This is a genomic window from Pseudobutyrivibrio sp. JW11 (genome assembly GCF_900115355.1).
GTDB lineage: Bacteria > Bacillota > Clostridia > Lachnospirales > Lachnospiraceae > Pseudobutyrivibrio > Pseudobutyrivibrio ruminis.
Genome location: NZ_FOWB01000007.1, coordinates 1 through 57671, shown reverse-complemented (window position 1 = coordinate 57671; position 57671 = coordinate 1). Strand labels below are relative to the sequence as shown.

The 57671-nt window shown below is 34.3% G+C and carries 53 protein-coding genes and 1 pseudogene (1 of these 54 running past the window's edge); 53 read left to right on the top strand and 1 reads right to left on the bottom strand.

The window, feature by feature from the left end; genetic code table 11:
- The 50 genes from BM102_RS08165 to BM102_RS07920 form a co-directional block, all read left to right on the top strand.
- Window positions 1-1160, top strand: partial view of a hypothetical protein gene (locus BM102_RS08165; RefSeq protein WP_090480819.1) — the 3' portion only. Its footprint begins 319 nt before the window's first position; only the last 1160 of its 1479 coding nucleotides appear in the window; the start codon falls outside the window, past its left edge; it ends in the stop codon at window positions 1158-1160.
- Between the two features lie 12 nt (window positions 1161-1172).
- Window positions 1173-2102: a glycosyltransferase family 2 protein gene (locus tag BM102_RS08160; RefSeq protein WP_090480816.1), complete on the top strand. Its 930-nt coding sequence runs from the start codon at window positions 1173-1175 to the stop codon at window positions 2100-2102.
- A 1-nt stretch (window position 2103) separates the two neighbouring features.
- Complete coding sequence (locus tag BM102_RS08155) at window positions 2104-3771, top strand: hypothetical protein (RefSeq protein WP_090480813.1); 1668 nt, start codon at window positions 2104-2106, stop codon at window positions 3769-3771.
- Between the two features lie 12 nt (window positions 3772-3783).
- A complete protein-coding gene (gene rffA / locus BM102_RS08150; protein WP_090480810.1) occupies window positions 3784-4911 on the top strand; it encodes a dTDP-4-amino-4,6-dideoxygalactose transaminase in 1128 nt (375 codons plus the stop codon).
- A gap of 22 nt (window positions 4912-4933) precedes the next feature.
- Window positions 4934-5671: a GNAT family N-acetyltransferase gene (locus BM102_RS08145; RefSeq protein ID WP_090480807.1), complete on the top strand. Its 738-nt coding sequence runs from the start codon at window positions 4934-4936 to the stop codon at window positions 5669-5671.
- 18 nt (window positions 5672-5689) lie between these two features.
- Complete coding sequence (locus BM102_RS08140; protein WP_090480804.1) at window positions 5690-6628, top strand: glycosyltransferase family 2 protein; 939 nt, start codon at window positions 5690-5692, stop codon at window positions 6626-6628.
- Window positions 6629-6813: 185 nt separating this feature from the next.
- A complete protein-coding gene (locus BM102_RS08135; RefSeq protein WP_143085474.1) occupies window positions 6814-8106 on the top strand; it encodes a hypothetical protein in 1293 nt (430 codons plus the stop codon).
- 16 nt (window positions 8107-8122) lie between these two features.
- Window positions 8123-9691 (top strand): hypothetical protein, encoded by a 1569-nt coding sequence (locus tag BM102_RS08130; RefSeq protein WP_090480796.1) that lies wholly within the window; start codon window positions 8123-8125, stop codon window positions 9689-9691.
- 15 nt (window positions 9692-9706) lie between these two features.
- A complete protein-coding gene (locus BM102_RS08125; protein WP_090480793.1) occupies window positions 9707-11119 on the top strand; it encodes a hypothetical protein in 1413 nt (470 codons plus the stop codon).
- A gap of 11 nt (window positions 11120-11130) precedes the next feature.
- The gene (locus BM102_RS08120) at window positions 11131-12579 is read left to right on the top strand and encodes a hypothetical protein (RefSeq protein WP_090480791.1); all 1449 of its coding nucleotides are present in this window, start codon (window positions 11131-11133) and stop codon (window positions 12577-12579) included.
- A gap of 204 nt (window positions 12580-12783) precedes the next feature.
- The gene (locus tag BM102_RS08115) at window positions 12784-14091 is read left to right on the top strand and encodes an MBOAT family O-acyltransferase (RefSeq protein WP_242942918.1); all 1308 of its coding nucleotides are present in this window, start codon (window positions 12784-12786) and stop codon (window positions 14089-14091) included.
- A 21-nt stretch (window positions 14092-14112) separates the two neighbouring features.
- Entirely contained in the window at window positions 14113-16080 is a 1968-nt protein-coding gene (locus BM102_RS08110) for a sortase family protein (protein ID WP_090480785.1), read from the top strand.
- An 8-nt stretch (window positions 16081-16088) separates the two neighbouring features.
- Window positions 16089-17300, top strand: coding sequence for a glycosyltransferase 87 family protein (locus BM102_RS08105; RefSeq protein WP_090480784.1), 1212 nt, complete (start codon window positions 16089-16091; stop codon window positions 17298-17300).
- Between the two features lie 44 nt (window positions 17301-17344).
- The gene (locus BM102_RS08100) at window positions 17345-18550 is read left to right on the top strand and encodes a hypothetical protein (RefSeq protein WP_090480781.1); all 1206 of its coding nucleotides are present in this window, start codon (window positions 17345-17347) and stop codon (window positions 18548-18550) included.
- Complete coding sequence (locus tag BM102_RS08095; protein ID WP_090480779.1) at window positions 18540-19289, top strand: glycosyltransferase family 32 protein; 750 nt, start codon at window positions 18540-18542, stop codon at window positions 19287-19289. The genes BM102_RS08100 and BM102_RS08095 overlap by 11 nt, the downstream gene beginning before the upstream one ends.
- Before the next feature lie 14 nt (window positions 19290-19303).
- Window positions 19304-20203 (top strand): glycosyltransferase family A protein, encoded by a 900-nt coding sequence (locus BM102_RS08090; RefSeq protein WP_090480777.1) that lies wholly within the window; start codon window positions 19304-19306, stop codon window positions 20201-20203.
- Window positions 20203-21099 carry a WaaS/CpsH family glycosyltransferase gene (locus BM102_RS08085; protein WP_090480774.1) on the top strand — a complete coding sequence of 299 codons (897 nt, stop codon included), beginning with the start codon at window positions 20203-20205 and terminating at the stop codon, window positions 21097-21099. Before BM102_RS08090 ends, BM102_RS08085 begins: the two co-directional genes overlap by 1 nt.
- 16 nt (window positions 21100-21115) lie before the next feature.
- Window positions 21116-22021: a glycosyltransferase family protein gene (locus tag BM102_RS08080; RefSeq protein ID WP_090480771.1), complete on the top strand. Its 906-nt coding sequence runs from the start codon at window positions 21116-21118 to the stop codon at window positions 22019-22021.
- 21 nt (window positions 22022-22042) lie between these two features.
- The gene (locus BM102_RS08075) at window positions 22043-23503 is read left to right on the top strand and encodes a flippase (RefSeq protein ID WP_090480769.1); all 1461 of its coding nucleotides are present in this window, start codon (window positions 22043-22045) and stop codon (window positions 23501-23503) included.
- A 33-nt stretch (window positions 23504-23536) separates the two neighbouring features.
- Window positions 23537-24280: a hypothetical protein gene (locus BM102_RS08070; protein ID WP_090480766.1), complete on the top strand. Its 744-nt coding sequence runs from the start codon at window positions 23537-23539 to the stop codon at window positions 24278-24280.
- Entirely contained in the window at window positions 24270-26279 is a 2010-nt protein-coding gene (locus tag BM102_RS08065) for a DUF2142 domain-containing protein (RefSeq protein ID WP_090480763.1), read from the top strand. Before BM102_RS08070 ends, BM102_RS08065 begins: the two co-directional genes overlap by 11 nt.
- A gap of 68 nt (window positions 26280-26347) precedes the next feature.
- Window positions 26348-27064 (top strand): glycosyltransferase family 2 protein, encoded by a 717-nt coding sequence (locus tag BM102_RS08060; protein WP_090480761.1) that lies wholly within the window; start codon window positions 26348-26350, stop codon window positions 27062-27064.
- Entirely contained in the window at window positions 27046-27402 is a 357-nt protein-coding gene (locus BM102_RS08055) for a DUF2304 domain-containing protein (RefSeq protein WP_090480757.1), read from the top strand. Before BM102_RS08060 ends, BM102_RS08055 begins: the two co-directional genes overlap by 19 nt.
- A gap of 45 nt (window positions 27403-27447) precedes the next feature.
- Window positions 27448-28254, top strand: a complete 807-nt coding sequence (locus BM102_RS08050; protein ID WP_090480754.1) for a glycosyltransferase — start codon at window positions 27448-27450, stop codon at window positions 28252-28254.
- A gap of 50 nt (window positions 28255-28304) precedes the next feature.
- Window positions 28305-29282 (top strand): glycosyltransferase, encoded by a 978-nt coding sequence (locus BM102_RS08045; protein WP_090480751.1) that lies wholly within the window; start codon window positions 28305-28307, stop codon window positions 29280-29282.
- 48 nt (window positions 29283-29330) lie between these two features.
- Window positions 29331-30233 carry a glycosyltransferase gene (locus BM102_RS08040; RefSeq protein ID WP_090480748.1) on the top strand — a complete coding sequence of 301 codons (903 nt, stop codon included), beginning with the start codon at window positions 29331-29333 and terminating at the stop codon, window positions 30231-30233.
- Between the two features lie 94 nt (window positions 30234-30327).
- A complete protein-coding gene (locus BM102_RS08035) occupies window positions 30328-30738 on the top strand; it encodes a sugar 3,4-ketoisomerase (RefSeq protein ID WP_090480746.1) in 411 nt (136 codons plus the stop codon).
- Between the two features lie 3 nt (window positions 30739-30741).
- A complete protein-coding gene (locus BM102_RS08030) occupies window positions 30742-31839 on the top strand; it encodes a DegT/DnrJ/EryC1/StrS family aminotransferase (RefSeq protein ID WP_090480743.1) in 1098 nt (365 codons plus the stop codon).
- The gene (locus tag BM102_RS08025; RefSeq protein ID WP_143085473.1) at window positions 31832-33097 is read left to right on the top strand and encodes a glycosyltransferase family 61 protein; all 1266 of its coding nucleotides are present in this window, start codon (window positions 31832-31834) and stop codon (window positions 33095-33097) included. Before BM102_RS08030 ends, BM102_RS08025 begins: the two co-directional genes overlap by 8 nt.
- Window positions 33094-33633, top strand: a complete 540-nt coding sequence (locus BM102_RS08020) for a GNAT family N-acetyltransferase (RefSeq protein ID WP_090480738.1) — start codon at window positions 33094-33096, stop codon at window positions 33631-33633. Before BM102_RS08025 ends, BM102_RS08020 begins: the two co-directional genes overlap by 4 nt.
- A gap of 13 nt (window positions 33634-33646) precedes the next feature.
- Entirely contained in the window at window positions 33647-34426 is a 780-nt protein-coding gene (locus BM102_RS08015; protein WP_090480734.1) for an ABC transporter permease, read from the top strand.
- A gap of 2 nt (window positions 34427-34428) precedes the next feature.
- Window positions 34429-35154: an ABC transporter ATP-binding protein gene (locus tag BM102_RS08010; RefSeq protein ID WP_090480731.1), complete on the top strand. Its 726-nt coding sequence runs from the start codon at window positions 34429-34431 to the stop codon at window positions 35152-35154.
- A gap of 2 nt (window positions 35155-35156) precedes the next feature.
- Entirely contained in the window at window positions 35157-36536 is a 1380-nt protein-coding gene (locus BM102_RS08005; RefSeq protein ID WP_090480727.1) for a glycosyltransferase family 61 protein, read from the top strand.
- A 124-nt stretch (window positions 36537-36660) separates the two neighbouring features.
- Entirely contained in the window at window positions 36661-38274 is a 1614-nt protein-coding gene (locus tag BM102_RS08000) for a glucosyltransferase domain-containing protein (protein WP_090480725.1), read from the top strand.
- Between the two features lie 14 nt (window positions 38275-38288).
- Entirely contained in the window at window positions 38289-38558 is a 270-nt protein-coding gene (locus tag BM102_RS07995) for a hypothetical protein (protein ID WP_090480722.1), read from the top strand.
- Window positions 38559-38955: 397 nt separating this feature from the next.
- Window positions 38956-40152, top strand: coding sequence for a hypothetical protein (locus tag BM102_RS07990; protein WP_143085472.1), 1197 nt, complete (start codon window positions 38956-38958; stop codon window positions 40150-40152).
- 25 nt (window positions 40153-40177) lie between these two features.
- Complete coding sequence (rfbF, locus tag BM102_RS07985; RefSeq protein ID WP_090480716.1) at window positions 40178-40960, top strand: glucose-1-phosphate cytidylyltransferase; 783 nt, start codon at window positions 40178-40180, stop codon at window positions 40958-40960.
- 31 nt (window positions 40961-40991) lie between these two features.
- Window positions 40992-42350, top strand: a complete 1359-nt coding sequence (gene rfbH / locus BM102_RS07980; RefSeq protein WP_090480713.1) for a lipopolysaccharide biosynthesis protein RfbH — start codon at window positions 40992-40994, stop codon at window positions 42348-42350.
- Between the two features lie 11 nt (window positions 42351-42361).
- A complete protein-coding gene (locus BM102_RS07975; protein ID WP_090480711.1) occupies window positions 42362-43246 on the top strand; it encodes an acetaldehyde dehydrogenase (acetylating) in 885 nt (294 codons plus the stop codon).
- Window positions 43239-44279: a 4-hydroxy-2-oxovalerate aldolase gene (gene dmpG / locus BM102_RS07970; protein WP_090480708.1), complete on the top strand. Its 1041-nt coding sequence runs from the start codon at window positions 43239-43241 to the stop codon at window positions 44277-44279. The genes BM102_RS07975 and dmpG overlap by 8 nt, the downstream gene beginning before the upstream one ends.
- A 14-nt stretch (window positions 44280-44293) precedes the next feature.
- Complete coding sequence (locus BM102_RS07965; RefSeq protein WP_090480705.1) at window positions 44294-46084, top strand: thiamine pyrophosphate-binding protein; 1791 nt, start codon at window positions 44294-44296, stop codon at window positions 46082-46084.
- A gap of 2 nt (window positions 46085-46086) precedes the next feature.
- Complete coding sequence (locus BM102_RS07960) at window positions 46087-46974, top strand: NAD-dependent epimerase/dehydratase family protein (protein WP_090480702.1); 888 nt, start codon at window positions 46087-46089, stop codon at window positions 46972-46974.
- A gap of 13 nt (window positions 46975-46987) precedes the next feature.
- Window positions 46988-47917 (top strand): glycosyltransferase family 2 protein, encoded by a 930-nt coding sequence (locus BM102_RS07955; protein ID WP_090480699.1) that lies wholly within the window; start codon window positions 46988-46990, stop codon window positions 47915-47917.
- 116 nt (window positions 47918-48033) lie between these two features.
- Window positions 48034-48879 (top strand): type II toxin-antitoxin system PemK/MazF family toxin, encoded by an 846-nt coding sequence (locus BM102_RS07950; RefSeq protein WP_177194934.1) that lies wholly within the window; start codon window positions 48034-48036, stop codon window positions 48877-48879.
- Window positions 48880-49107: 228 nt separating this feature from the next.
- Window positions 49108-50205, top strand: a complete 1098-nt coding sequence (gene rfbG / locus BM102_RS07945; RefSeq protein WP_242942917.1) for a CDP-glucose 4,6-dehydratase — start codon at window positions 49108-49110, stop codon at window positions 50203-50205.
- Between the two features lie 25 nt (window positions 50206-50230).
- Window positions 50231-50734 (top strand): GtrA family protein, encoded by a 504-nt coding sequence (locus tag BM102_RS07940; RefSeq protein WP_090480688.1) that lies wholly within the window; start codon window positions 50231-50233, stop codon window positions 50732-50734.
- A gap of 144 nt (window positions 50735-50878) precedes the next feature.
- Window positions 50879-51118 (top strand): nucleotidyltransferase family protein, encoded by a 240-nt coding sequence (locus BM102_RS07935; protein WP_090480685.1) that lies wholly within the window; start codon window positions 50879-50881, stop codon window positions 51116-51118.
- Window positions 51119-51358: 240 nt separating this feature from the next.
- A complete protein-coding gene (locus tag BM102_RS07930; RefSeq protein ID WP_090480682.1) occupies window positions 51359-51997 on the top strand; it encodes an NTP transferase domain-containing protein in 639 nt (212 codons plus the stop codon).
- 30 nt (window positions 51998-52027) lie between these two features.
- On the top strand, window positions 52028-52813 hold the full coding sequence (locus BM102_RS07925; RefSeq protein WP_090480679.1) for a class I SAM-dependent methyltransferase: 786 nt from the start codon (window positions 52028-52030) through the stop codon (window positions 52811-52813).
- A complete protein-coding gene (locus tag BM102_RS07920; RefSeq protein WP_090480676.1) occupies window positions 52810-54066 on the top strand; it encodes a hypothetical protein in 1257 nt (418 codons plus the stop codon). The genes BM102_RS07925 and BM102_RS07920 overlap by 4 nt, the downstream gene beginning before the upstream one ends.
- Before the next feature lie 384 nt (window positions 54067-54450).
- On the opposite strand, the pseudogene BM102_RS07915 reads toward BM102_RS07920, so the two are convergent.
- A pseudogene (locus BM102_RS07915) lies at window positions 54451-54744 on the bottom strand (IS3 family transposase); the annotation flags it as partial.
- Between the two features lie 260 nt (window positions 54745-55004).
- On the opposite strand from BM102_RS07915, the gene BM102_RS07910 reads away from it, so the two are divergent.
- From BM102_RS07910 to tnpC, 3 genes are all read left to right on the top strand, one after another.
- A complete protein-coding gene (locus tag BM102_RS07910) occupies window positions 55005-55385 on the top strand; it encodes a hypothetical protein (protein ID WP_090478519.1) in 381 nt (126 codons plus the stop codon).
- Window positions 55375-55737, top strand: a complete 363-nt coding sequence (tnpB, locus tag BM102_RS07905) for an IS66 family insertion sequence element accessory protein TnpB (protein ID WP_072919712.1) — start codon at window positions 55375-55377, stop codon at window positions 55735-55737. Before BM102_RS07910 ends, tnpB begins: the two co-directional genes overlap by 11 nt.
- A gap of 269 nt (window positions 55738-56006) precedes the next feature.
- Window positions 56007-57611, top strand: coding sequence for an IS66 family transposase (tnpC, locus tag BM102_RS07900; protein WP_090478522.1), 1605 nt, complete (start codon window positions 56007-56009; stop codon window positions 57609-57611).
- Window positions 57612-57671 lie beyond the last annotated feature (60 nt).

Here is a 57671-nt window from a genome sequence, read left to right as displayed (position 1 = left end):
ACATGGGGTTAAAAAAGCTTGTCTTTTATGTACTTAAGGATGCTGACAATGCTCCTTTTGCTTCAGAAATAATTACATTCTTAGTTATTTTCATGTTAATAGAGAATTACTATTATGTAGAAACATATAACTGGTATGTTGGTATGATTTCCTATGCTGGTGTAATGGCTTTATTGTTTTTGAATATATTTCTTACATTACGATTCGCAGAAACAGGTAAAAAGAGTGCCTATGTTTGGATGATAGTTACTGGTGTAATTGTAGCGAATACATCTGCATTCGATATTCCTCTTGGAGCATTCTTTGTGTATATTGTTTTATTCAACAAGGAATTTGATAAGTTTGTAAGTTCAATATTCAAAAAGGTATTACCTCTTTTACTTTATATTGCAATGGGACTTATCACTATCATGGCTCCTGGCAATTATGCTAGACAGAGTCAGTATACTGAGGGAGTTTCTGTAGGAACAGCATTAAGACAGACAGTCGCAGATGTTCAGTTCTTTGGAATGGCCATCATAAAAGAAAGACCTGTAACTCTAATTATTGCAGTAATGCTTGTTCTTCTTGGTTTTGCTGTTAATAACAAACAAAGAAAACGCCCAGGAAACATTATCTTATACGGAATTGTTGCAGTATGTGTTTGGATTGGTTGCATTCTTCCTTATGTCTACGGACGAGGAATGACTCGAACATATCTTGATGTACGTATGCAGTACGTTTTAGATTATTTCATTGAAATTGGAATATGTATTGGCTGTGTGATGTTGGGGCAGTGGATAGCATATATTATTAAGGTTGATTTATCTAAGGCTGCATATATAGCCACATGCGCGGTAGCTGTTCTTGGTGTAGCAGCTCTAGTTGCAACAGGCAGATATGCTACAACAGTTACATATGAAGTTTATGCTAAGCATGCAGATATAGCAGCTAGCTATGATTTGTGGAATGGAATTTTGCTAGAAATAGAGAATAGTTCAGATTCTGATGTGACAGTAGATAGAGATTATAATGTTTCATGGAACAAATATTTCTTATATTCTGGCATGGAACCTGGAGAAGTATATGCGGTTGAATTGGACTCATTATACGATTCACAGCAGATATTACCAAATGTATATTACAAGAAGAATTCAATCACAGTAAATTATCCAAGATAAGAGGAAAAAGCATTGAAAAAACTACTTTCAATTGTGGTTCCTTGTTATAACGAAGAGGAATCAGCACCTATTTTTTACAAAACAATTCATGAAATGGAAAATCAAATTGAATCTGTAGATTTAGAATTTGTATTTGTAGATGATGGCTCAAAAGATAATACTTTAGAAATTATAAAAAGTCTCCGCAAGGCTGATGAACGAGTACATTATGTTTCTTTTTCACGTAATTTTGGAAAGGAAGCGGGTATATATGCAGGCTTAGAAAAGGCAAAAGGCGATTACGTCGTTATCATGGATGCGGACCTTCAAGATCCACCAGCAATGCTTCCACAGATGCTTTCATATATAGAAAGTGGTGAGTATGAATGTGTTGGGACTCGACGTGTTGATAGAAAAGGCGAGCCACCTATTCGTTCATGGTTTGCAAGAAAATTCTACAAGATTATGAATAAAATAAGCAGCGCTGATATTGTGGATGGTGCCAGAGATTATCAAATGATGACAAGACGCGTTGTGAATGCGATTCTTTCTATGGGCGAGTATAACCGTTTTAGTAAAGGCATTTTTGGCTGGGTAGGCTTTAAACGTAAATGGCTTGAATTTGAAAATGTAGAGCGAGTTGCAGGAGAAACAAAATGGTCCTTCTGGAAGTTGTTTGTATATGCAATCGATGGAATAGTTGCCTTTAGTACAGCACCACTGACAATGGCTTCTATTTTTGGAACTATTATGTGCCTTACAGCCTTTCTATTTATTTTAGTTATTATAGTGCGTACTCTAATATTCGGAGATCCAACAAGTGGATGGCCATCAATGGTTTGTATTATTTTACTTGTGTCTGGAATCCAGCTACTATGCCTTGGAGTACAAGGACAATATTTAGCAAAGACATATTTAGAAACTAAGAAGCGACCTATATATTTAGTTCAGGAAGAGGAATAAAATGGAAAAGAAAAAGTTTTGGATTCCTTCACTATTAATTACAGTTATTTGTCTAGCTGTGTTGTGGATTGTTTGTCCTGTTTGTTTTCAAAATAATGATGATAAGACATTAATGTATTTGGTCGCTGGATACTTCACTGGAGAGCCAGAAGCGGGAACCATTTTCGGAAGTTTCTATTATTATGGAATTATAGCGCTTCTTTACAAGATTTATTCAGGAGTTGCTTGGTATACTATTGTTCAGCTTGTGATGATAGCGATTAGCTTATGGATAGTTTGCAATTCCTTAATAAATGTAACTGCTACAAAAAGTAAGGTGATTGGTGTAGTTGCATTTATACTTATGTTTTTATTTGTATTTTTGCACTTTTCCACAGCTCTTCAATACACGGCAACCGCAGGATTGGTTGCAGGTGCGGCAGCTTGTAGCTTTATCGCAAGTTTAGAATATGATGAGATCAAAGAAGTACACTTTATCGTGTCGGTTATCATGTTGCTTGTTGCATATGGTATACGTAAACAGTTTGGAATAGTAGGATTAGGCGCGATACTATGTATCATGTTTTTCGAACTCTTTTCAAACCGTAGAAGCGTAGTTATCAAAAAAGCATTAATTGTATTGGCTGCATTTATTCTTGCTTTTGTATCTAATGCAATTTATGAAAAGGTTACCGGCATAGCAGAGTTTAATGAGTATTATGCTCAAGCAGGTACATGGATAGATTATCCGCATTTAGCCTATGAAGATGATGTAGATGGAGTATATGAATCAGTAGGCTGGGATGAACCATTATATAATGCAGTAAGTAATTGGTTCTTTATGGATGAAAGACTTACCACTGAAAACTTTGAAGTTTTGGTAAGTGCATATGATGGTAATGATTTATCTTTGAGAGGTTATTACGATAGAGCACACAATCTTATGTTATCTAGTATGGTTGTAAATATTCAGATAGCAATATGGGTAATAGTTCTTCTTATAGTTAATGGTTCAGTTTTAATTAAAAGGCTTGAAAAGAGACTGTTACTTACGATAGATGGCTTGTTTGCTATGTTTGCAGTAGTGTCTGTATATTTCTTAATAGAAGGTAGATTTCCTATGCGAGCATATCAAGCCTTGGTGTTTATTTTTATGGTGCCATCAGTGGTTATGTCACTTAGGGTGCTATCTACACATGATTCAAAGAAACTATTGCTATCAGTAGTTGCTTGTATGGCTATAGTTCCAATGATAGGAGCGGTAATAAAGCCAGACACTAACATTATCAAGTATACGTATACAGTAGCACATGATATTTATCGTACAGCCGATATTGAAAAAAGTGATGTATTGGAACAGTATGCAATAGCACATCCAGACGAGATGTTTATATACGACTTGGATTTAGCGCTTCCTGCTGGTCCATTTACAGTATACAAAGATAGTGTCCCTAAAAACCTAGTATTTTGGGGTGGATGGGTGTACAATACACCAATGTATTGGAAACAGATTAAAGCTAGTGGGTTTGAAAAACTTTATGCTCAGGAATTTGTATCGGGAGATGTATATTTCTGCGGTAGTAATGTATCAGAGGTATTAGTTCAATATATGCAGTCTCAGTATCCAAATGTAGAGTGCAATGTTGTAGATCAAATTGGGGATATAACTATTTATCAGTTTACCAATTAGGAGGACTAGAAAATGATTCCATTCAATGTACCACCATGTGTGGGAACAGAGGAAAAATATATAAAGGATGCCATTGCAAAGCACAAGATTTGTGGTGATGGCGAATACACTAAGAAGTGCAATGCTTGGTTTGAAGAAAAGACAGGAGCTGCAAAGGTTCTTCTTACAACTTCTTGCACACATGCTACAGAAATGGCAGCACTTTTGTGTGATATCAAGCCAGGTGATGAGGTTATCATGCCTTCATTCACATTCGTTTCTACAGCAGATGCTTTCGTACTTCGTGGGGCAACAGTTGTATTTGTTGATATTCGCCCAGATACAATGAATATCGACGAGGCAAAGATTGAGGCTGCCATCACAGACAAGACAGTTGCAATCGTTCCAGTTCATTACGCAGGTGTAGCTTGCGAGATGGACGTGATTATGGACATTGCAAAGCGTCACAACCTCAAGGTTGTTGAGGATGCAGCTCAGGGCGTTATGAGTACATATCATGGCAAGGCTCTTGGTACAATTGGTGACTTTGGTGCATACTCATTCCACGAGACAAAGAATTATTCAATGGGAGAGGGCGGAGCCCTTCTTATAAATGATGATGCAAATGTAGAAATGGCTGAAATCATCCGCGAAAAGGGTACAAACCGTGCTAAATTCTTCCGTGGACAGATTGATAAATACACATGGGTAGAGGCTGGCTCTTCATACCTTCCATCAGAGCTTAACGCTGCATACCTTTACGGACAGCTTGAAAAAGCTCAGGAAATCTTCGACGACAGAATGAATTCTTGGAACAAGTACTATGCTGCTTTCAAGGAGCTTGCAGATGCAGGCAAGGTAGAGCTTCCTACAGTTCCAGAAGGATGCGAGCACAATGCCCACATGTTCTACATTAAGTGTAGGGATTTGGAGGAGCGTACAGCTCTTATTAGCTATGCCAAGGAGAATGATATCCTCATGGTATTCCATTACATTCCACTTCACTCGGCACCAGCCGGAAAGAAGTACGGTCGTTTTGCAGGTGAGGATGTTTACACTACAAAGGAGAGCGAGCGCTTGGTTCGTCTTCCTCTCTACTATGGTCTTACAGACGAGGATCAAGCAAAAGTAATTAAGACGGTTATTGATTTTTATAAATAGAGAATAGATAGGGGTATAAGTAATGCAAATAATAGATATGCCATGGGAAATTAAAAACTTAGGCAAGCGTAGCGTATCTATGGTAATAGATTCAAGTGATGATTTGAATCTTATAAAGGAAAACATAGAAGCTATTTCTGATTATGAATATCAGGTAATTAAAGCTCCAATAGAAAGAATGGATGTGTCATACATACTTCAGGAAAATGGGTTTGTATTTGCAGAAACTGCATTTGATCTTAGCCTAAAGCTAAAGAATCTCAAGTGCCCAGATACTTATACCAGATATATTGACTATACTTCATATTCCGAAGCTTCCTCAGAGGCGGTTCAGCTTGTTGATTCTGAAATACGAAAGGGGATTTTTAATACTGATAAAGTGGCGCTCGATCCTCTCATGTCAACAGAACTTTCAGGACAGAGATTTGCAAATTGGTTTACCACAGAAGTAGAGAGTGGTAAATCAAAGTGCTATTTGGTAAATCTCGAAGATAAGCCAATTGGATTTTTTGGAGTAAAGGATGTAAACGAGAAGAAAGCTGACTCATTTCTGGCTGGTCTATTTGACAACGATGATGGTAGAGGATTTGGTATTTCTACAATCTACTATCCTTTATTGGTGGCAAAAGAATCAGGAAAGAAGACTATGACAGCCAGAGTTTCTTCAAACAATCCTAATTCTTTGAAGGTACATCTGGAATTAGGATATAAAATTGATAAAATGCATTATGTTTATGTAAAGCATAATGATAATAAATAGAAAAGGACTGATAGGGTTATGAAGGTTTCTTTTGTAATACCATGTTACAATTCTGCAAAGACAATCGAGAAAGTGGTAGCAGAAGTACAATCAAAAATGGACACGCTTTCTAAATACACTTATGAGATAGTTTTAGTGAACGATTGTAGTCCAGACAATACGTTTGATGTGATTAGAGATTTGTGTGCTAAAAATCAAAATATTATTGGCATCAATCATTCGAAGAATTTTGGACAACATGCAGCATTGATGGCAGGATTTCATTTTATTTCAGGAGATATTGTTGTTTGCCTTGATGATGATGGACAGACACCAGCTGATGAAGTTGACAAGCTATTAGAAAAAATAGATGAAGGTTACGATGTTGTATATGCTCAGTACGAACATAAGCAACACTCTGGTTTTAGAAACTGGGGCAGTCATCTTAACAAAAAGATGACCGAGATAATGCTTAATAAACCTAAAGAGCTATACATATCGAGCTATTTTGCAGCTAAAAGATATGTAGTGAATGAGATGCTAAATTATAAGGGGGCATATCCTTATCTTATAGGCTTAGTTTTAAGATGCACTAGAAATATATGCAATGTAAAGGTTAATCATCGTGAAAGAAAAGAAGGCCATTCAGGATATACATTTAAAAAGCTTCTAGGCTTGTGGATGAATGGATTTACTTCGTTTTCTATTTTGCCACTTCGATTAGCAACATATGGTGGCTCAATTATAGCTATCTTAGGTTTTATATATGCTATATATGCAATTATTAGTAAGTTTATGAATCCGGATAGAATGTTAGGTTGGAGTTCACTTATATCAGTTAATTTAATACTAGGTGGACTTATCCTGATAACACTTGGTTTGATTGGAGAATATGTTGGACGTATATTTATCAGCATAAACAATTCGCCACAGTACGTTATAAAGAATGTGATTAATTACAATGAGGATAAAGCCTAGTGAATGCATTAATTAAAAAATATTGGTATCGTATACCTCTAACCGTAGGCTATATACTTATTTTTGCAAGTTTCATATATTCTATTTTTTATTCTATGCCTGCAAATGATGATTTTGCATGGGCGGTAGAATGGTGGTCAAGCAATAGAGTGGTTGAAATGTTTCACCGTATCGGGTGGAATTATATGAATTCCTTCGGAAACTCAGGGATATTTGCCATAGCAATACAGGTTTTATTTAATCCACTGTACTTGTTTGATAATGTGGGACATAGCTTCGGCATTTGTATGATTATCGTAAATACAATAATCATGACTGGAATACTATGGGCTGTTAGAACATTGTTTAAGTATATATTTCAGATAAATAGCCAAGTTGCGTTAGATATCATTACATTTTTGGTTGCGCTATTAGTCACTACTAGCTATTACTACAGTGATGTATATAACTGGTGGTCAGGTACACCTGGTTATTCTGGAATGATGATGATGTGCCTAGTTAGCTGTGCGGCAATGCTTCGATACAATGCTGATAAAACAAAGAAGCGCTATATAGCTATGATAGTTCTTGGAATGATAGCGTGTACCAGTATGATGTATTGCGTGGCGGTAGGTGCTTTCTATGTGGTGTATACATTCATAGTATATTTGCACAACGGCGATAGAATCGGCAAAAAGCTTTTACCACTAGGTATGTATATTCTTTCCGGTGTGCTTATGGTTATTGCACCTGGTAATTACACCAGAATGAGCAATGAGGAAAGTACAGATGCTAGCTTGTTCAATGCAGTTATAGTTACAGGCTATCGCATTATCACAAGACTTACAACTACAATACAAACAAAGCCCTGGGTAGTGGCTATCATGCTATTGATTCTGCTGCTTGGAATATTTGTTGGCAGCAACAGAAAGCACAACTTACTTGTGATTATATTTGGTGCAGTATGCACCATAGTCGCTGCTTTTAGTGGTCTTTTACTATATGTCTATGGTTCAAACAAAACCATAGATGCTGAATTTACACCTAGAGTATATTATGTAGAAGATTATATGGTATTCATAGGGATGGCAATTGCTATTTACGCCTTTGGTTCTTGGATAAAGCAAATCATTGGCGTTCAAATAAATACTATGGTAGCTGCTGGAGTATCAGTTATTGTAGTATTGTTATTCGCCGCCTACATCATGACAGGCGGTAGATACGCAGGAGTTATTCAGGTAGATATATTGGCTCATGCAGACCTTATAAAGGAAAGCTGGGTATTTTGGGATGAGATTTTACAGGAGGTGGAGAGCGCCGAAGACGGTGCTGAAATAGTAATTAATAAGGAGAATGTAGACTGGTGTCAGTATTCATACTACGTCAGCTTGGATGAGATACCTAGAGAAACACTTACAGAGGATGCTAAATATGGCAACTGTAATCAGTGCGCGTCTAAGTATTATGGGGTCGATTCAATAATAGTAAATCTTTATTGATGAAGGAGTTATAAAAATGAATAAAGGAAGTATTTTAAAGAAATATTTACCTTGGGTGTGGCTTGTCGCAGGTTACATACATGATGTAGTTTTCATTCTTACTAGCGGAAGATATATGCTAGATTCCGATATGGCATCGGAAATGATTTTATCTGACCTATTGAATAAAGAACATTCAATTATTACCCATAGTTGGATTTATTCTACAGAAATACGTGTTGCTGAGACACAATGGTTTTTCAGAATAGGATTGTTACTTTCACCTGACAACTGGATTGTAGCTAGAGCAATTGGCACAGCAATAATGCTAGCCTTATATATAGCAGTGTGGTTGCTATTGTGCAAAGTTTTAGGCTGGGAAAAGATTGGCGTTTGGATTTGCGCCATGCTTCTCTGGCCATTTGGTTTTTGGTACTTTATGGATATAACATGGGGCGCATATTACGTACCTCATTCTATTTTCATGATAGTTTCTTTGGTAATACTTATAGTATTGGCTAAGAAAAGTGCTGATGGTAATAGTATTTATAATATTAAAAATGCGCTATTGTGTATGCTGCTATTGGCTATCGCTTTTATTTCAGGCTTGAATGGCATCAGAAATACATTAATTTTTTATGCGCCATTAACAGTATATGCCATTGTTGTATTATATTTCTATCTTCGAGAGAACGGCTTAAAGAACGCGCTAATTGATAAAACGGTTAAATTGGTTTTTGCTAGAGGCTCAATTATAGCCACTGCATTTAACTTTGCAGGGTATGTTGGTAACCATGTGTTCTTCGAAAACAAATATCAATACAGCAGTTATAATTCTATGACTTGGGGCAGTGGTACTAATTCTGTTACAAAAACATTCAAATGGTTTATCGATAGTTTTGGATATACAGACAATGCCACAAAAGAGCTATTTTCTGTAAATGGAATTTGTACAGGTGTAGGCCTTCTTATATGCTTTGTTCTTGTAATAAGTGTTATACGTCTTGCTATGAATTTTAAAAATATGTCAGAGATGGATCAGCTCTATGCGGGAATTTTCTTTGCGATGCTTGTGACAATTGGGCTGGTATTCACTTATATATATGGAGAAGAACAGTACTGGCTTACAACAGTCCAGTTTGGTGTAGCGGCAATATTCCTGGAAATCAAAACTGATGATAAATTAAAGGATTTTGAGCGTAAAGCTGCTCCAACGGTACTATTAATCATGGCAGTGCTTTCTTCTGTAGGTATTGTAAAAGCGAACATAGAAACACCTATGAGAGCTAATCCTGGAATTGAAGAGGTAATTAGCTTCTTGGAAGAAGAAGGCTATACACAGGGGTGCGCTACATTTTGGCATGGTCCAATAATCACCGAGCTTACAAATGGAGACATTGAAATGTGGACTGTGACAGATGAGCATGATGGTATGGCAAGATGGTTACAGAAGTCGTCGCATAATACTGTACCTACAGGAAGATACTTTGTTTTGTATGTAGATGATGAAGTATCATATTTAGATGAATTTGAAGAGTATAGTGGCGACAAAGGCGAATTGGTATATGATGATGGTACATACACTATCTTTGAGTATAACAATTAGTATGGGAGATATTGATTGAAAAGTTATATTAAACTCTTAGTTAAAAGCATATGCGTTACTGCGCCATTATGGGGTGCTGCATTTTATTGCAGCACCCATTTGTTGCATATAGCAGGTAGTGATTACGTAGGAGCAATTTGGAATAAAGATGTAACTAATACTACTCAAGATAAGTACTATGATGTGCTAATTCTGGGGGATTCTACCGCCAATGCTGCTTATATTCCAGAGGTTCTGTCAGAAAGTACTTTGAATCTTGCTCTAGCGGGCTCAGGGACAATAGATGGTTACTACACCTTAAAAGATTATTTGGAACATAATGATGCCCCCACAGATGTTTTTATCAGTTATATGGATTATCATCTTGCAGAGGATTATTTTACCTGGGATGTTAGTAACTATGTTCATAAGTACACTCTTGGTGAGAACCTTGAGATATATAGAATGATAGAATATGTAGCAGAGTACGATATATCTGAAATTGCATCAGCCAATTACTGGATAGATGTACTAAACTATACATTTTGGTCGCCTACTATTTATAGTTATTCAATGCTGCATGCCATAGATGGCGATAGACGCGAAGCTAATTTATCGGCTTATGAGGATGTAGATGCTAGGTATGGCAGATATTGCATGATAACAAATGAAGAATATCATCCTGATGGAATAATGGGTTATTCAACTTTTTATGTTAGTCCATTGCAAGAGCAGTATTACAAGATGATTGTGGATCTATGTGATAAAAATGATATAAAAGTGCATATGGTAAAGCTCCCACTTTCAACAGATGCTGGATTTGTAGATGATTACGAGCAAGAACTTTATGGATACTATGATACATTGCTGTCAGATTATGACAATGCTGATTTCTATTGGTTTCACACCACATATGAGAATGAATTTTTTAAGGATGAATATCATATGAATAACCATGGTGCGTTCAGATTCAGCCGTGAATTAAAAGAATTATATCCAGACCTGTTTCGGGAGAATGGTAGCCCTTCTTCAGATAGGATGCTTGCACTTGATAGGGATGTTTCAGGAGAGAATTATTTGGCGGAACTATCCAAGTGGATCAATAACAAGTCTTATACAATCGTATATTTAGATACAACAGAAAATCTTGGTGAGTATTACTACTTGTATGCAGGTTATGATAATAAAGATGTGAAATACAATAATGTGGGAGATACTAAATATGCAGTGTATACATTATCAGCCGACAACAACGATTACTTAAATGAAATCTCGATACTGCCTAATCCTGACGGAGGACTACAAATCACAGTAGGAGAGGAAATGACAGTGGTTTATCCTCTAGAGGAAAAGGGAATATCATTTGTGGTTATAGACAATGAGAATAATAAAATAGTATGTGAAAGACAAAGCCTTTTCACAGAAAACGGATTTAGCAAGATTTTATAAGAGGCATAAAAGTGAAAAACAAGGTATTAGAATTAATAATAAAATGCGGGCTTGTGTCTGCACCAATATGGGGATTGTCATTATTTTTGTGTTATGGAAAGATGTATTATTCCAATGAGGATTTTGCATACACATTCTGGAATAAGCAGTTTACTGAAACAAAGCAGGATAAATATTATAAAGTTGTGGTTATAGGTGATAGTTCATGCAACAGCGCTTACATGCCAGAGGTAATATCAGATTCTATGATAAATCTTTCTGTGGGAGGATCTTCCACAGTAGAGGGCTATTATGTGTTGAAAGACTATTTGGCTCATAATGATGCTCCTACAGATGTTTTTCTCAGCTATCATGATTCTCATTTCAGATACACAGAAGCCTATTGGGATAAAATAGTTCCGGCTCATAGATTTAGTTTTATGGATAATATGGAACTGTTAACAAATGCTATAAATGATGAGACTGGGATGTTTTATCACAATGGAGCTTATGCGGATTTAATAGCTACTGAAGTATATTTTCCTAGCAAGTACATAGTTAGCCTTAATAATTTTTTAACTCAAGATAAAGAGAGCGATGATATACAAAATGTTAGAGGCTATGAAACAAATGTCGCGGCGATGGATAAAGTAGAGCTTCATAGAGGTAGATATACAACATTAGGAAATGAAGTGTTTGTAACATCACAGTATAGACCATATACGGAATTTCCGATGCATCCGTTATATGAATCGTATTTCGATAAAACCATAGCGCTCTGCCAGAAAAATGGAATAGCTGTGCATATTGTAAAGCCACCACTACCAGATAACTCACAAATGTCAGATGAATACATTGAAGCAGTAAAGGTCTTTTATAACAGATACGTTGAAAAATACGATAATGTCACATTTGACTGGGGACAGCATATATTTACTGCTGAAGATTTTGCAGACGAAATACACTTAAACAATGACGGTGCGTTAAAGTTTAGTGAATATATAAAAACAAACTACCATGATGTATTCGAAGATGCAGAAACCTATACACCACGCCAGATGCTTGCTATTGATGATAGTATTCAGATGGAAAATATGACTGCAGATATCTTTAAGTTTGTGGGCGATAGAGATTATACAGTCCTTTTATATGATAATATGGACTGCATTAGTGAATTCGAAAAATCATTTATTGATGGTACACCGTTTAAAATAACTCAAGCCAATGATTTAGGACTTACCGATAATGCAGGAAAAGTATACTACTGTAATACAGCTGGAACAGAGGTTGATGAAATAGAAATTAAAGACGATGATGAGCGTCTTTTAGTATCAATGCCAGGACAAAGCGATTCTAGCTGGAGTGTGGCTCCAGAATATGGAATCAGTATTATGGTAATTGATAATACTAATCAAAAAGTGGTATGTATAAAAAACGTTACATACGATGAGACAGTAGGTTTTTCTGAGTATGTATATTAATAAAAGGGGATTATAATGCTTTTTAATTCAACACAATTTATATTGTTTTTTCCTATAGCAGTACTATTATATTTTCTTTTTCCTAAAAAGGTTAGGAATTATTGGCTGCTGATTTGTAGCTATTTTTATTACATGTGCTGGAATCCAAAGTATATATTGCTTCTTATGGCTTCTACTATGGTTACTTACCTTAGTGGTATCCTTATGGAACGTGTAAAAAATTCTGGAAAGTCAGATGCAGTAATCCTACGCCAGAAAAACTGGATAGTGGCAGCTAGTTTTATATTGAACATAGGAATGCTTTTCTATTTTAAGTATATAAACTTTGCCATTGATACATGGGAAAGAATCTTTGAAAAGCTTGGTATTACAATGAACGTACCCGCCGTGGATGTAGTTCTTCCTGTTGGTATATCATTCTATATTTTCCAGGCTCTTAGCTATACCATGGATGTGTATAGAGATGAGATATATGCAGAAAAGAATCCATTCAGATATGCATTGTTCGTTTCTTTCTTCCCACAGCTTGTGGCAGGCCCAATTGAGCGTTCAAAGAATCTGCTAAAACAGCTTGCTACACCAGGCGAGTTCAACTATGACAATGTACGAAGCGGCCTTCTTACTATGCTTTGGGGCTACTTCTTAAAGCTTGTAATTGCTGACAGATGTGCAATTCTAGTAGATACAGTGTATAATAATGTATCTGGCTATTTTGGTTATCAGCTTGTATTAGCTAGCGTTTTATTCGCTTTGCAGATATATTGTGATTTCATGAGCTATTCTACAATCGCAATTGGAGCGGCACGTGTGCTTGGATATGATTTGATGGAAAACTTCCATTTGCCATATTTTGCTACATCTATCAAGGATTTCTGGCGTAGATGGCATATATCACTCAGCACATGGCTTAGGGATTACCTTTATATTCCTCTTGGTGGAAATAGAAAAGGTCAGCTCAGAAAATATTTCAATATCATGGTTACTTTCTTTGTAAGTGGATTGTGGCATGGAGCTGCATTTACATACATTTTCTGGGGAGTGCTTCATGGTATTTATCAGATTATCGAGGATTTGTTAAAGCCACATACAGACAAGCTTCTTGAAACGCTGAGCATTAATCCTAAAAACAAAATTCTCTATGTTTGCAAGATTATAGTGACATTTATATTTGTAGATATAGCATGGGTATTCTTTAGAGCTAATAGCATAAGCGATGCATTCTTAGTACTAAAGAATTCGTTCTATTTTGCAAACCTTTCAACTATAAAAGTTGATTTATGGGCTCTTGGGCTAGATATGAGAAATATGACAATGCTTGTGCTTGGTACATTAGTTTTATTTATATCTAGCGTGATGCGAGCAATAGGAGACCAGAAAAACAAGACTCTGTTAGTAGAGTGGATTTCAACTAAGAATTTTATTATCAGATATGCTCTTTATTGGAGCTGTATGATAATGATTATATTTTCAATGGATATTACTGGACAGGAATTTATTTACTTCCAGTTCTAACAGCAAATAGGATATAAAAGGATGACATTAGAAAAGATTAGAGATAACAGCAAGATATGGTTTGGAGCATATGTAGTAATGCATATGCTTTTTCTGCTGTGGATGTATTCCATGAATCTCTTTCAATATGAGACTATAGATGATTTTTATCAGCTCACATATTTTAGCGGTGTATTTGGAGAGTATAGTCCCTTTGTAATGTTTAGCAATGTTATATATGGGGCAATCATGTGTTTACTCTTCAAATTCCTGCCTATATGTAATTGGATGGTAGTAGCTTATATTCTAACATCATTTATTTCATTGGCATCAATAGCAAAAATTACTATTTATAAAATATCGAACAAGTCCTTTGCCTTCTTACTTAATACTATTTTTCTCTTATGTATATACTCGTATCTATATGAACAGATTAATTTTTCAAAGATTGCAATGATAGCACTTGCAGCAGGTGTTATTACATTTATAGATGCAATTCATGATTTGGATAATCCTAACAAAGCAGAACTAATTATAGCTACTATCCTTATTACATGGGGCGGCCTATTACGCTTCAAAGTGGCCGCAATGGTATTGGCTTTTGTAGTTGTGATTTTTGTAGAGGATATACTTAATAGAAAAATAGTAATAAAGAAGATTAAATATCTTTTGATAATAGCCTTAGCAGTCATGATACCTTGGGGTGTCAATCAAGTAGCTTATAGTTCGGAAGGATGGAGTGAAGCAAACTATCGATTCAAATTATTAAATGGAGCGGTTGACTATGGCACACTGCCAAAAGAGATATGGGATTCAGTTGATTGGGATGACATAGGATTTGATTCTGATGATATGGTATTTGCTTTAGGATGGCATTTTTCGGATAAGAACGTGTTTAGTGTGGATGCACTAGAGCGAATGACAAAATACGAACAAAAACCTGAAGTATCATTACACAATCTAAAAGAAGCTACAAAAAATTCAGTCAAATATTGCATGACCCATGTTTTGTTTTGGATTGCTGTATTAGTATTGTTACTGGCGTTTGTTATAAACATCAGAAAAAGATGGGAAATAGCGTTCACTACATTACTAATGCTAATGGAAACATATTATTTGGTATTTAATAATAGATATCCAGATAGAGTGGGAATAATACCATGGGTAGTAGCATTATCGATAGGACTATACTATTTTGCATGTGGTTTTAACGATAACCCATATAAAAGAAAAAAGGCCATGACAATTGGTTTTATAGCTGGTGCATTTGTATTGTCATTATCAGATAGGCATTTACTATCATCAGAAAAGATTGATGTGGAGCTTAGTGATTCTATTGCATTTACGACCTTTTTGGACACTATCGATCCTAGCGATAATGCAGACCTTTTTCTTATAAATTATACAACGCCTATACTTGACGCCTACAGCATTTTCCAGTGCCCAGAGTTTGGCGTTCTTGACAATTGTGTCTTGGATACAGGATGTATGTCCTTGTTCCCTGATGTTTATGAAAAGTCGGCTGAATTTGGAAGCGATAAGAGTCCATATGAGGCATTGGTTAAAAATGACCATGTCTATTTGATTGACGAGCGCTATCTATTTGAAAAAAGAAATTTCATTAGAAAGCACTATGATGAAGATATAGACATTTCATGGGTTTATTCTGATGGAAATAGTGATGCATATTCGATGACAACTAATCCGGATAACTGGGAAGAAAAAGATATAGCTGATTGGGAAATTGGGGATGTTGTAATAACTGAAAATAGTCTTTCATACTATATGGTTTCTGGAAAGATAGATTTATTAACACCGGGGGATATGTGTTTTCTACAGTTAACTGATGGAACGAAAACATATACATATGAAGTAAGAGCACAGGATAATCAGTTTGTTGTAGGAATCCCTGTTGACACATGGGTTAATAGTACAGAAATCGAAGTCTCATTATTTGTAAAGGCAGAGGATAACTATTTGAAAGATAATGAAATAAATAGTATTAATTAGGAGGATGCATGACGAACATCGAAAAGAAACTGGTTGATGTTATTCAATCAAAGATAGATTACATATTTGTGGCTATTATAGCAGTAGTAGGATTTGTGATCCGTTACAATCTTTTGGATGCTACAAATGGAGATATAGGTGGACATCTTTTACCATGGTACGAACAGATAAAAGCTAACGGTGGTATCTTTGGTGGATTAAGTCAACCAATATATAGTATTGGCGGTCTGGAATGTAATTATTCCTTTGCGTATCAGTTTTGTATAGCTATTATGACAGAATTGCCACTTGATCCAGTTCATGCATACAAAATTTTAAGTTGTATATTTGACTATCTAAATGCAGTTGCTGCTGCTTATATAGTTAGTCTTATTATTAAGGATAATAAAAAATGGTATAGATTAATATGCTTTTCAATTGTTTTAATCCATCCGGTTGTTTTTATAAATAGTGCATTTTGGGGACAATGCGATGGAATATATACATTCTTTTTATTATTAACATTCGTTGGAATTATAAAAGAGAATAATATATTAACATTTGTAGGATATGGTTTTGCGATAGCATTTAAGTTACAGGCAGTATTCTTTTTGCCATTTTTATTATTTTATTGGTTTTATAGTAAACGATACTCATTATTGCATTTCATAATTTCTTTTGTGACCATGCTTGCATGTAATATTCCAGCATTTTTGCAAGGACGTACTTTGAAAGAAGCAATAACTATTTATGCAGGAAATAGTAGTTTGTATGAAAGTATATCATCAAATTATCCAAGCTTTTGGTTGATAATGTTTTCGAATGAAATGGATGCTGAACAATATGCTTGGCTAAAGCCTAGTTTGATATTAGTTGCTATTAGTGCAATAGCGGTACATATGATTATATGGATTAAAAAGAATGTCGTACTGAAAAATGAATTTATTTTGTATATGGCATTTTTATCAATCTATACAGCTGTTATGTTTATGCCAGAAATGCATGATAGATATGGTTATGTATACGAAATGCTTGCTTTAATCATAGTCTTTGTTAACATTAAAACAGCTATCCCTTATATATTAATGATGATTACTACAATGCAAATATATGGTCCATATTTATTTAGAACAGAGATTAATCTGTTTATGCTAGCGATTATAAACGTGGTGGCTTATGTAGCGTATTGTGCATTGATTTATAAAAGATTTAGCGTGGCAACTACAGAACAATGTAGCTAGATTATAAGTTAGATAATAAAAGTAAATTGGAGATAAAAGAGAGCATGAATGCTATAAATCTTAAGAGAGACTGGATGTTTATAATTAGTGCGATATTGCTGTTTGTATACGCATTTTCATATCCGGTGTTGAAGTTGTGGATGTTTTGCCTGTTTGGCGGAGTATTTGTCATTTTCAATATAATTAAACAAAAAAGAGTCGTAATTGATAATCAGGTCATGTTATTAGTTATGGCAATGATTCTTATAGCAGCACATGATGCACAGTATCAGCTAGAAGGTGAAGTATACAAATTCTTGGCACCAATAGTAGCATATATGTTAGGCTCATTTTGGTTAGGGAAAGATGATTTAGCAGATAAAAAAATAGTCACTGGAGTGATGATGTTAAGTTGTGGCATGTATTTACAGGCTGCAATAGATATGTTGTTTGCATATCGAGAGCTTGCTAACGGTGAATTGGCTTCTGGTTGGACAGGTATCTTTAATATCTTCATGGCAAGAACAGCATATATGTCCAATTATCTTATGTTTTTGGGAGTATGCTTTTATTTTCTAATAAAAAATAGGGAGCAAAAGGATGAGTATAATTTGCGTAAGCTCATTATTGTATCCGTCATGGTAGCTCTTTCAATAATAAATTCTTTATTAGTTAGAGGAAGGATGGTTATTCTAGACTTTATCCTTACATTTATACTGCTGACTATAATTTATATTGTTGAGAATAGAAACGATTATATAAAAGCTATTACAAAAAAACGAATATTAATAGGAGCAGGAGTTGTATGTGTAGCAGTTTTATTGCTTATCATATGCAAAATAATACTCTCTTCTAATGAAGATTTATTTTTTAATAGAGATGGTGGAATTCTTCACAACATTCGATTCCAGGTTGCATTACAAGGCTTGCAATTACTAATTGCTAATCCAAATGGTGGGTTTATAACTACTATAGATCCAGATATAACAACAACACATAATATGTGGCTTGAATACGGTAGAGAGTTTGGATTAGGAGTATTTATTATATTAGTATTCCATAATCTACTTATTCTTAAAGACATTGTAATATGCTGTAGTAAGAAAATAGGAAGTGTGAAATATTTAATTATTGGTGCATTTATTTCTTTGAATGTGTTCTTTTGGTTAGAGCCAATTCAAAGTATAAGTGATAGTTCACAGATATGGATTTTTTCATTATTTCTTGCAGGAATGTTACACCAGAAAGTAAAGAAAGATTATGATTCCTAAAATAATACATTATTGTTGGTTTGGTAGAAATGAAAAAAGCGGATTAGTAAAGTCATGTATTGAAAGTTGGAAGAAATACCTGCCTGACTATGAAATAATTGAGTGGAACGAAGATAATTTCGACGTAAATATATGCCAGTACACAAAGGAGGCATATGAAGCCGGAAAGTGGGCCTTCGTTTCTGATTATGCAAGGCTTTATGCCTTGCAGCAGATGGGCGGCGTTTATTTCGATACAGATATTGAAGCTTTAAAACCCATCGATGAATTTCTTGATAACAAAGCCTTTACAGGATTTGAAGTAAAAGATTGCATTGTTACAGCAGTGCTTGGCTTTGAAAAGAATCATCCACTACTAGGCGAACTGATTGATACATACAACCATATGTCATTCATAAATGAAGATGGTAGCCTAAATATGACCACAAATGTTACTCTCATTTCTAATAAGTTAAAAGAAATGGGGATGATTTCAAATGGTAAGGAACAGTTGGTAGGGGATTTAAAGATATATCCTCAAATATATTTTTGCCCTAACAATTTTTCAAGACTATGGAATAAGCCATCGAAAAAGAGTTATGTGATTCATCACTTTGATTGCAGCTGGAGAGCTAGTTCAACTAATAATAGCTCTTTAAAAGGCAGAATCCGTAGATACATAGTTGGTTCTATGAGAAACACATTTGGCTCAGAAAACTTTGCATCATTCAGAGATTTAATAAAAGGAAAAGATAAATAGTACAGGAAAACAAAATGCCTTTATTAACAGTTTATACACCTACATACAACAGAGAAAAGTTATTGCCAAGAGTATATGAGTCTTTATTAAAACAGACTACCCACGACTTTGTTTGGCAGGTAATAGATGATGGTTCCACTGATGGCACTAAAGAGTTAGTGCAGGGATGGATGAACCAATCACCATTTGAGGTAAGATATTGTTACAAGAATAATGGTGGCATTCATACTGCCAGGGATACTGCATATCGCATATGCGATACTGAGCTTATTTTTGGTGTGGATTCAGATGATTGGCTAGTAGATGATGCAGTTGAAAAGATATTACACTGCTGGGGAGAATATGGAAACGACGATTGTGTGGGTATTTTTGCAAAAAGTATGTATGAAGATGGTACTTTAATTTCATCGGAATTTCCTGCTGACATTCATACAGCTACATACCAAGAGTTTAAATACAAATATAAAATTGGTGGAGACCTTGTCAATGTATTTAATAATAAATACATGAAAGCGACGGAAGATGCACCAGTATACCTGGGGGAAAAGCTTGTTGGAGAGGATTACAAGACTATACAGTTGCCAGACAAACCGCTAATAATGTTAGCTGAGCCTTTGATGATAAAGGAATACCAGACAGACGGATACACAGCTGATGTGTACAACTGTATGTTTAATAACCCAAGAGGGTTCAGAGAAGATTACAGACAGCACATAATTCACGGCAGGTTTTTACAGCCACTAATAAGAGGTTATGTGGGATACATTTCTTGCTGTATATTAATAAAAGATGGAACAATGTTCAAAAATGTTCCAAGCAGATTAATGATGATTCTGATGGCGCCTGTTGGTGTAGCAGGATATATAGCATTACAGCAAAGAAGAAAAAAGGCAAATAAATCAAGGATAAGCTAATGAAAGATAAACTAATAGATAAAAATAAAATATTAGTGCTTACAGAGACAGTAAAAGAAGCAGATCCAATGTTTAATGCATGGATTGATTCTGGTTTACATGCAGATATTTTATTTGCTCCAATTAAAAGCAAACTTGGCAGAGCTGGCAGAAGGCTTTGGCTTAATGGCATTTTGTCAGGGGCTAGCATGTGGTATGGTGATTGGAAAAAAACTGTGGCAAATTATGATACAGTGATTGTCCATGCCAGTGAGCTAACCAGAACAATTCCGAAATGGATACGTGCACAAAAGCCGGATATAAGGATTATTTATTGGTATTGGAATCCTGTTAATGAGAAAAGCTTGCCAAGCTTAATTGGAGATGAACAAACAGAAATATGGTCCTTTGATTCGGATGATTGTAAGAAATATGGGATGAAACAAAACATCCAGTATTACTATGATTCAAAAGAAGCACAAGAATCAGATATAGAATACGACGTATATTTTGTAGGTCATGACAAGGGGCGTAAAGATAAGCTAGATAAGCTGGCAAATATATTTAAAGAGAAAAATATCACCTACAGGTTTGATATCATTGGTGAAAACGAACCAAACATTCCATATGGTGAAATTAGAAATAGAATTAGTAAGAGCAAGGCAATCTTAGAGATAAATCAAAGTGGTCAAATTGGGTGTACCTTAAGAGCTCTTGAAGCTTTGTTTTTTCAGAAAAAGCTGCTTACAACAAATAGCGCAGTGAAAAATGAAGAATTCTATAATAAGAATAATGTTTATATATTTGATAACAACGTGGAAGATATAGATGGATTTATGAATCTTCCATTTACAGATACAACAGATTTAAAGAAGAAGCATGATATAGATGCTTGGATAGCTAACTTCATGAATTAATTGATAGAGGTTTAGGATGGGATTTTCAGTATTATTAGTAGATTACAAATCCATACAGATGACACTGGATTATATTGGACTTTGCGATAAATATTTAAAGAGCAAGGACCAGATACAATATATCATAGTGGATAATACAGAAGATGCATCGGACCTGAAATTAGTAAAAGAAAATCATGAACTAAATGAAGTTACAAAGGTAGAAAACAAATCGGTTTATCAATTCACTCATGATGGCATAGATGTACATATCATAGCAGCTATGAATAATGGCGGTTATGCAAAGGGAAACAACTTAGCAGCAAAGGTATCGGCAGTATTGTTCCCTGATAATAACTATATAGTTAGTAACAATGATATCCTTTTTGATGAAACATATGATTTGGATGTCATAGAAGATGAAATAAAGAGAAATGATGTCGCTGTTATTGGCCCAAATGTTGTAAATCCAGAGGGGACAAGTGCAAATCCATTCAACAGACCAGATGAAAACTTTATCATGTTCACATTATTCTTGAATACATTATTGCCAAGAAAAATAAAACAAAGGCCAAATGATGAGCTTTACACTTTTTCGGGGTGCTTTTGGATTTTTAGTAAGAAGTATTTTGATTTGGCAGAAGGCTTTGATGAAAGAACATTCCTGTATTTTGAAGAACAAATAATGTCTGAACGAATCCGAAAAGTCGGTGGCAAGTTCAAATATCAGGATGATTTCAAGGTTATACATAATCATGTGAATCATAAAAAGAGCCCAATAAAAGAGTCTAAGATGTTAAGATACTTTTACGACTCCATGAGGGTTTACACTGATAGTTATCTAAACGTAAATCCAGTTAAAAAAATCTTATCACGAATTACATACGAGATTTTGAATGTGTTCTACATAATTGAAAGAGCAATTATATACATAGCAAGATAGGCAGTAAATCAGGAATTATAAATGAAAAGTTTAAAAAGAAATTATATTTATAATTTAATATATCAAATAGTGTTGGTTATAGCGCCTCTTGTAACAACACCATATGTTTCCAGAGTTTTAGGAGCATCTAATATAGGAATATATAGTTATGCAGAATCAATACTGACATATTATAAAATGTTTGCAGCTTTAGGAATAGGTTTATATGGTCAGCGGGAATTATCTTACGTTAGAGATGAAAAAACTAAAAGGACACATGTCTTTTGGGAGGCAAAAACTCTAGAGTTTATTACATCGATTATAGCGTTGCTTGTGTACCTATGTTTTTCTGCTACACAAAAAGAATATTCTCTTTATTTAGTGCTTGTTTTTGGATTATTGGCTGGCATGTTTGATATTGCGTGGTTTTTTTATGGAATGGAAGAAGTCGGCAAAATAGTAGGGAGAAATTTAGTTTTCAAAGTTATTGGAATACTCTACATATTTATATTTGTGAAAACAAAAAATGATTTACTAATTTATGCATTTGGAAATATGTTTTTCATGTTTATAAGCAACCTATCATTGTGGATATTTTTGCCTAAATATATTTCGTTTCCTGTATGGAAAGAAATAAAGCCACTACGTAATTTGAAAGTTTCAATTGCACTATTATTACCAACGGCGACTACACAATTGTTTGCTGCAATTGATAAAACTATGATAGGACGATTTGCTAAAGATTCTTATGAAAATGGATATTATGAACAAGCAATAAAAGTTGAAAGATTAGCGTTAATGGTTGTTACATCGGTTGCAGTAGTTTTGATTCCAAGAATAGGCTATTACTTTAGCAACAAGAATAAAGAAATGTTAGAAAAGTATATGTATAAGGGATATAGATTTGTTTGGATGATATCTATCCCGCTATGCTTGGGACTAATAGGAATTACAAAAAATATGGTTCCATGGTTCTTTGGAGATGGCTATGAACCAGTTGGCCCGTTGCTTTACGTTCTTAGTTTCTTAATAATTTTCATGGGAATTAATTGCATAAGTGGTTCGCAGTATTTGATTCCTACAAAGCGAGAAAACAAATGCACAGTCATTGTTTGGTCTGGATCGATAATCAATTTAAGCCTAAATATATTACTTATACCAAGACTATATGCAATGGGAGCTTCATTAGCATCGTTATTAGCTGAAATAATAACAATGTTTATATATTTTTATGTCATTAAGGACGAGCTATCTATATCAAAGATATTATTATCCAGCGTGAAATATTGGTTTGCAGGAGTTGTGATGTTGGGAGCAGTACTTGTAGCTTCTACGAAACTTGTTGCTTCAGCTTTAAATACTCTTATCTTAATAATATTAGGTATGCTGGTATATGGCATTATTCTTCTATTATTTAGGGATGAAATGGTCATAGAGTCGATTGATTTAGTGCTAAATAGATTCAAAATAAAATATAAAAACCGTAAAAAAGATAAAGGATAAAAATGAATTCTTTATAATAAACAGAGGTGATAAATGATAAATTTATTCATATGGAACATTATTGTTCTTGCTATAGTAGTAGGACTTTCGTGTTTCCTTATTAAGAGAAAGATTATATTACATAAAGCAATAGTATTATTATTTGCTATATGCATAGGGATTATATGCCTAATTCCCATCATGGTGGATTTTATAAAACAGGACTTTCCAGTATCTTATGGTGAGGAGTATGTAATTAATAGTAGTATTATTGATGTTAATGAACTTGAGAATGTCGGTGAAATATTAGAAGGGAATAGTGTCGAACAATATTTTATTTGCAACAAAAAAACAATTGCATATATTAGTTTGTATATGTACACATACGAGCGGAACAACTTGGGAAGTATAAATGTTGAGCTAATAGATGAAACTGAGGGTCAAACTATTGATAAATGGCATGTAGATACAATTGATATAGAATGCAATGCATATCTTAAACTTGATGTAGAGAATCCATTTTTTTATGATTTATATGGCCATGAATGCTTGATAAAGATAACTTCAGATACTGTTGACCCATACAGTGCGGTTACTGTAAAAAAACAAAACACAGAATATGATACGATAAGACTGGTTGTTGGAGGGGAGAACCAGGATGGAAATATGATTTTTGCAGTTGTTGGATATGGTGAGTCAACAAGCAAGGAATGGACAAGGATAGCTTTGAGTATAATTGTATTGCTAATTACAGAGTTTATATTTTTTGATATTTATAGGAGAAAATATGTTTACTAAGAGTTTTATATGGATAAGAAACAATAGAAACTGGCTGATATTAAATATAATTTTCTTTATTATTATTGGTGTGTTTTATACGGTACACGGAATAACTCCCATAAAACATTATTTTGTTGAAAAAACTCAGAATGAATATGATTTTTATATGCCAATTTATGATGGTGTAGTATTAGTACAACCATTTGAATGTAACGTGGATGGAATCGATACAATTGAATTACCTATATCTGCTTCAGATTGGAATTATGATGGGGATTTCACTGTATCTATCGCGAATGAGGATCAATCATACGTGCAGACGTGGGATTTACCTAAAAGTGACTTATCCGAAAGGTCTGGATGGATACAGTTAAATCTGAATAATCCTTTAAAAAAAGAAAATACATATGATATTGTTATTCAGGCACAGAATTTGGAGAAAAATAATGCAATAGAAATAAGGATGACTGGTGCGCAAGATTCAATTAATAAAGATAATAATATATCATTTAATGATTGCATATATGCCAGTCCGCTAGACGGATATGTTGCCGTAGCATTTTGTAAGTCATATCCAAATTTTTTTGTAATAACATCACTTATAGTATTATTTTTGCTTTTAAATGTATGTTGGTTTTTCAGGAAAGAAAAAATAGAAAAATATGCAATTATAGTAGTTGGAACTATTGGCGTCGTTGTTTTACTAATGATTTCGCCTGGAGCCGTGAACGATGATGATTATCATTATTATTCTAGTTTAATGCTTTCTAATATTATTATGGGGAGAAGCAATGTTACTGAGATTGAAAATGAGTACATTTATCAATTAAACAATGATAATAATGCAAATGAAAACTACTGTCTTTTGCTTGATAAAGGGTTAGATTTTACTGGTATAGATAATACCAATGGTGCTATCGTTGTTGGAACGAGAGCAGTAGGATCAGCATTAAATCCGCAGGTTTATCCAATAGGTCATCTTATTCCAGCATTAGGACTTACAATAGGAAGATTATTATCATTGAATTTCATTCAAGCATATACTTTAGCAAGAGTTTTTGTACTTATTACGTATTTGTTTGCTTGTTATTATACATTAAAAATATTACCATTAAAAAAAGAATTAGCTGTTTTAGTAATGATAAATCCAATGTTACTACAGCAAGTAACGTCATTTAGTTATGATGCTATTATCATAATATTATCGATGTTATATGTGGCAATTATAATACATATTGCGTTAAATAAAGTTGTAATAAAATGGGTGGATATTTTTAAACTTGTTTTTTTAATCAGTTTGTTTGGACCTATTAAGACTGTATATTATGTTCATATTTTGCTATTTTTTGTGTTAAACAAAGAGTGTTTTAAAAATCTAAGAGACAGATGGGTAAAGACAGTTACATTTATTATATCTGTGATAGCTATAAATAGAATTATAAGTAAAATGTATACGATAGTAACAGTAAGTACTTCAACCTTGGAGCTAAACACAAATATAATCAGTGCCAATAATTCTATTAGTGTAGTTCATTCGTTACAACAATATTATAGTGCAGGTTATGTTCTCCATAATCCTTTTGAAACAATGATAATTGTATTAAATACAATTGAAAAAAATTTGATTAGCTACATTGAGGGAATGTTTGGTATAAAAATGGCTGTATCATCGTCAATACCAGAGTACTTAGTAATTGGATTAATAATTATTACGGTTTTAGCAGCCTATATGAAAACGGAAGATGAAACGGTTTATTTGAATACTAGCGCACGTTATATAATAATTTTGACAGTACTGGTTGAATCGTTATTAATTATATGTGCCGGATTCTTGATGACTACTTATGGGGAAAAAGTTTTGACCGGAGTACAGGGGCGATATTTTTTGCCTTGCTTGATGCCGCTTATAGCTATACCATTTAATAAAGGTAGCATACCAAAAATAACAGGGCAAAAGTACATTGCGATGGCAAGCTTTATATATATTGGATACATTTTTAACATTGGAATAATATAGAGACTAATGGTGAATGTAATAATCTCAATTCGCTGAAATAAGAAAATATATAAGGATTTATTCTGGTTATGAAAAAATTGATTATAATTCCAGCATATAATGAAGAATCTAATATAGTAGACACTGTGAGACGTGCAAATTATTTATCTCCAGACTATGATGTAATAGTAATTAATGATGCATCGACAGATCATACGAGAGAGATGTGCGAACAATATGGTATTCCACATTTAAATCTTCCGGTAAACCTTGGGATTGGAGGAGCAGTTCAGACAGGCTATAGATTTGCATCTAGGCATGGCTACGATGTTGCAGTTCAGGTTGACGCAGATGGGCAACACAATCCAGAGTTTTTAAAAACAATGGAGCAAGCATTAGTAGAAAATAATGCAGATATGATAATAGGATCAAGATTTTTAGAGAATAAGGGATTTCAGTCAAGCTCAATTAGAAGAGTAGGAATTAAATTTTTCTCTGGATTAATACAGATTCTAACAGGGCAACTAATATCCGATCCAACATCAGGGCTTAGGATGGTAGGTAAAAAAGCTATCAAATTGTTTTCGCAAGATTATCCTAGCGATTATCCGGAGCCAGAAACAGATGTGCAACTTGTTTCAAGAGGGTATAAAGTAATAGAAATACCTGTTGTTATGAATGAACGACAAGGTGGAGAATCTTCTATAAGTGCAAGAAAATCTATTTATTATATGATAAAGGTTACACTGGCTATATTTGTAGAAGTATCAAGAGGAAAAGGATTTATATGGAAACGACAAGGATAAAAGTATTTATATTTATTGTGTTGGTAATAGCTTTGATTGGTATTTTACGTTTTATACAGAAGAAAGAATTACAGCTAAAATATGCACTTATATGGATTCTCGTAGACGTATTGATGATAGTTGCAGTACTGTTCCCAAGATTCTTGATGTTTATATCTAATCTTATAGGTGTATATAGCCTTACAAATACTTTGTTTTTCTTGGGGATAATGTTTATACTTGCAATAGTTTTCTCACTAACAGTAGCGCTATCAAGAGCTTCAGAACGTATTAGAAAACTTTCACAACAAATTGCGCTAAATGAATATGACAAAAATGAGGTAAATGATGAAAATTGATAAATTTAAATCGGTTATACTATAGATATTTGGGAGAAAAATTAAATGAAAAGATATAATAATTACACTGGTGATGACTTAACACTTGTTATATGTTCTTATAAAGAATGCGAGTATTTAGAGGAGAGTGTAGAATCTATAGTTAATCAAACTGTTAAGCCTAAAATATTAATTTCTACATCGACACCGAATGAGTACATAAAAAATATAGCTGAAAAATATAAAATAGAAGTGAGAATTAATCCAAATGGTGGGCAAATAAACGACTATAATTTTGCTATGAAGCAAGCAGATACAGAATTGGTTATGCTCGCTCATCAGGATGAGATATTAAAAGAGACATTTGTTGAAAAAAGCCTTGAGGCTTTAAATATGGCCAATGATCCGATTATTTCATTTACGGACTATATAGAGATTCATAATGATATTGTTGATGAAAAACAATCATCTATGATTAAAATAAAAAAATTCTTGCTGTGGCCGACAAAGATAAAATGGTTAATTAATAAAAGGTTAGGGAAAAGATTAACTTTGTGCTTTGGGGATCCGATTACACATCCATCAGTAATCTGTGTTAAATCCAAAATGCCTAAACAACTTTTTAGAGAAGAATATAAGGCATCAATGGATTGGGATTTATGGGAAAGACTTTCACAAGAAAAGGGTTCTTTTGTATATGTTGACCATATCTTATTGTATCATAGAATGAATGATATGAATCAAACTGCTTTATTGTTAAAAACATCAAATGAAAGATATGAAAATGAATTCGATATTTTCTGTAGGTTTTGGCCTAAATGGTTTGCAAGGATATTGATGAAATTTTATAGCAAGGCATATTTAAATTATTAAATTAAGAAATGTGCGTAAAGAAAATAAATTATTTCTAATGGTATAGTTTAATGGAAGGTTATGTATCAATTATTATCCCAATCTATAATGGAAAAAATTATATTGATAACATATTTGAACAAATTGGGAAACAAACATATAAAAAAATAGAGCTGATATTTGTAGATGATGGATCGAGTGATGGATCAAGTGAATATATAACAGCCAAATACAATGACCTTGGTGGTATGCAATATTGTTGCATGAAACTAATAAGACAAAAAAACGCAGGACAAGGGGCGGCTAGAAATTCTGGATTAGTAAATGCTTCTGGAGAGTATATTGCATTTATGGATCAAGATGATTCAATGTCAAGCATGTATATAGAAACTTTATATAACAAAGCTATTACTACAAATGCGGATATTGTTATAACTGGATATAATCATGTGTATTGCGATGGTAAGATTAAAGAAAAAGTGGTGTTAACAAATAATAAATGGTGTAAATATATGAATATTACACCGTGGGGAAAACTATATAAAAATAGTTTTATAAGAGATAACAATGTTAAATTCCTCCCTGCACCTTTTGGGGAGGATATTTATTTTAATATACAATGTTATGCACTAACGAGGAAAGTTTATTATAGTACTTATGTGGGATATAACTGGTTGATTAACAATAGTTCCGTATCTAATACAATTCACAAGAATAAATCAGATGAGACGAACGTAATTAATTTATTCAATGAACTGGAAAATATTTCATTTGAAAGAGATGAGTATTATTGCTATTTCTTAACTAAAACAGCAATTTACCATATTCTGTATGTGGCAAATTCAACGCCGTATGATGAATTGAGAGATTACAAGAATGAGATAATGACTTGGTTGACAAACCATTATTATGGGTTTGAGAAAAATGAGCAGCTTAGTTTTTTTAGACCTAAAGGAGAAAGATTGTTTATACGAAGTATTGTTAAGTTGTATATGATATTATATAAAGCAAGGTTAGATAATGCATTATTGAAAATTTTATCTATGTAAAATGATATATGGTAAAAAGTACAGATATTATTAGTAAGAGAGGATGAAATGCTACCTTTAGTATCAATAATAACGCCAACTTATAGACGATTTGATTATATAGAGAGGGTTATAAAATCAGTATTAGGTCAAGATTATGGTCGTATTGAATATATTATTACAGATGATGGATCTGAAAATTGTCCGATTGATTTGATAAATAGTATTGTAAAAAAAAATCAGAAGGGTAATATTGAAGCATTTAGGTTGATTGTTAATAGTAATAATATAGGCACAGTCAAGAACCTAAACAATGCGGTACGACAATCATCGGGTGAGTATATCATGTTTTTAGCGGGAGATGATATATTTTATAATTCGCATGTTGTTTCGGAGGTTGTACAAGAGTTTCTTGACAGACGCTGTAATACGCTAGCCGTAACAAGGTACTGCGTAGATTCAAATGATATGTTTTTAGGGTATTTACCACATCTTGCAGATAGAAAAATAATACAGAATTGGGATAGAAAAGAACAACACGAAAGATTCATCAAAGCAATATATAAGAATATGGCATCAGGAAGTGCTCTGTATTTTAAAAGAGATTTTTTTGTGGAAATTGGTGGATTTAGTGAAAGATACATATTATGGGAAGATGGACCATTTATTTATAAATGCACTAAAAATGAAAGAATAGAAGTTGCATATGAAATAGTGGGTATAAGGTATCGAATGGATGGAGTGTCATCAAATCCTAACGAAATGTTATTGAAAGATGGAAAACTTTTTAACAAATTAGAAATAGAAGTTGAGAAAAAAAATAGCAATTGGATGTTAAGAGGTTTTATAAATTTTAGAACTGAAAAAGATTATTGTCCTGCTATCTTATTAGCTTTAAGATATCCTTTAGTATCAATCGTTTTCTTATATGAATTCATAAGAGATAAAATTCTTTGGCTATTGAAAAAGTGAGATTTTGTTCATTTTAAGAGTGGGAGTTTTATTGATTTTGTAATGTTATAAAGTATATAATACAATAGTTTATATAAAGAAAGGATAGAAAACGATGCAAGTAATAAAATATATGTTTCAGCCTCATGGAGATGATAGAGGCCAACTGGTTGCACTTGAAGAATATAAAGATATACCCTTTGAAATAAAAAGGGTTTATTACATGTATGACACAAAAGAAGGTGTGCGTAGAGGGTTTCACGCACATAAATCCTTAGAACAAATATTATTTTGTGTGAGTGGAAGTTGTAAAATTTTGTTAGATAATGGCAAAGAAAAGAAGATAATACCATTAGAAAAACCATATGAAGGTTTATATGTTTCTAATGCTATGTGGAGAGAAATGTATGACTTCTCTCCAGATGCGGTACTAATGGTTTTGGCATCTGATTTATATGATGAAAATGACTATATACGTGATTATGACGAATTTTTAAAGTATGTAGAGAATAGAAAGGATAATTAGACGATGAATATTCCATTTGTAAGTTTTCTCCCAATGGAGAAAGAATTAGATAAGGAATTAAGAGGAGCTTTTGAGCGAGTATATAACAGAAGTTGGTATATTGAAGGAAAAGAGGATGAAGCTTTTGAAAAAGCTTTTGCAGAATTCTGCGATTCTGAATATTGCATTGGTGTAGGTAATGGACTTGATGCACTAATGCTGGCATTAAAAGCACTTGGCATTGGCGAAGGAGACGAGGTAATTGTTCCTTCTAACACATACATTGCAACAGCTCTTGCGGTAACTTATGTTGGAGCACAGGTAGTATTTGTTGAGCCTGATATTAAGACATTTAACATTAATCCAAGTTTGATTGAAGCTGCTATTACAAGCAAGACAAAGGCTATAATGCCAGTTCACCTATATGGACAGCCATGTGATATGGACCCAATTATGGAGATTGCAAAGAAGCATAACTTATTTGTAGTTGAGGATTGCGCACAGGCACATGGTGCAACCTATAATGGAAAGGTCATTGGTTCATTTGGCGATGCTGCAGGATTTAGTTTTTACCCAGGCAAGAACCTCGGTGCGCTTGGTGATGCAGGTGCAACAGTAACTTCGAATAAGGAGTTAGCTGAGAAAGTACGTGCATTAGGTAACTACGGATCAGATTACAAATATCACCATATCTACAAGGGAAACAATTCTAGATTAGATGAAATGCAGGCTGCATTCCTCGCAGCAAAGCTCCCTCATCTTACTAGAATGAATGAGGAGAGAAGAAGAATTGCTAAAAAATATTTGGAAGGAATTACAAATCCAAATGTAATTCTTCCATACGTTCCAGAATACGCTAATCCTGTATGGCACATCTTTGGTATCAGATGCTCACGTAGAGATGAACTTGAGAAGTTCCTTAATGATAATGGAATTGGAACAAACAAGCATTATCCTATCCCAATGCATTTACAGGAGTGCTACAAGGATTTAGGATTTAAAGAAGGTGATTTCCCTATTGCTGAGGAAATCAGTGCAACACAGTTAAGTCTTCCAATGTTTTATGGAATGTCCGATGAACAGATTGAGTATGTTATCGATATGGTGAACAACTTTGAATAAACTAAAACGGACTATTAACTACATTATTGTATTGATATATAGATTAGTTAGACGCATTCCATTTTTAGAATATGCATATATACGGTTTCGCGCTCTGAGTCATGGAGATAAGCTACTTAGATTAAAACCGCTTTCCGTAAAGGAGTATTGTTATCTAAAAGATTATTGGATTAAGAATATAGAAGAACCACAAAAACGAATGGTTTATAAGGCAGATTATTATCCTGATATTAAGGGAGAAGAACATTATTGTGATTCACCTGAAATATATATATGCAAATTAAAAGATGTGGTAGTAATAGGTGGTTCAGCTGTAATGATGGCTGATGAGTATGCTCTTACTGATGTTTGTGATAATTACAAAGATGATAGAGTGGATTATATAGCTGGACCTATTTTGAAAGCTGATAGAAATGACTTTTATATTGAGGTGTCGAAAGATATAAGAAGTATAAAAAATACAGTTGTAAATTTAAGTGGTTTAGCTGCTAGTAATTATTATCATTTGACAATAGAACTATTGTCAAGATTTAAATATATACAAGACAATATCAAAAATGAAGAATATGTGGTTTTGCTGGACAAAGATGCGGAAAAATATCCACAGTATTGTTCATTAATAAAAAGAATATTAGGTGAGCAAAAGATAGAGTTTATCGATTTTGGTGAAAGACTTTTTTGCAATAAAGTAATATATCCGTCTGTAAATACTTGGATGCCATTTAATGTAAAGAGCAATTTATATTTTTGTATTAGTGATAATATAATTTCTAAATCGGCAGTGTATAACGTAAGAAATAATATACATATAGAGGCTACTGATAAGAATAAAAGAAGGAAAATATTCATTTCTAGAAGAAATAGCGGTTTTTCTCGATTGGAAAATGAGGAAGATGTGGCAGCTTTATTTGTTGAATATGGATATGAAATAATTTGTTTAGAAAAAGTTAGCTATGCTGACCAAGTGAGATTATTTGCAGAAGCATCATGTATTGTGGGAGCATCTGGAGCCGCTTTAACAAATGTAATATATTGCAAATCTGATGCTGTAATAGGTTGTTTTATTCCTCGAAAATATAATTTTTATATTTATTCATCAATGGCACATATGATAGGCTGTAAGGTCCTATTTTTTGATGCAGATGTAGTAAATAGCAGTTTTGCGTTCAGCGCGGAGTCATGCAAAGTAAATTTGAAAAAATGTAGACAATATATAAAGCTATTAGAAAAACTTATGGGTGAAGAAGAAAGAACATGAAAATTAGATTATTAAAACAAAATGACGCATACCGTATGTTAGAGTGGATGCACGATGAAGATGTTACAAAAGATTTGGCAGCAGATTTTAAGAATAAGACGATAGAGGATTGCAGACAGTTTATTGACTATGCGGTTAATCAGTGTAATGATTATAAAAAATGTTGCAATTTACATTTAGCAATTGTAAATGATTGCGATGAATATATGGGGACAGTAAGTCTTAAAGATATAGATAGAGATAGCAAAAATGCTGAGTTTGCGATTACTATTCGAAAAGATGCTATGGGAAAAGGGTATGGAATATGGGGAATGAAAAAAATAATAGAAATTGGATTGAACAATAAAGATTTAGGCATAAATGATATATATTGGTGTGTGTCAGAGGTAAATAAGAGAGCAGTAAAGTTTTATAGAAAGAATGATTATATTGAAATCGAACCTACTAGTGAAATGATTGATAAATACAAAGAATACAGTAGAGAAACAAAATTACTTTGGTTTAAAATTAGTCGAGAAAATGTTGGCGTAAAGTAAAGGTGGATTAACAGTGGATTTCTTTAAGAATATTATAAAATACAGAGTATATATGATTGCTGCGGCTAAAGCGAATTTAAAGGCTGAAGTATCTGGATCGTACTTAAATTGGGTATGGTGGATTTTGGAACCTCTAGGAATCATGGTGGTATATGCAATCATATTTGGATGGCTTTTTAATAATAGTATTTCATACTTTCCTGTTTTTATATTTATAGGAAACTTAATATGGGGGTTTTTTAATACTGTATCTAGTTCAAGTGTGACAATGATAAAACAAAACGAAACATTAGTAAGTAAAGTATATTTCCCAAAATATATATTATTAATAGTGAAGATGTTTGTTGAAGGGTTTAAATTTTTGATAAGTTTTGGATTAACTATCGTATTAATGCTGATTTTTAGGGTTAATTTCTCTATTAACATGATATGGATAGTACCTACGCTGGTAGTTCTTGTTATCAATACATTTGGATTTGGCCTAATTTTACTTAATTTTGGTGTATATATAGAGGATTTGGGATACGCTATGCGAATTATAATGACAGTTTGGATGTATTTTTCTGGCATATTCTATGATGTTAGAACTATGATCCCAACACCTTTTTCCGAGTTACTTTTAACATTTAATGGACCTGCTTTTTTTATTGATGCATTCAGGAATTCGTTATTGTATGGTACGATTCCTGATTTGAATAAGCTAATTGCGTGGTTGGTTATTGGTGTTATAACATCAATAATTGCCATATCGTTAATTAATAGAAATGAAAATGATTATGTAAAAAGGATATAAAAATGGATAAGACTGTTATAGAGGTAAATGATATATCTGTTTCATATAGAGTTCAGCAAGGAAAGTCAATAAAGAGTATATTGAATAATGGATTAAGTAGTTCAAAAAAAATAAATGCGCTTAAGGATATTACGTTTTCGGTAAAAAAAGGAAAGATAGTAGGTATTGTAGGAAAAAATGGAAGCGGAAAATCAACGCTTTTGAGAGCTATTTGCAATATTTTTGGTGTGGATAAGGGAAGTATTGATTTACATGGAAATAAAGTAAGCCTTATTTCTATAGGCGTTGGTTTTAATGATAGACTCACAGGTAGAGAAAATATTATTTTATCTGGATTGCTTTTGGGCTTTTCAAAGGAAGAAATAGAAAGAAGAATGCCTACAATAATTGAGTTTTCTGAAATAGGAGAGTTTATTGATTATCCGGTATCGTCGTATTCAAGCGGTATGTATTCGAAATTGGCATTTTCAGTTTATACACAGTTAGACACTGATATTATTTTAATTGATGAAGTTCTAGCAGTTGGCGACGAGCATTTTGCACGAAAAAGTTATAACGAAATGAAAAAATTGATAGAAGATGATAATCATACTGTTGTAATAGTATCGCACAATCTAAACACTATTGAGGATTTATGCGATGAAGTGTTATGGATTCATGAAGGAAATATGAAAGCGTACGGAAAAACTGAAGATATACTCCCAAAGTATAAAGAATTTATGAGTTAGATATGGAGAAAATAATATTAAAAGTAATTGTTAAATATTTTAATAGTAAGATACAATGCTATAAGAACAGAGAGGTTGATGATAAAAAGATAATATGTAGAGGTACTGGATGCAGACATAAAGTAATATGTATTTGTAAAATATTTATAAGTAAAATAATGTTTTTAATACAAGCTCTTATACCTAAGATTTTAAGAATGTATTGTCTAGTTATATTAAATATACAAAAAGGGTTGATAGATAATGAAGTATTAGGAATCAGTATTCTCGATATAGAGAAGGTGTCGCGGGCAGGAAAAAGAATAATATGTAGGAGGGAAGAACAAACAACGGTATATGTTCCTCCACATTTTAATACAGAAAGAGATGGGACAGAATGTATTATGAATGTCCCAGAGTTATGTTTAGTAGAAATAGATAATGCACTTGTAGTCGGTGAAACGAATATTATTAGTACAGGTAATATTTTATATACAGATATAGAATCGTCGCTAATAGATAAGGTGGATTTAGCATATGGAGATTTAATATTCAACAATCGTAAATGTGCGATAATTTATAAAAGAGAAGAAAAGATAATAGAAGATAAAGTTATTAGTTTAATAAAAGCAGGCAATAATAATTATTATCATTTTATGATTGAAAGTCTCTCTAAACTGGTGTTGGCAGACGAGGTAGAGGAATATCGACATTTACCTATATTAGTAGATAAGGTAGTAAAGAATAATTCTAATCTTAAGATGATTTTGGACAAGTGTAATATTTATAATCATCCTATCATATGGTTAGAAAAAAATACGCATTACAGGGTTGCATCGATGATTTACGCTTCGGATACAACTTTTATGCCAGGCAATTTGAAAAGCAGAGACTACTTTGATATTGAAGACTATATTGTTTCTAAATGGCTTCTTATAAAATTAAGAGACAGACTTAGGTTTCAGGACGAAACGGTTTCGTCATATAAAAAAATTATTATTTCAAGAAGAGATACTTCGAATTCACGATTGATAAATGAGAAGGAAGTAGTAGATTATTTTATTAATAATAAATATGAGGTTGTATATCCAGAAAAGCTAACTGTTGAAGAACAGTCTGTTCTTTTTGCATCGTCAAAATTAATTGTCGCTTCGACGGGGGCGGCAATGGCGAATATGATTTTTTGTCAACCTGGTACAAAAATATTTTGTATAATGCCGGATGATTTTAAATTTTATTTATATTCTAGCATGGCATATTTGCTAGGACTAGAGTATGTTGCTATAAATGCTGAGATTACAAAAAAAGAAGCATATATAGCTATGGATGAATATAAGGTAGATGTTGAAGAGTTAAAAAAAGTGTTTGGAGAATCTAGTAATGAAAATGGATTAAATAATTAGGTCGAAAATAGAAAGAATTCTCATACGTATCCTCGTATCAAATGATTATAGTGAATAAATCTATAACTAGTATTAAAGAGTTTTTAGTTTATATTAATAATAACGGAGATGATTTAATAGTATTATGAAAAATATAACAATGGATCATAAACAGATTTTTAGACAGAAAAAACCTTCTATTAATTTTATAGTTTGTTTTATTGTAGGATTAATTGTTCATTTAGTGATAATTGCTGAGGGTTTACATAACCATGATTCAATTATACTCACAGGAAGTGATGGTTCTTGGCTCATAACCCAAGGGAAATGGTTTGTAACTCCTCTTATGTCAGTTGACGGACAATATGATGTGCCATTTGTTTCTGGTTTGATAGGGATAGCCTGTTATGCTTTGTCTGCTGTTTTTATTATTGAGATATTAAATGTTAAAAATAGTTTGATTCAGAAAATTATTGCATTATGTGTGGCTTGTTTTCCATCAGTAGGTACAGCATTGATTTACCATGCAGGTGATTATTTTGGTGGATCGTTCTTGCTAGCTGTAATATCAGTTTTTTTTATTATTAGTGGAAATGTAATAGCTATTATTGCAGGTATAGCAGTATTAACATTGTCTGTGGGGGCATATCAGGCAAACATTAGCGTTGCTTTAACATTGTTATTGATGAATGTTTTAATTGATTTAGTTGACCAAAAGATAGCAATTAGAAAAATAATAAATAAGACGATTGTCTATATATGTTCAGCTGCATTTGCAACAATTCTATATTACATTATATTGCGAATAATAGTACATGTTAAAGGTATTGTACTTAGTAGTTATAAAGGCATAGATGATATGGGAAGCATATTATCGTTTAATGTTTTGGTGAATTCAATAAAAGTGGCATATAAGAATTATATAATTTATTTTACTCAGAATTCATTGGGAATACTATCAGGTAAAAAATCTATTTTAGGTATAATATTAATTTTTTCATTGTTGTTTATTGCGGTAATACAGGTAAAAGAAAGTATTTATGAATCAGATATACTGAAACGGAAAAATAATATCATTAAATCTGTAGTATTACTAGTATATGTAATTGTAGGTGTGCCTTTGTGTGCAAATTTTATTGGAGTTTTGTCCCAAAATACGAGTTATTATTACATAACTATTTGTGCTTTTGGAATAACAACTATTATTCCGTTAGTGCTAATTGATAAGATAAATGACAATCAAGATCGGGTCGCTGATAACTCTGTATTAAAATATGTGTTAAAATACTTTAAAATATTTATTATATGTATCACATTATTAATATATATTAATTGGGTTAAAGAAGAAAACACAGTTTATCAAGAGTTTGTATTAATTAATAAAGAATATGAAGCAAAACTACCAGCATTGGCTGAAAGAATACAATCTACTGACGGATATAATCAAGAGACCGAAATAATAATAGTAGGAGATGCGCCATATGACTTTTTGAAAACAGAGGGTGTCTTGCAATCGATGGAGAATTCATTTTATACATATGGTTATGGACTAGGAGGTGGTGCAGGAGAAATATATGCTAGTGGCATTCTACAAGCATTTTTTAATAATAATTACTCAATTGCAATAACTTTTGTTGATGATAAGGATCAAATATATGAAAATATTGAGAAGATTAACGAAATGGCCGTTTATCCTTATGATGATTCAATAATTAACATAGATGGCAAAATTTATGTGAAGTTAAGTGATATATATTAGAAGGGGAGAACAACATGCTATATGGATTTAGTGTAATTATAGTATTACTTGTTTTAAAAAATACAGCAATGTCAAATACTATGCAGTTTGTCATAGGAGTAGGGGTATCTACTTTATTCTATTTAATAGTTATTTATGGCGATAAATACTCTAAATCAACAAGAAAACTAGGGTATAATTCTATTATTGATAGCCGAAATCTCGACAAAATGCTCTTGACCTCGTGGGGGGGGGTACGTATATACGATAGTTTTTGGGGCGCTGATATTTTTTTTGCATTATAATTCAGAAACAATGTATTTCAAAACAGATGTAGGTATTAATACATTAACGGTTAGCTTATCTATAGTTTTTACTTGTATATATATTTATCTATCTAAACGATTTGCTTGTATAAATGAATTCATTAAGAATAATATATGGAAAATAAACACAAGTATATATATAGTATTTGCTATTATAATCTCTTTATTGTTATATAGACCGGCTTGCTTACTCGATAGTTATAATTTTCAGGCATACTATAATAATGTTGTACAGATATATAATGGGATTCCATATAGTACAGATGCATTATCTTATTATGGTCATTATGCGTTGATTTATCTACCATTTTTTAAATTGCTTGGGTTAAATATATATACTGTACAATTCACTCAATCGGTGGAGATGATATTTATATTGTTTAGCCTGTTTTATTGGATTAAAAAAACAATAAGAAATTATAATGTGAGTTTCTTTGTCATAGTTAGTGTAATATTGTTTTATATAGTTGAATCAAGTGGAGGTTTATATCCTCAGGGGATACCTCACAGACACGTATCGTTAGGCGTAGTGCTATTAGCTATTCTTTTGACGGACAAAGTGAAAAAAATCACAAGATGTGTTATTTTCTATTTCCTAGGCGTTATATTTATAATTTGGAATACGGATATGGGAATAGTTTACGCGTTGAGTTTGCTAATTTACTTATTTTTTTCCTTTAAGGAAAGCGTTGTAGAAATATTCATAAGTGTTCTATCATTAGCAATTGGAGAATTTTTTGCATCATATTTTATAACATCTTGTTTAAATATAGTTGTATTGGGCGGAAGATGGATGTCAATAAAAACATTTGTATATCCATTGTTACAAGTGGATATACTACCACTTCAACCGAGCTATTCGAATATTATTTGGATTCTTTGTTTAATGTTTTATTGCTTTATATTAGGTAATGAATTGTATTATAAAGTAATGGGGCTACAATCAAATTCTATATTGGCGATGTTTTCGGCGATGGGAATAATGCTATTTGTTTACTTTTATAACAGAGCTGCCTGGACAAATTTAATAATGTCTGAATTTATTGTAGCGATATTGGTAGCAGCAATAAAGTTTGATGAGGCGTATGAAAAGGAATTAGTAAATAATTATAGTAAGTGTAGTTATATTGTAGGATTATTATCCATACTGTTTTTGTGTGGAATTATATATATTTTGCCAACAGGATTGAGATGCGCACAAACGTATTGGGATATGAATAATACATATAATTATTTAACAAATTTTGAAAAAAGTTTGCCAGTGGATGATTGCTATATGTTTGGAAGTACTAGTGCTTATCATCAAATCTTATCACCCAAAATAAAAAGCATACAATGGGATGATGTTAATCATTCTCCATCATCTTGGATAGAACTTGAAGATTTTATAATGAACCATAATCATTCGTTTGTTGTTCAGGAGACCGAGCTGAGCGATGCTATTTGTTATTGGACAAGTGTAGATAGAGAGGGCTTGGCTGAGTTTTATGATTCTTCTCATATTAGTGTTGATTATATTGATGCTAATGGGGAAAAACATATATTTAATTATATGTTGTTTGAACCTAAATAGTAATTAAGAACAGAAGGGAAAGAAAATGAAGGTTGTATTATTAGCAGGTGGCTTTGGAAGTCGAATTTCAGAAGAGTCTCAGTTTAGACCAAAGCCAATGATAGAGATTGGAAACAAACCAATTCTTTGGCATATTATGAAGGAATACTCGTATTATGGACATAATGAATTTATAATTTGTGCAGGATATAAGCAGCATTTTATTAAGGAATGGTTTGCTGATTATTTCATTCATAATAGTGATATTACATTTGATTACACAAATGGTAAGTCGGAAATGACTATTCATGAGACACACATGGAACCATGGAAGGTTACTGTAGTAGATACTGGGCTTAATACTATGACGGGTGGTCGTATCAAGAGAATCCAAAAGTATGTTGGAGATGAGCCATTTCTTATGACTTATGGTGATGGTGTATGCGATGTTGATATTAACAAGCTTATTGAATTCCATCAGAACCATGGCAAGCTAGCAACACTTACTGCAGTACTTCAGGATCAGTCAAAAGGTGTTCTTGATATTGGTGGTGATAATGCAGTAAAGTCATTCCGCGAAAAGAAGCTTTCTGATGGCGCACCAATCAATGCTGGTTATATGGTGCTTCAGCCAGAAGTGTTTGATTTGATTAAGGATGACACTACAGTATTTGAAAAAGAGCCTTTAGAGACACTTGCAAATGAAGGCCAACTTATGAGTTACATGCATCGTGGCTTCTGGCAGTGCATGGATAACATTCGTGAAAGAGAAATGCTTGAAAAACTATTGGCTGCAGACAAGGCACCATGGAAGAAATGGGAAGACTAATAGAATTTAGTATATAAAAGAGGTAAAAGGTATGTCTAATTGGAAAACAGAAGAAGAAGCTAGAGAGCAGATAAAAGCACTTGTAGCTGATTATTATCATGATTTTAAAGAGCCTAAGGACTCTAAGGAAAACTTCAAGCCGGGAGATAGAATCTCTTATGCATCACGTGTGTATGATGAGAAAGAAATGCAGTCTCTCACAGATGCTATGCTTGATTTCTGGCTTACAACAGGCCGCTTTTCTGATCAGTTTGAGAAGGAATTTGCACAGTGGATAGGGGTTAAATTTGCACATCTTGTTAACTCAGGATCATCAGCAAACCTCATTGCATTCATGACACTTACAGCACCAGAGCTTGGAGATAGACAGATTAAGCGTGGTGATGAGGTTATTACAGTTGCAGCAGGATTCCCTACTACGGTTACACCTATGATTCAGTATGGAGCTATTCCTGTATTTGTAGATGTAACAGTACCACAGTACAATATCGATGTTACACAGCTTGAGGCAGCACTTAGCTCAAAAACAAAAGCTGTTATGATTGCGCATACACTTGGCAATCCGTTCGACCTTAAGGCAGTAAAGGAGTTCTGTGACAAGCATAACCTTTGGCTTGTTGAAGACAACTGTGATGCACTTGGTACAAAGTACACAATCAATGGCGAGACAAGATTCTCAGGTACATGGGGAGATATTGGAACATCTTCATTCTACCCACCACATCATATGACAATGGGCGAGGGAGGATGTGTGTATACAAATAATCCTCAACTCAACAGACTTATTTTGTCATATCGTGATTGGGGCCGTGATTGTATTTGTCCATCAGGACAGGATAATTTCTGTGGACATAGATATGATGGTCAGTATGGTCAGCTTCCACAGGGCTATGATCACAAGTATGTATACAGCCACTTTGGATACAACCTCAAGGTTACAGACCTTCAGGCTGCAGTTGGCGTAGAACAGCTCAAGAAGTTCCCATCATTTATCGAGAGACGTCGTCACAACTGGGCAAGACTTCACGATGCACTTGCGAACAGCTCAGTAGCAGACAAAATTATCCTTCCAGCACCTGCAGAAGGTTCAGAGCCTAGTTGGTTCGGTTTCCTCATCTCTGTTAAGCCAGAGAGCGGTGTGAAGAGAAATGATGTTACAAAGTACATCGAGGCTCACAATGTTCAGACAAGACTTCTTTTCTCAGGTAATTTAATCAAGCATCCCTGCTTTGATCAGATTAGAGACACAGATGCTTACAGAGTTGTAGGAAATCTAGAAAATACAGAATTTATTATGAATAACACATTCTGGGTAGGAGTTTATCCTGGAATGACAGATGCTATGATTGATTACATGGCACAGGTTATTGAAGAGGCATTAAATCAGTAAGGTAGAGTAGTATGAATAAAGTAAAAGTAGCAATTATTGGTACAGGTAATATTGGTACTGATATTCTAATGAAATTAAAAAGATCGGACATACTGGAGTGTGGTATGTTCGCAGGACGTAGCGCAGATTCAAAGGGAATCCAGCTCGCAAAGGAAATGGGTATCCCAACATCTACTGATTCGATTAATGCTATCATTAACAATCCTGATTGTTGTGATATTGTTTTTGATGCAACATCTGCGAACGTACACAAGGCGAATGCACCTATTCTTAAAGATTTAGGGAAGTTTGCAATAGATCTAACACCTGCACGTGTTGGAAAGATGTGTGTTCCTGTGATCAATTTAGAGGAATGTCTTGAAGAGGATAATGTAAACCTCATCACATGTGGTGGTCAGGCCACAACACCTATTGCTTACGCAATAAGCAAGGTCCATCCCGATGTTAAATACATCGAGATAGTTGCAACAATTGCATCTAAGTCTGCAGGTAAAGGAACTCGAGACAATATAGATGAGTTTACACAAACTACACGAGATGCTTTAACAGAATTTACAGGCTCTGATAAAACTAAAGCGATTATTGTACTTAATCCAGCTGAGCCACCTATTACTATGCACAATACAGTTTATGCATTAATTGATAATCCCGATATGGATGCAATTACAAAAGCTGTTATGGAAATGGAGCAGAAGATAAAGAAATATGTTCCAGGATATAAGATTGTTCTTCCTCCTACATTTGAAAGTGGAAGAGTAACAACTACATTACAGGTTGTAGGATTAGGTGATTACTTACCTAAGTATTCAGGCAATCTTGATATTATTACATGTGCTGCTATTGAAATAGCAGAAAACTATGCCAGAAAGAAGCTAGGAGGTGTAATTAATGGCTAAATTAATGCTTTTTGATTCCACTCTTAGAGATGGCAATCACGCAGTAAAACATCAGCTTAGTGCTCAGAATATAAAGGATTACTGCCAGGCTATGGATGGAAGTGGTGTTCATACAATTTTAGTTGGACATGGCAATGGCCTTGGTGCATCCTCTCTTCAGGTTGGGCTCGCAGCAATTGATGAAAGAACAATGCTTCAGACAGCAAGAAACAATCTGGACAAAACAAAATTGGGGGCATATATGATACCTGGTTTTGGAACAATCGAGGATAATCTTAAGCCAGCAATTGCAGACGGTGTAGAAGTTTTTGAAATCGGCTGTCACTGTACAGAGGCAGATACAACTCGCGAACATATAGAGTTTCTTAGAAATCAAGGTAAAGAAACCTATGGTGTTCTCATGATGACACATATGGCATCTCCAGAGCGTTTGCTTGAAGAGTGTCAAAAGATGCAGTCTTATGGTGCTATGGGCGTAATCCTTATGGATTCAGCGGGCGCATATACCATGGAACGTGTTAGAAAGGTTATTTCAACACTTTATGATGGCTTGAATATTCATATAGGTTTTCACCCTCATAACAATATGGGCATTGCTGTTGCTAATGCTTACATTGCAATTCAAGAGGGAGCAGATATTATTGATGGTACTTTACGTGGATTTGGTGCTGGCGCAGGAAACTGCCAGCTTGAAGATTTAGTAGCTCTTCTTGAAAAGAATGGAACTAAAACAGGCATTAATTTCTATAGAATGCTTGATGCCAGTCAGGATGTAATGCCTACACTGATGGCTAAAGATATGGGGCAGGACCCAGTTAGTATTGTCAGCGGCCAGGCTGGAGTATTCTCTGCGTTTAGAACTCAGGTACTCAGAGCTGCTGAGACATTTGGCGTAGATGCAAGAGATATCTTTATGGAAGTTGGCCGTAGAAAAGCCGTAGGTGGTCAGGAAGATGTTATTGTTGAAGTAGCAAAGCAGCTTAGTGGTCAGTCTACAGATGTTGTTAGTTCACAGTTGGAATCATTATTGTAGGGAGGTTTTGTTAGATGAACGTTTCAGAGTTTATATTTGATTATTACTCAAAAAAAGGCATTGATACAGCATTTATGGTTACTGGCGGACAGGCCATGTGGTTAAATGATGCCATTGGTAAAAATGGTAATTACGATATTATCTGCACACATCATGAGCAGAGTGCAGCTATGTCAGCTGATGCTTATGGTCGAATTAAGAACAAGCCAGCGATTACCCTTGTTACAGCTGGTCCAGGTGCAGTAAATGCCATGAACGGCGTTGTTGGTGGTTATACAGACTCATCTCCAATGATTGTTATCTCTGGTCAGTCTAAGTTATCATGCGTAGAGTATCAAGAGCAAACTGGTATTAGACAGTATGGCGTTCAAGGTATTTATATTAAGCCATTAGCAGAACCAGCAGTTAAGTATTTCATTACAATCGATGATCCACAAAAGATAGAGTACTATCTTGAAAAAGCATATCATGAGGCAACAACTGGCAGACCAGGTCCAGTATGGATTGATGTGCCTCTTGATATTCAGAGTGCTCAGGTTGATTTAAAATATCTTGAAAGGTACGAGCCAGAACCAAAAGTTGAGCCTCGTATTTCTGTAAAGCAGGCAGTAAGCCATGCGTATAATCTGCTTAAGAATGCGAAACGACCAGTGTTTATTGTAGGACAGGGTGTAGCTCTTGCTGGTGCAAGAGAGGATTTCTACAACTATGTTAATAAGGCACGCATCCCTGTAATTACAGCCAGACTTGGAATAGACCTTATGGAGTCTGATAACGATTTATATGTTGGTCGCCCAGGAAACTACGGTGAGCGTTCAGCAAACATAGCAATCCAGAATGCTGACCTTATAATCTCAGTCGGATGTAGACTTGCTACATCCTTAGTAGGTCATGATTCAAAGCAGTTTGGAAAGAATGCATATATTTATGTTGTAGATATAGATCAAAAGGAATTAGACAAGCCAGGTCCTAATGTAAAATATAAGGTTAAGGCCGACGCTAAGGACTTCTTCGTGCAGATGGATAAGGAACTTGCAAATAATCAGCTCCCTGATTTTTCTGAGTGGATTGCCTATTGCAAGTCTTTAAAGGAAAATTATCCTGTATGTCTTCCCGAATATAAGGATGAAAAACCTGTTAACTCATACTATTTTGTAAATGAACTTTCAAAGATTGCTGACAGCAATGCAGCAATTATGTGTGACACTGGTTCATGCTTCCACGTTGCATGTCAGACTTGGAAGTTAAAGAAGGGACAGAATTACCTTACAACAGGTGGTTTGTCATCAATGGGATACTGGGTTGCTGGTATCGGAGCTTGTCTTGCAAACGATAGAAAGTCTACTATCGTTATTACTGGAGATGGAAGTTTACAGATGAACATCCAGGAGTTTGCAACAATTAAGCACAACAACCTTCCAATTAAGACTTTTATTTTCAACAATAATGGATATTTATTAATTCGTCATACACAGAGGAACTTTATGGAAGACAGATTTGTCGGTGAAAGTCCAGCTTCTGGTGTATGGTGCCCAGATGCAATGAAAATAGCTGAAGCGTACGGAATCAAGGGAATCAGAATCAGCTCTGTAGATGAGGTTGATGAAAAGATTAAAGAGGCTCTTGATTATGATGGTCCTGTAATATGTGAGGTTATGACACCTGAGTGGCAGTTACTTGTACCACGTGTAGCTTCTGAGAAACGCCCAGATGGTACGCTCGTTTCTAGAAACTATGAGGATATGTTCCCTTATCTTCCTAAAGAAGAATTGGAAGAATTAATGATAGTAAATAAGGATAAATAATAATGAGAATAGTCGTAACTGGTGCTACAAGTATGATAGGTGTAGCTTTAATAGAAAAATCTATAGAGCATGGAGATGAGATTTTAGCAATTGTGCGAGAGGGCACCAGTCGACTTTCACGTTTACCTAAATCTGACTTAATAAAGCTTGCTTATGCAGATTTAGATACACTAGAAACTGTCACTGGAGATGGTAATTCTTATGATGTGTTCTATCACTTTGCATGGGCGCATACAAACAAGCAGGAGCGTGATGATGCGATTCTTCAGGAAAAGAATATCAAATATACTCTTGATGCTGTTGAGTTAGCACATAGATTGGGATGCCATCGATTTGTGGGGGCAGGCTCTCAGGCAGAATACGGTCGTGTAGATGCTGTTATTGATGAAGAGACTAAATGTAGCCCATTGATTGCTTATGGTATGGCAAAACTTTCAGCAAACTACCTTTCTAGAAAACTTTGCGACAAGTATGAGATGGAGCATTTATGGGGACGCATCTTCAGTGTCTATGGAATCAATGATAACAAGGATACAATGATTGATTATGCCTTGAACACCTTAGCTAAAAACGAAGTAGCTACATTCTCAAGTGGAGAGCAGATGTGGAATTATCTTTATGAAGCAGATGCGGGAGAGATATTCTATAGACTTGGAAAGGTTGCTCATTTAAGCGGAGTGTATTGTGTTGCTAACGAAAAATCAAGACAATTAAAGTGTTATATAAATGAGATGGCGAGTTTACTTGGTAAAGATAATCTTATTAAGTTTAATATGAATTCGACACCATTAGGACTTCAGGTAAACCTTGACAATCTTATTAATACAATTGGAGAGATAAATTTTACATCCTTCGAGGATGGTATGCAAAAAATAATAAACAATAGATGATAGGAAAAGAGTCATGAAAAAGATTAGTGTGTTAATTCCCACATATAATGAGCAGGAAAATGTTGAACCTTTGAGTGAGGCCATTATTGAAGAATTTTCAAAGATTCCTCAATATGATTATGATATTACATTTATAGATAATGACTCACAGGACTCTACAAGGGATATTATTAGGGGGCTTTGCGTAAAGAATAAAAAGATAAAAGCAATCTTTAACGCAAAGAATTTTGGACAAAATAATTCTCCATATTATGGTATTACCCAGACAGATGGCGATTGCACAATAATGATGTGTGCAGATTTCCAAGACCCTGTTGAAATGATTCCTAAGCTTATAGCAGAATGGGAAAAAGGGTACAAGATTGTCAGTGCTATCAAAACAACATCAAAGGAAAATAAGGTAATTAGATTTTTACGCACCTGTTACTACAAGATGATAAAGAAGTTTTCTGAGGTAGAGCAGATAGAACATTTTACAGGCTTTGGATTATATGACAAGTCCTTTGTTGAAGTTATGAAAAACTTAGGAGACCCAACGCCATTTTTAAGAGGAATTGTGGCTGAACTTGGTTTCAGACGTACCGAAATACCATACGAGCAGCAGCGTAGAAGAGCAGGAAAAACTCACAATAACTTTTTTACGCTTTATGATATAGCTATGCTCAGTTTTACCTCATACACAAAGGTAGGACTTAGATTGGCTACTTTTGTTGGAGGAATAGTTTCATTATTTAGTTTTATAATAGCTATTGTATATTTAGTTTTAAAACTAATCTATTGGGATAGATTTGTTGCCGGTACAGCTCCTATTCTTATCGGAATGTTTTTCCTAGGAAGTTTGCAACTGTTATTCCTAGGCTTTATGGGAGAATATATTCTTAGTATGAATCAGAGAATTATGAATAGGCCACTTGTTGTTGAGGAGGAAAGGATTAATTTTTAATATATGCATGAATAGATATAATAAAGTCATTGTAAATCTCGGATAGTAATTATAAACTAGTATTAGAATAGATGGCGTTGTATTGCAATAATAAAATAAATTTAGAATGGAAGAATATGAGTCATACAGGCATAAACGATAAAGAAAAAATTATTCAACATAAGAAAGCGGCCATTAGAAAAATCAATGCCTTTATGGAAAAATGCATTGATAGCGACGATGATAAATTGCTAAAGAAGGCTGACTTAATATCCTATTGGCTGGAGTCTTTCTCTATGTATGTTGACTTTGAAGATAGATTTGATTCTACTAAAATTATTAGATATTCGCGAGGTAATATTATTAGGGTTAATTTTGGATTTAACATAGGTAAGGAATTAGGTGGAATGCATTTTGCTGTTGTGTTGGATAATGATAATAAGCATAGTGCGGATGTATTAACTGTTATTCCGCTTTCTTCTACAGAGGGAAGAAGTGTTCATCCAAGATGTGTTGATTTGGGTACGGAATTATTTGAAAAGGCAAATGCCGTTCAAGTTCAGCTGCGTAAACGAGCGATAGAGGAACTCGAAGAAATCAATAAGATTAAAGCAGGTATAGATGTCGCTTATAATATTATTGAAAACTCGTCTAAAGATGTTCGTATAGAGAATGAAAAGCAATTTTTTGAAATTAGGCAAAATCGTGACGATATGTCTAAGAAGATATCAGAGCTCAGAGATTCACTTAAGATAATTGAGCGTAATGATAAAGAAATACTAAAAATGAAAACTGGTAGTATGGCAGTTATGAATCAGATAACTACAATAAGTAAGCAGAGAATTTTTACACCTAAAAAGTCTACTGATTTTTTATATGGTATTTCTCTTTCGGCAAATGCTATGGATAAAATTGATGATAAGCTGAGAGAACTATATGGACATCGAAAAACTGCGAATTTGCAAAACAAACCTGTTGACTAATGATATCTATGCCTATATAATATAGTTACAAGATGTACTATCTTGAATCACGCCTATAGGGCATTATTATATTATCATTTTTATGATATGGGCCTCGCAGTAATGCGAGGCCTTTTACGTTTTTAAGTTTAAACGGTAGGCGACTTATTATTTTACCACTATACGGATTGTAGATAGAATTGATAAATTTGTAATCACAAAGTTAAAGATAAAATGGAGAATAAAATTATGTGTTTAGATTTTTACAAGGGAAAAAGTGTGTTAATCACAGGACACACAGGTTTCAAAGGATCGTGGATGTGTAAGGCTCTTATTAATGCTGGCGCTGATGTGACAGGATATGCATTAGCCGCACCTACAGAGCCTTCGTTGTTTGAAATGTGCGGTTTAGCTTCAAAGATGAATTCAGTAGAAGGTGATATCAGAGACTTGGTACATCTGCTCAAGGTATTTGACGAGGTAAAGCCTGAGATTGTAATTCACATGGCAGCACAGCCAATCGTACGTGATTCTTACAAGGACCCAGTATACACATATGAGACAAATGTGATGGGAACTGTAAATATATGTGAGGCAGTTCGCCGTACACCTAGTGTTCGTTCTTTTGTTAATGTAACTACTGATAAAGTTTACTTTAATAAGGAATGGCAATGGGGATATCGAGAGAATGAGGAACTTAATGGTTTTGATCCGTATTCAAATTCAAAATCATGCTCAGAGCTTGTTACATCAAGCTACAAGAATTCATTTTTTACAGATGATTATTATCAGGCAAACTATGGTATTGATGCACCAGCGGTTTCTACCTGCAGAGCCGGTAATGTAATCGGAGGAGGCGATTTTGCTAATGATAGAATCATTCCTGATTGTATTCGTGCTGTGTCTGCTGGGCAGGAGATTGTAGTTCGTAATCCATATTCTACACGCCCATATGAGCATGTTCTCGAACCCGTTATGGTTTATCTTATGGTAGCAGAAGCACAGTATAAGGATAAATCATATGCTAGCAGCTATAACGTAGGTCCAAACGATAGTGACTGTTGGACTACAGGTGAGTTGGTACAGTTGTTCTGTGATAAGTGGAATGCTGCTGTCGCAGGAACCTCTCTTGGCTCGGCATCTTGGGTAAATAAGCATGATGGTGGCCCTCATGAGGCAAATTTCCTTAAGCTGGATTGCAGCAAGCTGAAGAGTACCTTTGGCTGGCAACCACGTTGGAATGTAGAGATTACAATGGAAAAGATTGTAGAGTGGTCCGTTGCATATCTCAATGGTGAGGATGTGACTGCTGTTATGGATAAGCAAATTGCGGAGTTTTTGAAGTAAGCATTAGGAAGGATTCAACCTTAAGATGGTTTGGAATATAGTAGATAAAATTGTAAGAGTGATTGTTGGCGGATTTTTCCGTCTACTTAAGAAGGATTACACTGCATCAGTTCATGAGGGGCTGATGCAGTTTGTTAAGTTTGGGATTGTTGGCGTGAGCAACACGGTGATTTCGTATGTTCTGTATAGTGTGACGCTTATAGCCCTTAAAGCTGGTGGCTTGTTGCCGAAGTTCGATTACCTTGTGGCGACTGTGATAGCATTTGTGCTCAGCGTGCTGTGGTCATTTTATTGGAACAACAAGTTCGTGTTCACCATGGAGGAAGGTCAGACCAGAAACATCTGGAAGGCGCTTGTGAAGACATATATTTCGTATTCATTTACAGGGCTCTTTTTGAATTCAATCCTTATGGTACTGTGGGTTCAGGTGTTGGGAGTTTCAGAATTCATTGCACCGATTATTAATTTGCTGGTGAGTGTGCCGGTTAACTTTTTTATTAATAAGTTTTGGGCGTTTAAGGCGAGGTAGGGGATGGGAATGGTGTAAACGGCAGCCCAATCATACTGTTATGGAGTTTCACATATGCCTGTGATATACTGTGGCTACGAGGAGTCAGACTATGAAAATATACAGTATAGATGAAATTCAAAAGATAGTAAAACCGATTGCTGAATCCTATGGTATTCAGTCGATTTATTTGGTTCATATGCCAAGGGCATTGCGACGGAGGAGAGAGACTTGGATTTTTTGGTTATCGGCGGTGAGGGGGTTAAATTATCCATGGTTTATGCTCTGGGCGAAGATTTGAGAGCAGCTTTTCGGAAAGAGATAGACATTTTTGAAATTCATGAAGTAAATGACGATAGTGATTTTTATAGAGAAGTATTACATGAGAGAAAGCTGGTTGCATGAAATATTCTGATGAACAGCGTTACATGCCTTAGTGGCTCAGATTCAGATTAGCATTTATAATCAATGTATAGGAGATATGAAATTTATTAATAATTTATTGAAATTAAAGGATTTGAATTAGGAAATAATTTTATAACTATTGTATTACTATGGTATTTATGGTTAGGTATCTTTATTCTGGTACTATAAATATAAGATAGAGTGGCAATGAGTTGGTATATTTAATAAGGAGAATGTATTATGAGGGATGATATCACAATTATTATTTCAGCCGCAGGCATGGGTAAGAGATTTGGTGCAGGTGTACCAAAGGCGCTTATAGACATTGATGGAATGCCATTGATTGTGAGGCAGCTTGAACTCTTATCGGATTGTAAAGATATTCGAATAGTTGTTGGATATAAAGCCGAAGAGGTAATCCAAGTTGTTGAGAAGTATCGAAGTGATGTAACATATTTGTATAATTACGATTACGAAACTACAGGTACAGCAGCTAGTTTTTCGAAGGGACTAATTAATTCTAAAGATTGGGTGGTTGCTTTAGATGGAGATTTGCTCGTAAAGCCGGATGATTTTGAAAAAATACTGAATTATGATGGAGAAGTAATAGGTGGATGTAACCCGACTACAGATAATCCGGTATTGATGACTATACAAGGTGGTAAAGTGAGAGAATTTTCACGCGAGAGAGGAACTTTGGAATGGACAGGGTTGGCAAAATTAAGAAGTGATAGACTAACTCCAGGGAATTGGCATGTTTATATGATGATTGAACCATTACTTCCTGTTGATGTTCTACAAATTTCGACAAAAGAGATAGATACGATGAATGACTATGAGAATGCTCTTATTTGGGTAAGAAGCGGCTATAAGGAATAATTTTGATTTTTATTTTAGGGGGAAGAGATAATGTTGAAGCAAATTAAAGAGCTATTTACAGAAAAAAAGAGAGAGGAGAAATATTTAGAATACCTCAAGATTATAGGATGTGCCATTGATGAAAATGGACAGATATTTACTCAATCTGAGAATATACATAAAAAAATAAGAAAGCATTTTTCATATAAGGATTTTTGGTCGGAGGTATCTGATTATTCCATAAATGAAGTTTATGAGAATATAGAAGAAAGAGTAAGGAAGTTTCTAGATAGTCAACTGTTGCCATGTTATGGGAAAAATAGTTCAATGTTTAGTATGGCTTGTGGTAGTGGGGAAAATGAATTATATTTGGCTCCTTATTTGAAAGAGATTGACGGATACGAGTATTCACTAAAGATGGTTCAGACTGCTAATAAACGAGCAGAAAATCAAGGTTTTGTTAATTTGCATTTTTATCAAGCCGATGCATCAAGTTGTATTTTTGAAAAGAAATATGACATTGGAATGTCATTTTTTTTGTTTGCATATTTAGATGATGACGGAGCAAAGCATGCTATAGAAAATATGGCTGAAAGTTTGCCAGTGGGGGGGAAATTGTATTTAAGAGATACCTTAAATTTTGATTTAGATACAAAAGTGACAATTTATTTATATAATTATGTTACTGGTTATTTTGCAGCTTATCGAAATATAGAAACATATTATAAACTGATTCAGAATGCTGGCTTCAAATTGAATTATGAGGAAGTGTTGAGAGAATCATATGGTAATGGAGTGACTTTTAAGCTTGTACAGAGTGTTTGGGAGAAAGTATGAAAAAAGAAAATAACAGTTTATATCCCAAGATAACAAAGGAAGAGAGAAAGAAAATAAAAAAAATTTCAAAGGAAGCTTTTTTACATTACAAGAAGGTTGAACAAAATATAAAGTGTTCTGGAAGAAAAAAGTTAAGATTCGCTGCCTATGTAGTATATGCTTCTTCATATGGAATGGATAGTGTATTTAAGCTGATGATGGAGGATACATTACATTGGGATTCTAAGATTGTTATTATTCCAGATGTTTTGCGAGGTAAGAAGAATGAAGTTGACACCTATGTAGCAACAAAGAATTATTTCGTTGAAAAATATGGAGAGTCATATGTAGTTGATGGCTATGATATAGATAAAGACAAGTATTATGATTTATTGGATGATTTTGATATTGTTTATTTTGCAAATCCATATGACTGCATGGTAAATAAAGTTCACTCAATAGAATATGCATCGACACGAAATGTCTTACCAGTTTATGTTTCTTATGGATATGATGTAGGTCAATACACCACACTAGGACGATTACTTGGTCCTGAATTAAATCTTGTATGGAAATGTTTTTCGGATACACGTTTTTCTTATCAAGACTATAAAAAATATCAAATAATTAAAGGGAAAAACGTATATCTGAGCGGCTACGCGAAGATGGATGAATTGGATAAGGTTAATAGATGTAGTAATAAAGAGCGAAAGCGTATACTGATATGTCCTCACCATACAGTAAATGCAGAGGTACTTCCATTATCCAATTTTTTGAAATACAGTGATTTTATATTGGAATTACCGAAATTATATTCCAATGTAGATTTCGTATTTAGACCACATCCATTATTGTTTACAAATCTTATAAATAACAATATATGGGATAGTGACCAAGTTGAAAAATATTTAAATGAATTATCAGAATTAGGTGTAGAGTATTCTACGGAAAGTGATTATATGCATTTGTATGAAGACTGCGATGCTATAGTGAATGATTGCGGAAGTTTTACAGTTGAATGGTTATTTACAGGAAAACCAGGTTGTTTTGTATATAGTGATCAACTTTCAGAAGATAAGCTTACTAAGCTTATGCGTAAGGCAATAAAACGTCATTATATTGCTAGAAATAAAAAGGACATTATGAGTTTTATTGATAGAGTAATAAATGAAGATTCAAGAGAGCGTAAATTGACAAGGTGGGTCAAACAAAATATTGCAATAGGCTATCCAAATGTATCTAAAAAAATAATTAGGGAGATGAATATTTTATGAGTACTAATTTAGTAACAGGTGTTGCAAGCTTCATTGGTTCAAAATACATTCATTTCATGTTTAAGAAAGATGACAAACGAGATTAGAAACATTGGTGCCTCGTATTTTATAGTCATAGCCAAGCTTTACCTTTTCTATAGGTTGGGCTATGCTGGGATAGATGCTGTGGATTGTTCGATTGGTGCCTACCGCATAGACGGTTCGGGTCAGGATAGAACCACAGCCTCTTTGTATATTTGTAAACGGTAAATCATGAGTACCTTGTTCCATTTGTTCGGATTTGAGATAATTCTGTATAACAACTATGGATTGTACGGAAACTATGGACGTAGTGTTGATTTACACTTAAAACTGACCCAGGGAGGGTGCGGACGTTTTCTTGGACTAAGCAATTAATCCAAGACTACGTCTATATTCAAGCGGGCTTATAGCGCCAAGTGACAACTTTATCCTACTAGTAGAATACCATCTTATATAGGTATCTAATATATCAATAAACTTATCAATGGAAACTTTTATCCACGAATGATTATAGAACATTTCGTTTTTTAGGCGTCCAAAGAAAGCTTCACAAGCTGCATTGTCTGGAGAACACCCCTTCTTAGACATAGACCGAGTTATTCCAGCCTTTTCAGTTCGGTCAATCCAGCCTGGCCATCTGTAATGTGCACCTCTGTCTTAAAGAATAATGTTTCGCATTGACACAATTAGGTTATCCATACTACCACAATCAAACCAATTGTTATATAATACAAATATTGTTATGAAAACTCTACAGGCGGGCTTCTGTAGAGTTTTTGTAAACGGTAAATCATGAGTACCTCGTTCCATTTGTTCGGATTTGAGATAATTCTGTATAACAACTATGGATTGTATGGAAACTATGGATATAGTTCTCATACAAGTCATAAAACCCGAACATACAGGAGGATACTCATATGAATAATTCAGCTGCCTTAAAAAGACAGATGCGTTATCAGCAATGGGTTGAAGAAGTTAAAGACTTCAATTCCAGACCCAAAGACATGACAGTTCGTGAATGGTGTGCCATTCACGATATTAAACCACCAACCTTTTATGATCACATGCGTAGAGTTCAGGACTATTTCGCAGGTCAGCTTCAGTCTATAGATGAATCTAATCAGATGGTTATTAGTGAACCGACTTTTGTTGAACTACCACCTGCTATTGCTGAACCAAAACCAGTAACGTATGGAGTAGCTTCAATCATTTGTGGCAATGCTCGTATAGAAATATCAGAAGATATTTCTGAAGAGTTTCTATTAAAACTGATAGGAGCAATAAGCCATGCTCAATGACACTACCAGTTTTAAGAAGATATACATTGCTACAGGTTACACTGATCTTCGCCAAGGTATTGATGGACTGGCATCATTCGTAAAGCTAAGATTCAACCTAGATCCTTTTGACAAGGATACCTTGTTTTTGTTCTGCGGAAGAAAAGCAACCAAGATAAAAGGCCTTGTATGGGAAGGCGATGGCTTTCTCCTTCTTTATAAAAGACTTGAGGTTGGTGCTTTTGCCTGGCCTAGGACTGAGTCAGAAGCTCTAGCAATTTCAGCTGAACAGTATCAAAGGTTAATGAGTGGTTTTACTATAGTCGCTAAACATCCGATTTCAGAACTCAAAGAGCCTAAAGAAATCGTTTAGTTTTGTATAAAACAGAGAATTTTTAAGCGCCCAGGAAACGCTGATTTTAAGCGATTCTCTTCTTGTTTAAAGCCTTGAATAAGGCTCATATGTGGGCATATTTTCTCTGGAAATACCATTAAATCAATTGAAATGGCTAGTTACTAGCCTTTCATATATAAGCTCTGTGAAGCCTACAAACATAGGCATTATGACGAATGCCAAAACGCTGAAAATTAGCGTAAACACTGCATTTCAGCTATAATAGTTCCATAAGAAATGGAGCGATTATGTCAGTTAAATTCACAGAGGAACAACTGAATAACTTTGACAAAGCGATGCTAATACAGCTGTTTTTAAATCAGCAGGAGCAACTTGAATCCATCGATAACAAGATGCAGCTTCTGCTTGAACAGATGGCTGATATGAATCGTCAGCGCTTTGGTCGTTCATCTGAGAAATCTGATGAATCAAACCAACTATCATTTACCATCGAAGATGGTGAAATCATTTTCAATGAGGCTGAAGCCTTTGTAGATGATTGCTTTGAAGATGACAATGAAGAAACTATCACTGTCACTCGTAAGAAATCAAAAGGCAAAAAGGAAGAAGATATAAAAGGTCTTCCTGTTGAAAAAATCCCTCATGAAATGACTGAGGAAGAACTTAAGAGCTTCTTTGGTGATGAAACCTGGAAGCGTCTTCCTGATGAAATCTATAGGCGGTATAAATATACACCTGCTTCTGTCTCGGTTGAGGAGCACCATGTGGCTGTTTATTCTGGTTCTAAATCAGAACGAATGATTAAGGCTAATCATCCAAAGCAGCTACTTAGAAATAGCATGGCCTCTGACAGTACAGTTGCTGGTATATTCAATGCTAAATACGTAAATGCGATGCCACTATATCGTATTGAAGCTGAATACAACAGAGTTGGTATTAACATATCACGTCAAACGATGGCTAACTGGGTTATCCAGTGTGCTGACAGATACTTAGCAGTCTTTTACGATTATCTTCATGAGCATTTGTATGACTATCATGTAATACAAGCTGATGAAACTCCTTGCTTAGTTAACAAGGATGGTCGAGATGCTGGATCTAAGAGTTACATGTGGGTTTATCGAACAGGTAAGATGTACAAGGATAAGCCAATAGTAATCTATGATTACCAGCGGACTAGAAAGTCCGATCATCCAAGAGATTTTCTCAAGGATTTCAAAGGCATCTGTGTGACAGATGGCTATCAGGTTTATCACTCCATTGAAAAGGAACGTGACGACCTGACAATAGCAGGATGTTGGGCGCATGCAAGGCGCCGATTCGATGAAGCCTTAAAGGCTACACCGAAGGATAAACAGAAATCCTGTACAGCGAATAAAGCTTTGAAGATGATTCAAGCTATCTATCGCGAAGAGAAAAAGCTAAGTGACCTTTCTCCAGCCGAAAGATACGAACATCGACAGCTTACTGTCAAGCCTCTGGTTGAGGCCTACTTTGCGTGGGTTCATAAAGTTGAACCAAGTGTATTAGCTAACAGTAAAACTCATAAAGGATTACAGTATTCAATCAACCAGGAGCAGTATCTAAAAGTATTTCTTGAAGATGGTGAAGTTCCTATGGATAACAACGCTGCTGAGCAGTCAATCCGTGGATTCTGCATCGGAAAGAAAAACTGGGTTATGATTGATACAATCTCTGGAGCAAAAGCTAGCGCCATTGCTTACAGCATTGCTGAAACAGCAAAAGCTAATAACCTAAAACCTTATGAGTATTTCAAACATCTTCTTACTGTAATTCCAGAGCATCTGGATGATACAGATAGAAGTTTTATGGATAAGCTACTTCCTTGGTCAGATGAACTTCCAAGTGAATGTAGAAAACCAGTGAAGTAATCGTCGCGCCTGCGGGCGCGGCTAAATTTTAGAAAGGTACGGATGGTTTACCGTTTACGA

Coding starts and splice junctions, on each gene's coding strand:
- BM102_RS08155 (WP_090480813.1), top strand. CDS start 2,104: ATGGAAAAGAAAAAGTTTTGGATTCCTTCACTATTAATTACAGTTATT.
- rffA (WP_090480810.1), top strand. CDS start 3,784: ATGATTCCATTCAATGTACCACCATGTGTGGGAACAGAGGAAAAATAT.
- BM102_RS08145 (WP_090480807.1), top strand. CDS start 4,934: ATGCAAATAATAGATATGCCATGGGAAATTAAAAACTTAGGCAAGCGT.
- BM102_RS08140 (WP_090480804.1), top strand. CDS start 5,690: ATGAAGGTTTCTTTTGTAATACCATGTTACAATTCTGCAAAGACAATC.
- BM102_RS08135 (WP_143085474.1), top strand. CDS start 6,814: ATGAATTCCTTCGGAAACTCAGGGATATTTGCCATAGCAATACAGGTT.
- BM102_RS08130 (WP_090480796.1), top strand. CDS start 8,123: ATGAATAAAGGAAGTATTTTAAAGAAATATTTACCTTGGGTGTGGCTT.
- BM102_RS08115 (WP_242942918.1), top strand. CDS start 12,784: ATGGAACGTGTAAAAAATTCTGGAAAGTCAGATGCAGTAATCCTACGC.
- BM102_RS08110 (WP_090480785.1), top strand. CDS start 14,113: ATGACATTAGAAAAGATTAGAGATAACAGCAAGATATGGTTTGGAGCA.
- BM102_RS08105 (WP_090480784.1), top strand. CDS start 16,089: ATGACGAACATCGAAAAGAAACTGGTTGATGTTATTCAATCAAAGATA.
- BM102_RS08100 (WP_090480781.1), top strand. CDS start 17,345: ATGAATGCTATAAATCTTAAGAGAGACTGGATGTTTATAATTAGTGCG.
- BM102_RS08095 (WP_090480779.1), top strand. CDS start 18,540: ATGATTCCTAAAATAATACATTATTGTTGGTTTGGTAGAAATGAAAAA.
- BM102_RS08090 (WP_090480777.1), top strand. CDS start 19,304: ATGCCTTTATTAACAGTTTATACACCTACATACAACAGAGAAAAGTTA.
- BM102_RS08085 (WP_090480774.1), top strand. CDS start 20,203: ATGAAAGATAAACTAATAGATAAAAATAAAATATTAGTGCTTACAGAG.
- BM102_RS08080 (WP_090480771.1), top strand. CDS start 21,116: ATGGGATTTTCAGTATTATTAGTAGATTACAAATCCATACAGATGACA.
- BM102_RS08075 (WP_090480769.1), top strand. CDS start 22,043: ATGAAAAGTTTAAAAAGAAATTATATTTATAATTTAATATATCAAATA.
- BM102_RS08070 (WP_090480766.1), top strand. CDS start 23,537: ATGATAAATTTATTCATATGGAACATTATTGTTCTTGCTATAGTAGTA.
- BM102_RS08065 (WP_090480763.1), top strand. CDS start 24,270: ATGTTTACTAAGAGTTTTATATGGATAAGAAACAATAGAAACTGGCTG.
- BM102_RS08060 (WP_090480761.1), top strand. CDS start 26,348: ATGAAAAAATTGATTATAATTCCAGCATATAATGAAGAATCTAATATA.
- BM102_RS08055 (WP_090480757.1), top strand. CDS start 27,046: ATGGAAACGACAAGGATAAAAGTATTTATATTTATTGTGTTGGTAATA.
- BM102_RS08050 (WP_090480754.1), top strand. CDS start 27,448: ATGAAAAGATATAATAATTACACTGGTGATGACTTAACACTTGTTATA.
- BM102_RS08045 (WP_090480751.1), top strand. CDS start 28,305: ATGGAAGGTTATGTATCAATTATTATCCCAATCTATAATGGAAAAAAT.
- BM102_RS08040 (WP_090480748.1), top strand. CDS start 29,331: ATGCTACCTTTAGTATCAATAATAACGCCAACTTATAGACGATTTGAT.
- BM102_RS08035 (WP_090480746.1), top strand. CDS start 30,328: ATGCAAGTAATAAAATATATGTTTCAGCCTCATGGAGATGATAGAGGC.
- BM102_RS08030 (WP_090480743.1), top strand. CDS start 30,742: ATGAATATTCCATTTGTAAGTTTTCTCCCAATGGAGAAAGAATTAGAT.
- BM102_RS08020 (WP_090480738.1), top strand. CDS start 33,094: ATGAAAATTAGATTATTAAAACAAAATGACGCATACCGTATGTTAGAG.
- BM102_RS08010 (WP_090480731.1), top strand. CDS start 34,429: ATGGATAAGACTGTTATAGAGGTAAATGATATATCTGTTTCATATAGA.
- BM102_RS08005 (WP_090480727.1), top strand. CDS start 35,157: ATGGAGAAAATAATATTAAAAGTAATTGTTAAATATTTTAATAGTAAG.
- BM102_RS08000 (WP_090480725.1), top strand. CDS start 36,661: ATGAAAAATATAACAATGGATCATAAACAGATTTTTAGACAGAAAAAA.
- BM102_RS07995 (WP_090480722.1), top strand. CDS start 38,289: ATGCTATATGGATTTAGTGTAATTATAGTATTACTTGTTTTAAAAAAT.
- rfbF (WP_090480716.1), top strand. CDS start 40,178: ATGAAGGTTGTATTATTAGCAGGTGGCTTTGGAAGTCGAATTTCAGAA.
- rfbH (WP_090480713.1), top strand. CDS start 40,992: ATGTCTAATTGGAAAACAGAAGAAGAAGCTAGAGAGCAGATAAAAGCA.
- BM102_RS07975 (WP_090480711.1), top strand. CDS start 42,362: ATGAATAAAGTAAAAGTAGCAATTATTGGTACAGGTAATATTGGTACT.
- dmpG (WP_090480708.1), top strand. CDS start 43,239: ATGGCTAAATTAATGCTTTTTGATTCCACTCTTAGAGATGGCAATCAC.
- BM102_RS07965 (WP_090480705.1), top strand. CDS start 44,294: ATGAACGTTTCAGAGTTTATATTTGATTATTACTCAAAAAAAGGCATT.
- BM102_RS07960 (WP_090480702.1), top strand. CDS start 46,087: ATGAGAATAGTCGTAACTGGTGCTACAAGTATGATAGGTGTAGCTTTA.
- BM102_RS07955 (WP_090480699.1), top strand. CDS start 46,988: ATGAAAAAGATTAGTGTGTTAATTCCCACATATAATGAGCAGGAAAAT.
- BM102_RS07950 (WP_177194934.1), top strand. CDS start 48,034: ATGAGTCATACAGGCATAAACGATAAAGAAAAAATTATTCAACATAAG.
- rfbG (WP_242942917.1), top strand. CDS start 49,108: ATGTGTTTAGATTTTTACAAGGGAAAAAGTGTGTTAATCACAGGACAC.
- BM102_RS07940 (WP_090480688.1), top strand. CDS start 50,231: ATGGTTTGGAATATAGTAGATAAAATTGTAAGAGTGATTGTTGGCGGA.
- BM102_RS07930 (WP_090480682.1), top strand. CDS start 51,359: ATGAGGGATGATATCACAATTATTATTTCAGCCGCAGGCATGGGTAAG.
- BM102_RS07925 (WP_090480679.1), top strand. CDS start 52,028: ATGTTGAAGCAAATTAAAGAGCTATTTACAGAAAAAAAGAGAGAGGAG.
- BM102_RS07920 (WP_090480676.1), top strand. CDS start 52,810: ATGAAAAAAGAAAATAACAGTTTATATCCCAAGATAACAAAGGAAGAG.
- BM102_RS07910 (WP_090478519.1), top strand. CDS start 55,005: ATGAATAATTCAGCTGCCTTAAAAAGACAGATGCGTTATCAGCAATGG.
- tnpB (WP_072919712.1), top strand. CDS start 55,375: ATGCTCAATGACACTACCAGTTTTAAGAAGATATACATTGCTACAGGT.
- tnpC (WP_090478522.1), top strand. CDS start 56,007: ATGTCAGTTAAATTCACAGAGGAACAACTGAATAACTTTGACAAAGCG.